This is a genomic window from Streptomyces sp. NPDC052687 (assembly GCF_040678395.1).
GTDB lineage: Bacteria > Actinomycetota > Actinomycetes > Streptomycetales > Streptomycetaceae > Streptomyces.
The window spans coordinates 1-56929 of sequence record NZ_JBFATR010000043.1 but is presented as its reverse complement, the minus strand read 5'-3'; the positions used below and the strand labels follow the sequence as shown (position 1 = coordinate 56929).

Sequence of the window (56929 nt, the reverse complement as noted above, 5' to 3'; positions counted from 1 at the left end):
CGGTCGCAGGCGAGCGTCTCGCGCCAAGCGGTACTGGTGAACCGATGAACTGGTGAACTGGTGAACTGAGGCAAGGGAAGGCGTGGGGGGCGGACCGTCCGCCCCCCACGCACACCACCGTTAAGCTCCCACCCGCACACACGTGATCGAAAACGTGACGGGGGCGGCGGCAGTGGCGTACGAGGAGAACCGCGAGCGACGGGCGAGCGCGGTGGCCGAGGCGGTGGTGACCGCGTTGCGGGCGCTGGCCGAGCGAAGGCCCGACGACGTCACGCTGCTGGACGGCTTCGCCGACGCCGAGCTGGACGGCTGGCCGGTGCGGGTGCCGGAGGCCGTGCGGGTCGTGCTGCGCGCCGCGGGAGGTGTGACGGCGGGCGGGACGACGTATGCGTTCGGGCCGTCCGGGCGGCCGCCGCGAATCCGTTCGGCCGCAGAGGACGCGACCTGGGCGCTCAGTCCGGACGGCAAGGTGCTGACCGGGACGGGCGGGCAGTCGGCGGCGGACTGGGGGCCGGTGCTGACCGTCGGTCGTGTCGACGAGTACGCGTTCACCGTCGAGGCGCCGGGATTCCTGGCCTGGCTGGAGGACCTCACGCGGCGGCTCGCCGAGGAGTCCCCGCACGACCGCACCGCACCGTCCGCGGCGTCGCCGTTCAGGGTCTGCGCCGTGCCGTCCATCGAGGTCGCCGAGGGTCCGGACGCGGAACTCGCCGCGCTCGTCGGCAGGGGGCACAGTCTCCTGGACGTCGTCGACCTGGGGAACCTGCCCGGTTATCCGTGCGCGATCTCCTGGGAGCCGTACTTCACTCTGGACGGCGCGACGGCGGACACGGGCGGCAGCGACGTCGACTACCGGCTCGTGGCCGGCGGCCGGGCGCTGCTGCTGGAGAGCCACGTCAGCGGGGACTTCCTGGGCAGGCCCGTGCGGCGCCACCGGGTCCCCGAGGACGCGCCGGACGTGGCGGTGTCCCGGCTGCGCGAGCTGGCGCGCCGCTTCCCCCGGCTGGTCACCCTCACGGAGGGAACGCGGGACGCGGAGATCGACCGCTGGCCGGTGGCCGTCCCGGCGGACGTGCGCACGGTGGTGCGGGCCCTCGGTGAGGTGCGGGTGGCGGGCATGCCGGTCCTGCGGCTCGCGCCCGGTGAGCCCTGGCAGCGGGTCGAGCCGGCGCTCCACCGGCTGATCGGCGGCGACGGTACGTACTGGCCGCTGGCGCGCGTGACCTACGGCCCGTACAACACCTCCCTCGCCCAGGTGCGGATCGATCCCGCCACCGGGCGGTGGGGGTACGTCGTCTCCGTCCCGGCCGACCCCGACGAACTGCGTGACGAACCCGAACTGGTCCTGCTCGCCGAGTCGTTGCCCGCGCTGCTGCTCGAGGTCGCCCGGATCGTCGAGGAGGCGGCGGAGCGGGCCGCCGCCTCGGGGAGCGACCCCGTCTCCCTGATCCTCAGTGCGTCGCGGTGGTTCACCCCGAACACGGGAGAGCCGTGGACCCGGCCCGTCCCCGTCGAGGAATGGACCGGCGACACCGATCCCCTGCGGGCCGAGGCCGCCGCCTTCCTGCCCGGCAGCCACGCCGCCGACCTGCGTGACTCCCCCGTCCCGACCGATCTCTGCTTCCACCGTGCCGAGTCCTGGCGCTGGGGGCGGACGCTGGACCGGCTGCGGTTCCTCGGGGGCGGGGAGGTCGTGGTCGCGGTCGCGGAGACCGGCGACCAGCTCCGCCCGAAGACCTGCTGACGGTCCACCGCCCGGACAGCACCCGACACCCCGTTCGGTCGGGCGACGGCCATGGGTGACGCGTGACCTGAGCGTGAAGGCGGCGGGCCGGCCGGCGTGGCCAAAAGGAGTGGAGCGGCGGGCCGGTGGCCGACTACCGTGCTGCGGAACCCAGTCGTCTGTCCGAGGACACGCCGTTGTACACCCTGTGAGACCTCCCAAGAGCTGAACCGTCGCGCGTCGCGCCTGTGCGCCGCGCCGCTTCCCGCTGCGGACTTCTCACTGAAACCGGTGTACGCCTGTGCTCAACACCTGGGTGGTCATGCCCACCTGCCTGCCGACCGTGCTCCGTCGTTGCCCCGACTGCTCCTCCGGGCGGTTCCGGGCCGACGGCAAGTTCCGCGTCAACGCCCACCACAAGCTCCTCGACGCCTGGCTCCTCGTGCTCTGCGCCTCGTGCGGCAGCACCGCGAAGCTCACCGTCCTGGAGCGGGCGCATGTGCGCTCCGTGCGGCCCGGACTGCTGGACCGGCTGCACGACAACGACCCCGGCCTCGCGGCCGAGTTGCTCCAGGACCCGCTCGTGCTGCGCCGCAATCGCGTCGCCCTCGACTGGGACGGCGCCTGGCGCCTCGACACCGGCGGACCGGATCGTCCGGACCACGAGGTGATCGACGTGTCGGTCCGCTTCGCGGCGCGCATTCCGGTCCGGCCGGTGCGGCTCATCGCCGAAGGGTGTGGTCTGCCGCGGGCGGAGGTCGAGCGGCTGATCTCGGACGGGAGGCTCGTCTCGGCGGTCCGGCTGAACGGCCGGCTCTCCGGCGACTTCACCTTCACGCTCAAGCGCTGAGCCGCCGGCTCGCCTCCGGTTCCCCGTGCCGGGCCCACGCCGTCGTGCGCAGCGGCGGATCCAGCAGGACGTCCGCCGCGGTGCAGGCGAGGGCCTGGGCGGCGGCCGTGAGTACGGCACGGGCCCGGTCCGAGGCCGCGGCGCGGGCGAACTCGGGGGTGTGGTCGCAGCCGTCGGAGTCCATGATGGCGACGAAGGGGTGGATGGCGGGCACCCGCGAGCTGACGTTGCCGATGTCCGAGGAACCGAGGTGGACGCCGGGGGCGGGCGGGGTGAGGGTGATGCCCGAGCGGGCCAGGTGCTCGGCGAACCGGCCGGAGAGGACCGCGTTGTCGCGGAAGTGCTCGTAGCGCACGCCGGTCTGCTCGATCTCCGCGCGGGTGCCGGTGGCGCGGGCCACACCCTCGGCGCTGGTGCGCAACCGCCCCACCAGGTCCTCCAGTTCGGCGGTGGTGGCCGCGCGCAGCCCGAACCGGCCCTCGGCGTACTCGGGGACGATGTTGGTGGCCGTGCCGCCGTGCGTGACGATGCCCTGGATGTGGGACGCGGGCGGCAGGCGCCGGCTGAGGACGTGGACGACGTTGAACAGCTCGATCAGCGCGGCGAGCGCGTCGATGCCCTCCGTCGGGTTGCCGGTGGGGTGGGCGGCGCGCCCGTGGAAGCCGATCCGGTACTGCACCTGGGCGGTCAGCGGGGCCCGCGCCCAGTCGAAGACGCCGGGGTGGAACATCAGGGCGGCGTCGACGTCGTCGAACACACCGGCCTCCGCCTCCAGGGCCTTGCCGCCGCCGCCCTCCTCGGCCGGGGTGCCCACCGCCAGCACCGAGCCGTGCGCCGCACCGAGGACCGTGCCCGTCGCGAGGGCCGCGCCGAGGCCCGCGGCGGCGATGAGGTTGTGGCCGCAGGCGTGGCCGAGGCCGGGCAGGGCGTCGTACTCCAGGAGCAGCGCCACCGCCGGCCGGCCGTGGCCCGCGCGGGCGGTGAACGCGGTCGGCAGGCCCGCGACGCCGCGCTCGACGGTGAAGCCGTCGCGTTCGAGGACGCCGGTGAGCACAGCGGCGGCCCGGTGCTCGGCGAAGGCGTACTCGGGGTCGGCGTGCAGGCGCAGGGCGACGTCCCACAGTTCGCCGGCCCGGCGGGCGACCTCGGCGCGCAGGGCGGTGTGGACGTCGTCGGGCGTGCGGGCCACATGGCCTCCCAGGGGGTGTGGGCGGCGGTCGTGCGTGCGCCGGCCGGGTTCCACCGGGCGGCGTCCTGACACCTGCCGGACCGGTAACCGGGGGGGGCGCCCTGATACCCGCCGGACCGGTATCCGAGGGGCGCCCTGAGACCCGTCGGAGCGGTGACCGGGGGCCGCCTCGGCGCGCGGCGCGGCGGCCGCCGGGCGCGGACGTCCCCGGCCGGCGGAGTTTCGCTCGGCGTGACGGTGCAACACGGACGGTACGGCCGTTCCGACGCGGCCGGCCGGCCCTGACCGGTGTCCGTACGGGGCCGGGTGACCGTGTTCCGCGATACGGATCCGGGAGGAACGATGGATCATTCACGCGCCCCTGTACTGGAGGCCCTGCAGGAGTTCCGGCGCCGTGGGGACGTGGCGTACGGGCCGCCGGGGCACAAGCAAGGCCGGGGCGCGGACCCCCGGGTGGTGGACGTCGTCGGGATGGACGTCTTCCGCTCCGACGTGCTCACCCTCAACGGGCTCGACGACCGCCGTGAGTCCCGGGGTGTGATCAGCCGGGCGCAGGAGCTGATGGCCGACGCCGTCGGCGCCACGGAGGCGTTCTTCTCCACGTGCGGCAGCTCCCTGTCGGTGAAGACGGCGATGCTGGCGGTGGCCGGCCCCGGCGAGAAGATGCTGCTGTCGCGCAACGCGCACAAGTCGGTGGTGGCGGCCGTCGTCGTCAACGGCGTGGAGCCGATCTGGGTGCACCCCGAGTTCGACGCCGAACGGCACCTGGCGCACCCGCCGGAGCCCGACGACGTACGCGCCCGGCTGCGGGAGCATCCGGACGCCAAGGGCATGCTGCTGATCACGCCGACCGACTGGGGCACCTGCGCCGACATCGGCGGGGTGGCCCGGGTGTGCCACGAGTTCGACGTACCGCTGATCGTGGACGAGGCGTGGGGCGCCCATCTGCCCTTCCACCCGGATCTGCCGGCCTGGGGCATGGATGCCGAGGCCGACCTGGTGGTGACCAGCGTGCACAAGATGGGCGGGGCGATCGAGCAGAGTTCGGTGTTCCATCTCCAGTACGACCGGGTGTCGTCGGAGGTGCTCAAGCAGCGTGAGGACCTGCTCGGCACCACCAGCGCCTCGCCCCTGGTGTACGCCACCCTCGACGGCTGGCGGCGGCAGATGGTGGAGCAGGGGCACGCCCTGCTGGACGCCGCGATCAGCCGCGCGCGGCGGGTCAGGGCGGCGGCCGACGAGCTGCCGGGCCTGCGGGTGATGGGCCGGGAGGTGGTCGACGAGGGACTGGCCGCCGACGTCGATCCGCTGAAGATCGTGATCGATGTGCGGGAGCTGGGGATCAGCGGGATGCAGGCGGCCGAGTGGCTGCGCACCCACCGCCATGTCGACGTCGGCGGTTCCGACAGCTGCCGGATCAGCGCGTCGATCACGTACGCCGACGACGACGCGACGGAGCACATGCTGGTGGAGGCGTTGCGGGCGCTGGTCGAGAAGGCGGAGTCGATCGAGCGGCAGCCGTCGGTGCGGCTGCCGGAGCCGTCGGCGCTGGAGCTGGAGCAGGCGATGCTGCCGCGGGAGGCGTTCTTCGCACCGGTCGAGCATGTGCCCGTGGAGCGGGCCGCGGGCCGTATCAGCGCCGAGATCATCACGCCGTATCCGCCGGGCGTGCCGGTGGTGTGCCCCGGAGAGGTCATCACGGCGGAGGTTCTGGACTATCTGCGCAGCGGTGTCGAGCACGGGATGCTGATTCCGGACGCGGCGGATTCCTCCGTGCGCACCCTGCGGGTGGTGGCCCGTCCTTGATGGGTGTCATCACAGGGAGCGTTGCGGGTACCTGGTCCGCGTCCGGCGAAAGGGAAGGGTCATGACGCAGCACACTGACGAACCGGCGTCCGCGCGGCGAGCGGCGACCGGCGAACTGCGGCTGGCCACGGAGGTGAGCGATCCCCCGCCGCCCGGGGCGCACGACCTGCCGCAGGACCGCACCCAGGCGATCCTGGAGGCCACCAAGCAGGTGGGGACGCTGCTGAAGGGCAAGGGGCACCGGTTCGCGCTGGCCGGCAGCGTCGCCGCGTACGCGCACGGCGCGGGCACGAGTCTTCAGCACGACGCCGACTTCTGCATCCGGGCCGAGGACGCCGAGAGCGTCGCGGCCACGCTGCGCGAGGGCGGTCTGGAGGTGCGCACGCCACCGGAGGACTGGCTGCTGAAGACGGAGTGCTTCGGGCAGTCCGTCGACATCATCTTCCGGCTGGCGCACCGGCCCGTCACCACGGAGATGCTGGACCGGGCCGAGGAGATGTCGGTGGAGTCGGTCCGGATGCCGGTGCTGTCCGCGACGGACCTGCTGGCGAGCGTGTCGTCCGCCTTCACGGAGCACTACTGCGACTTCGGCGCGGTCCTGCCCATCGCGCGGGCACTGCGGGAGAAGGTCGACTGGGACGAGGTGCGGCGCGAGTGCGGTGACGAGCCGATGGCCGACGCGTTCCTCTTCCTCCTCGAACGTCTGAATGTGATCGCGCCCCGGGAGGAGCAGCCATGAGCAACCTGGACTACCGCGTCGCCCACCTGCGGGAACACCTCGCGGGCGGGCCGCTGGCCGAGCTCGGGGTGCAGGTCGCGGTGCACGGCGACTCGGTGCTGGTGACCGGGACCGTGCCGTCCGCCCACTGCCGTGACGAGGTCCACCGGATCGTGGACGAGACACTGACCGGATTCACCGTGCGCTGCGACCTGGTGGTCGCCGAAGCGTCGTCCCCCGACCACGCGGAGGAGCTGGCATGATCCGCATCGCAGCCGTCGGAGACATCCACATGGGGCCCGACAGCCAGGGAGTGCTGCGGCCCGCGTTCGAGACCCTGCCCGACTGCGCCGACCTGCTGCTCCTGGCGGGCGACCTGACCCGGCACGGCACCCCCGAGGAGGCCCGCGTGGTGGCGCGGGAGGTCAAGGACCTGGGGGTGCCGGTGGTGGCGGTCCTGGGCAACCACGACCACCACGACGAACAGCCCGACGAGGTCACCGCGATCCTCGAGGACGGCGGCGTGCGGGTGCTGGAGGGGCAGGAGACGGTCCTGGACTGCGCGCGGGGGCGGGTCGGCGTGGCCGGCACGAAGGGGTTCTGCGGTGGATTCGCGGGCCGCAACGCCGGGGAGTTCGGCGAGCCGCTGATGAAGGAGTTCGTGCGCTACACCCGCCGCTGCGCGGACGGGCTGCGTACGGCGCTGGAGCGGCTGGACGAGCAGAACTGCGACGTACGGATCGCGCTGACCCACTTCTCCCCCGTCCCGGACACGCTGGCCGGGGAGCCGCCGGAGATCTATCCGTTCCTCGGCAGCTACCTGCTGGCCGAGGCGATCGACACCGCCGGAGCGGACCTCGCGGTGCACGGCCACGCCCACGCGGGCACCGAGCACGGCATGACCAGCGGCGGCGTCCGCGTCCGCAACGTCGCCCAGCCCGTGATCGGGCGGGCCTTCCACGTGTACCACCTCCAGGTGCCCGAACGGGTCACGGCGGGCTCGCCCGCGCGGCCGGGCCCGGCGGCCCCCTGACACCCGCCGGCCGGGGCCGGCCACGGCGCACCGTACTGTTGCGGTGATCATCGCCGGGGACGACCGCATACGGGGGGCGTACATGACCATTCACCGTCCGGGGCTGCCGGAGGACCTTCCGCCGGGCGAGGTGCTGTGGGCGCGGTGGGCCCTGCTCGCCGCCCTCGACGTGACCACCCGACAGGAAGGCCGCCGCAGCGGTTACCGCACCGGCCGCTGGATCGACGCGACGGGACTCCACTGGGACGACAGCGGCTGCACCTGGTGGACCATGTCCCGGATGGGCGAGGGCCGTTACGTGCTGTACGGCGAGGACGAGTCGAGCGGCGTGAAGTGGTACGACCCGCCGATCGACATGCTGGCGGGCGGCCCCGGCCGGCTGCCGTACGAGGAACTGCGCGACCGGCTCGAAGGGTACGAGCTGGGGTGCGTCTACTGGTACGACAACCGGGCCTGGGCCAGGGCCCCGTACCCGGCCGACCTCCACGACGACGGCCTGGGCTGCGGCCTGAGCGGCTTCGTCGACCGCGAGCGCGTCCTCGGCGATCTGGCGTCCCGCCTCGCCGAGACGCCCGGCGGTCCGGGACCCGACGCGTTCCTGACGGACGCCGAGGCGTACCGGCTCCGGCCGCGGCCGCTGCTGGACCGACTGCGGCCCGAGGCCCCTGGTGACGGCCCGCCGGATCTGCCGGCCGTCACCAGGGCGCTGACGCTCGCGGGTCTCACCGGCGGGGTGTGACGCGTCGGCGGAACGCGGTAGTGCGGATCGTCCCGGCCCTTCAGCGCCAGGTCTTTCGTGCTGTCACTGCTCGTCGGTCGCGTCGGGCTGGGGGCGGGTGGCTCGGTCGTCGATGACGATACGCACGGGCGCTCCGTCCCCCTCACCGCGGTGTGGGTTACACCGCTCGGCCTTTGGGTCCACTCCGGCCGCTCTGCCCTCGCCTGGCGCATGAGAAGCGACGTCTTATGTCCGGCGAGCCGACCAAGACGGACGCCTCAAGACGCTCCGTGATGGATCTCCCCAGTTCCTCCCCGGAAGTTGACTCCCCCGGCGGCAGTTGACGGCGACTTGCTGTCAGCTGCCGCCGAAGCCAGACCTGGTGTGTGGCTTGACCTGGTCAGCCGGTCAGGGTGTGTAGACGGTGGGGCGGGGCGCTGTGGGCATGTTGTTGCCGAGGAAGAAGCTGGGGTGCGGGGGCTGGTTGTAGGCGGTGTTCTGCCAGGCCAGGGCGGTGCGGTACTGGGTGTCGTGGAGCAGGGTGGTGATCTTGGTGTTGGTCTGGTGCGGGGTGGCGTGGATGCGCAGGGCGCGGTTGTCGCTCGTCCGCCAGATCACCTCCTCGCGCCAGTCGCCGAGGATGTCCCCGGAGAGCGCCGGGGTGGACTTGGTGCCGTTGTTGGCGGACACGCCGGAGCCGGTCAGCAGGCGGATGTCGCCCGAGGTGCCGTACTTGTCGATGCGGGTGCCGTCGAGGAGTTCGCGCACGGGGTCGCCGTCCCACCAGGACAGGAAGTTGACGCTGGAGGGTTCGCGGCCGAGGGACGCGCCGGTGGCCGAGCGCAGGGTGGTGTCGGCGGCCGACCAGGCCTCGGCGCCCGGGCTGCCGGCGTAGACGTCGGCGGCGACGCCGCGCCCGTTGTCGCTGCCGGAGGCGGTCTGCCACAGGATCTGGCCGGTGCGGGCGTCGGCCATCCAGGAGCCGGGCTTGGAGGAGTCCTCGGAGACCTTGAAGTACTCCAGGCCCGCGCGGGAAGGGTTGAGGTCGCCCACGTGGCCGGCGTCGCCGTGACCGAGTTTCGTCGTCCACAGGCCGGCGCCGTTGTCGTCCACGGTCATCGCCCCGTAGACGATCTCGTCCTTGCCGTCGGCGTCCACGTCGGCGACCGACAGGCTGTGGTTGCCCTGGCCGTCGTAGCCCTTGCCAGTGTTGGTGGAGGAGTTGGTGTCGAAGGTCCAGCGGCGGGTGAAGGAGCCGTTCCGCCAGTCCCAGGCGGCGATGACGGTGCGGGTGTAGTAGCCGCGGGCCATGATCAGTGAGGGGCGGGCGCCGTCGAGGTAGGCGGTGCCCGCGAGGAAGCGGTCGACGCGGTTGCCGTAGGAGTCGCCCCAGGAGGAGACGGTGCCGCGGGCCGGGACGTAGTCGACCGACTGCATGGCCTTGCCCGTCTGCCCGTTGAACATGGTCAGGTACTCGGGGCCGGACAGGATGTAGCCGCTGGAGTTGCGGTGGTCGGCGGAGGCGCTGCCGATGACGGCGCCGGTGCCGTCCCGCGTGCCGTCGGCGGTCTTCATGGCGACCTCGGCCTTGCCGTCACCGTCGTAGTCGTAGACCTGGAACTGGGTGCAGTGGGCGCCGGAGCGGATGTTGCGGCCGAGGTCGATGCGCCACAGCCGGGTGCCGTCCAGCCGTATGCCGTCGACGATGGTGTTGCCGGTGTAGCCGGACTGCGAGTTGTCCTTGGCGTTGGTCGGCTGCCACTTCAGGACCAGGTCGAGTCTTCCGTCCCCGTCGAGGTCGCCGGTGGAGGCGTCGTTGGCCTCGTAGGTGTAGGCGACGCCGTCGGGGGTGGTGCCGCCGGCCGGCGGGGAGATGGGGACGTCCAGGTAGCCGGACCGGAACTGCAGGGCTCTCTCCGAGGCGGGCTGTTCGGTGCCGTTCACCACGGCGCGCACGGTGTAGTCGGCCGAGTCCGCGGCGCCGGCGTCGAAGTAGTTGGTCGAGGCGGTCAGCGGGGCGGAGTTGAGCTTGGTGCCGCCGCGGTAGACGTTGAACGCCACGTCGTTCGGGTCGGTGGCCAGCCACCGCCACGACACCAGGTTGCCGCCGCTGGTGTGGACGCTGGTCAGTCCCCGGTCGAGGCGTTCCACCTGCCGCGCGGTGGCCGCGTGCGCGGGCTGCGGCAGCGCGGCGAGCGCGGAGGCGGCCAGTGCGGTGGCGGTGAGGGCGCCGATCAGCCTGCCGCGGGGGCGCCGGTGTGCGTCGGTCACGATGACCTCCGAGGTATGGGGAAGCGAGTGAACGCCGGTGTCTCCGGGGGCGGGGTGGGGGTGCCGGTTCACTCGGACAGTCGTGGGACCGCTCCCACGGGCTGTGAGAGTAGGGAGCCGCTGATACCTCGTCAAGGATTCTGTCAGGCTTGGCTGTTCGACCCTGTTGGTATTAGTGACTTCCTTTTGCTTACTGATTGACACATAGGAGTGCGGTCAGGAAACTGCGGCCGATGAAGACCTTACGGATGCTCGTCGTCACGGTGATGGCCATTGCCTTGTCGTCTACGGGAGTCGGGGCCGCTTCGGCGACCGGCGGCGGCATTGCGGCGGGGTGCGCCGACGCGGCGCACGCGGCGCACGCGGCTCACGCGACGCACCCGGCGCACGTGGCACCGGGGGCGGCTTCGGCCCGGCGGGCGGCGGGCGAGCCGGTCACCGTCTGGCTCGCCGGTGACTCGACCATGGCGAATCCCGGCGCGAGCGCGCCGTGCCCGGTCGGGTGGGGAAGCCAGTTCGACGCCCTGTTCGACGGTGACGTGACCGTGCGGAACCAGGCGGTCGGCGGGCGGTCCATCCAGACCTGGCTGTACGAGTCGAACGTGAGCGGCACGATGGGCTCCGACGGCGAGTGCGTCCTCACCTCCCCCGCGTACTCGGCTCGCTGGCAGGCGATGCTGGACGCGGCCACCGGGATGAAGGCCGGCGACTACCTGTTCATCCAGTTCGGCATCAACGACTCCTCCCCCACCTGCCCCCGCCACGTCGGCCCGGCGCGCTACCGGCAGCTGATGACCATGATGGCGCGGGCCGCGCTGGCCCGGGGCGCCCATCCGGTGCTGCTCACCCCGGTGGCCGCCCTCACCTGCTCCGGCTCCACCGCGACCCGCAACCGCGGCTTCGTCGACGAGACCCATGCCGCCGGGGCCGCGACCGGGGCGCCGGTCGTCGACCTGCAGGGCCTGAGCGTGTCGCTGTACAACAGCCTGCGATTCTGCCCGCACAACGGCGACTTCGGGTCGGGTCCCGTGGGCGCGTTCTTCTGCGGCGACCGCACGCACTTCGAGACGTACGGCGCCCGGCGGATCGCCGCTCTCGTCGCCGGTGACGTACGCCGGCAGGGACTGCCGCTCGCGGCGCACCTCGTCTAATCCCAGGCGGCGGCGTGCCGATCGGAGGCGGCCGATCGCCGGCGGGTCGCACGGGTGAGGACGGCGACCAGGGTCGCGAGGTCGGCGGCGCCCTCCGGGTCGTCCGCGTGACGGGTGACCTGGAGGGGGCCGACCTCGTCCAGGACGACGCCCTCCCGGGCCAGGACGAAGGTCAGGGCGAGGAGGGCGGCGCGGGCGTTGCCGTCGTCGAAGGGGTGGAAGAAGGCGACGTCCAGGTAGGTGCGGGCCGCCCGGGAGGCGAGGGGCACGGTGGGGTCGGCGCTGTCGCGCAGGCACCGGGCGAAGTCGGACTCGGTGTGCGGCGTCAGGCCGTACCGCTCGCGCCCGCCCTTCGCGTAGGCGACGCCCGTCCGGAACGGCGCCTCGGCGACGCCGAGTACCGCCCGCTGCCACCGGGCGAGCACCGGAAAGGTCAGCTCGGTCCCCCGGGCGGCGTCCGCTCGGGCCAGCGCGTACGCCGACCGCAGCCGCGCCGCACGCTCGGGGTCGCGCCGCCGGACGGGCCCCTCGCACCAGGCGGCGAAGCCGTCGACGCGCGGAGTGACCGGGCCCGTGACGTCCTCGGCGCCGGCCGGTGCCGCCCACCGGACCTGCCGCCTCACCCGGCACCACACGGCCAGGGAGTCGGCCTCAGCGGCGGTCATGGAACTCCTCCAGGTCGCTGTGCTCCCGGTGGTCGCGGTACGGCAGCCGGCCGGTCAGCCCGACGGCCAGGTCCTCGCCGACCGCGTCGATCACCGTCGTCCCGGGACGGACCCAGCTTTCGAAGCGTCCGCCGATGGCGTCCGCGACCGCGGCCCGGGCCGCCTGGAGGTCCATGCCGGTCGAGGTGAGGAACCATTCCAGCACCAGGCTGCAGATGCCGTACCAGCCGCTCTCCCCGCCCGTGAGGTCCACGATCCGCGTCACCAGCCGTACGGCGGCGCGCTCCAGGTGCCAGCTGCGCTCCTCGGGTCCGGCCTGGGGCGGCGGCGCCAACCGGGCGAAACGATCGGCGAGTTCCTCCAGCCAACCCCGCCATTCCAGCAGGGCGGCCACGGCGCGGGCGGCGGTCTCGTCGGGCGTGGTCACCGAGTGGGCGCCGCAGCACCAGCTGTGGACGACGCCACCGCCGGCGTCGCCCTCGCCGACGGTCCAGTTCCAGTCCTGCGCCCACGGGCCGTACCGCTCGACGTAGAACGCGGTGAGGTGGCGTACGAACTCGCGCTCGGCGCGCCACGCACCCTCGTAGCCGTCCCGGACGGGCGGTACGAGTTCCTTGACCGCGGCGGTGACCAGGGCCTCCTCGGCCTCGTCCCAGACGAACGGATGCCGCGACGGGTCGACCTCGGGCCAGGTCAGGCGGCGGAACCAGGGGGGCAGTGCGGGTGGCTGCGCGGGGGTGGTGTCGGTCGACGTGGGTCTGCTCCGTTGCTCTCGTGGATCGACAGGGCGAGGCCGGTCATTCTGCCAGCGATCTTCCGTACACGCTTCCGAATTCGACTTGATAGGCAAGTGGACAGTTGCCTATGGTGTGGCTGTGGCCGACGACCTTTTCAAAGCCCTGGCCGACCCGACGCGCCGGATCATCCTCGACGAGCTCACCCAGAGGTCCGGACAGACACTGTTCGAGATCTGCTCGCGGCTGAGCATGAAGCACGGGCTCGGCATCTCGCGGCAGGGGGTCTCCCAGCACCTCGCGGTGCTGGAGGCCGCCGGCCTCGTCGAGACCAGGCGGGAGGGCCGGTACAAGTTCCACGACCTGAACACGGCGCCGCTGCGTCAGATCACCGAACGATGGCTCACGCCCGACAAGCCCGGACCGGAGGAGAGCACCCCATGAGAATCCGTCTGACCAGCGTCTTCGTCGACGACCAGGCCAAGGCCGAGCACTTCTACACCGAGATCCTCGGGTTCGAGAAGAAGCACGACGTCCCGGTGGGCGAGAAGGACCGGTGGCTGACCGTCGTCTCACCCGACGAGCCCAACGGCACGGAACTGCTGCTGGAGCCGATCGGCCACCCCATCGCCCGCACCTACCGCGACACGCTCGTCGCCGACGGCATCCCGCTCGCCCAGTTCGCCGTCGACGATGTGCGGGCGGAGTACGAGCGGCTGCGCGGCCTCGGCGTCCGCTTCACCCAGGAGCCCCTGGAGATGGGCCCGGTCACCACCGCCGTCTTCGACGACACCTGCGGCAACCTCATCCAGATCGCGACGCAGCCGCGGTAGGCCGTGACCACCGCGGGGGCGGGCCCTGTGCGAGACTCACCCCGTGATCATCGAACGCGCGTACGCACACAGCGGTGCGTGGGAGGACGGGGAGTGGCCCTGGTCGGTGCCCTGTGTGCGCCAGCTGCTAACGGAGGGACTGCGGTTCACCGCGCCGGTGACGTTCGTCGTCGGTGAGAACGGTTCCGGCAAGTCGACCCTGGTCGAGGCGATCGCGGAAGGGTTCGGCCTGGACTCCTGGGGCGGCTCCCACGACTGGCGGTACGCGAGTCACCGCCCCCGATCGGTGCTGGGTGAGCGGCTGCGCTTCGACGCCGCGCCGCGGGGCCGGTCCATGCTGGGCAGCTGGTCCGCGCGCAAGGGCTTCTTCCTGCGCGCGGAGACCGCGCTGGACGCGCTCGACCGGGAGGGGTTCGCGCCCGATTCGGTCAGTCACGGGGAGGGGTTCCTCGCCGCGTTCCGCGGCAAGTTCCACCAGCCGGGGCTGTACGTGCTGGACGAGCCGGAGGCGGCGCTGTCGTTCACCTCCTGCCTGGAACTGCTGGGTCACATCGACCAGCTGGCCCGGGCCGGGGGCCAGGTCGTCTGCGCCACCCACTCCCCGCTGCTGACCGCGCTGCCGGGCGCCGACATCGTCGAGGTCGGCGAGCACGGCATGCGCCGGGCCGCCTGGGACGAGCTGGCCCTCGTCGACCACTGGCGCAGGTATCTCGCCGACCCCCGCGCGTATCTGCGGCACATCCTCGACTAGCGAGGGCCGTCCGGCCGCGCTACAGATCGGCCCAGAAGTCGCTCAGCACCCGCGCGGCGCCGGCCGGATCCTCCAGCATCCAGAAGTGCCCGGTGGCCGGCAGCACCGCCACGCGGGCGCCGAGCCGGGCCGCGACGGCGCGGGCGGCCGCCGCGTCGTCGAAGGGGTCGCCCTCCGGGGACACCACCAGACCGGGAGCGGCGGTCGGCCGTTCGAACCCGGCGCCCCAGTGCGCGTACGGGTTGGGAGTGGTGGAGCGGTACAGGCCGAGGATCGCCTCCCCCATCGGAATGTCGAACGACTTCTGCATCGCCGGCGCGTGCCGCCCCGGCACTCCGAGGCGGCGCAGCCCGGCCGCCAGGCTCGCCGGATCGTCGGCGGACGCGGCGCGCAGCCGCTCGTTCAGCGCCTCGCCCTCGCCCGGCGTCTGCCAGATCCCGGCCACCTCGTGCCAGACGTAGTCGGGGCGCAGGAGGCCGGCGCAGTCCGCGGCCCAGCTGCGCAGCGGCACGTCGTGGGCCGTCGCGACCCGGTAGGTCAGCAGGGCACCCCAGTCGTGGCCCACCAGGTCGACCGGGCCGGGCAGCCGGGCCAGTTCCGCGGCGAGCCAGTCGGCGTACCACTCCTTGCCGGGGCGCTCCGGCGCCGGCGAGCCGCCGAAGCCCGGCAGCCTGAGGGCGACGCTGTCGGTGCCGAGGTGGTCGCGCAGCTCCCGCCAGATCTCGTCGGTCTCGGGAACTCCGTGGACGAACACCGCGGTCATGGATCAACGCCCCTTATTGCCATCGGACTGTCTGTCTCGATCAGTCTCGGGGCGTTCCGGCGTCCGCGTGGGCCTTTCGGCCTCTTTCGGGGTGTGGCGATGCGCGTCGGAGGGCTTCGGGTGCTCGGAGTGCGCCGGGTGCTCGGGGTGCGTGGGTCGGCTCCCGCGGCAGGAGCCGGGGGGGACGACGTTCGGTGGCTGCGCTGCGGGCGGTCAGGCGGCGCTGAACTCGTGGGCGTGGCCGCCGCGCCACTCCACCCATCGGGGGTCGTCCAGGATGGCCTCGGGATCGGGAATGCCCGCGCCTTGGAGGAACACGACCAGATCGTGGTCGCTGTAGGCGGTGCCGAGGATCTCGTCGTGTCCGTGGCTGTGCACGGTCACTCTCCGGCCGCCCGTACGGGAGGGCCGGTGCACGACGATCGGCGCACTGCTCACGCCTCCCAGCGTGCCCCGATGCGGCGCGCGGGGCGACTCGGCCGGTGCCGGCAGGTCCGTCCGTCACATACGGCGAGGTGACGGCCACGGACCGGGCCGGCCGCGCCACCCGTTCGGCCGAGTGCCTGTGGCCGTCTCCCCGACCCGGCGGCAAGGTCGTAAAACCAGGCGGGCACCCGGCACTCGCCGCCGTGCCCCTTCCCGTCCGTTCGAAGCGGAGGCCCCCCATGACCGCTCAGCCGCGCCCGACGACGACACCCGAGACCGGCCGCGGAACCGCGCCGGGGAGCGGCAGCCCATGGGCCGCCGGCGGTGCCACCTTCGCCGGGGTGCTGATGCTCCTCCACGGCGTCCTGGCCATCTTCCAGGGCATCGCCGCGATCGCCGAGGACGACGTGTACGCCCGGCTCGGCGACTACGTCTACGAGATCAACCTGACCGGATGGGGATGGATCCTGCTCATCCTGGGCGTCGTCGCCGCGGTCACCGGGTGGGGCATCCTCTCCGGCGCCGAGTGGGCTCGCGCGGTGGGTATCGCGCTGGCCTCGCTGAGCCTGGTCGCCCAGTTCCTGTTCCTGCCGTACGCCCCCCTGTGGTCACTCGTCATGATGCTGTTCGCCGTGTTCGTGATCTGGTCGCTGGCGAACTACCGGCCGTCGGCGTGACGGTCACGCCGACGGCAGTCGCCGCGCGCACGTCATGTCCTTCGGTGCCCTCCGCGCGCGGTGGTCGCCGGGGCACGGCAGCTCCATGATCTCCTTCCCGTCCCTCCGCCGCTGACGTCGCCGTTTCGTCTCGATGGAAGGGGGCACTCCGCGGTGACGGACGTAGGACAACCGAGCGTGGGAGATGTCCATGGCGGTGCGGCACTGTCTGATCAAGACCCGTCCGCAGACGGTGTGGGCCGTCCTGGCCGACGGCACCCGGTACGCGGACTGGGTGGTGGGCACGGCGAGCTCGCGCCCGGTGCGGGGCGCCTGGCCGCAGGAAGGCGCGGCGATCGGCTACGAGGTGCGGATCGGGCCGGTCCGGCTGAGCAACGAGACCGTCGTGCGGCGGTGCGAGGAGGGCTCCGCGCTGGAGCTGGAGGCCAAGGCGGGCCCGCTGGGCACCGCGCGGATAGCCATCGAGCTGAAGCGGTGGGGTGAGCACTGTCTGGTCCTCGTCGACGAGCATCCTCTGCGCGGTGCCGGCGGGCGGCTGCACAACGCGGGCACGGAGGCGTTGATCCAGTTGCGGCACCGCGCCATGCTGGCCCGCCTCGCCCGGCTGTGCGAGGCCGAGGAACGGGCGGGGCGGGGCGACGCGGCCGAGCCCGGCGTGCGGGCCGGGGCGGGCGCGCCGGGGGACGGGCATGCCTGACGCGGTGGTGATCGGGGCGGGACCCAACGGCCTGGTCGCGGCCAATCTCCTCGCCGACGCGGGCTGGAGCGTGACGGTGCTGGAGGAGCAGGACGAGGCGGGCGGCGCCGTACGCCACGACCGGGGCGTCGATCCGGCGTTCGTCAGCGACCTGTTCAGCTCCTTCTACCCGCTCGCCGCGGCCTCCCCCATCGTGGCCGGACTGCGTCTGGAGGAGCACGGCCTGCGCTGGAGCCACGCGCCGCACGTACTGGCCCACCCGCTGTCCGACGGCGGCTGCGCCGTCCTCGACCGCGACATCGAGGTCACGGCGGGTTCCCTGGACGCCTTCGCGCCCGGAGACGGCGACGCCTGGCGGCGGTTGCACGACGTGTGGCAGCGCATCCGCGGCGATGTGCTGAGCGCCCTGTTCACCCCCTTTCCGCCGGTGCGCGCCGGCGTCCGCTTCGCCATGCGGCTGCGCGGCGCGGGCGGGCTGCGGCTCGCCCGCAGCCTGCTGCTGCCGGTGCGGCGCCTGGGCGAGGAGGAGTTCCGGGGGCAGGGCGGCCGGCTGCTGCTCGCCGGGAACGCGCTGCACGCCGATCTCGCACCCGAGGCGGCGGGCAGCGGCGGCTTCGGCTGGCTGATGTCGATGCTGGGGCAGACGTACGGCTTCCCGGTGCCGGTGGGCGGCGCCGGCGCCCTCACCGAGGCCCTGACGCGCAGGCTGCTGGCCCGGGGCGGTGTGCTGCGCTGCGGTCGCCGGGTGGACGAGATCGTCGTACGGCACGGCCGGGCGGTCGGGGTGCGCACCGCCGACGGGGAGACGTACGGCGCGCGGCGGGCGGTGCTGGCGGACGTGTCCGTGCCCGCCCTGTACGGCCGGCTGGTGCGGCCGGAGCACCTTCCCGGCCAGGTGCTGGAGGACCTGCGGCGCTTCCAGTGGGACTTCGCCACCTTCAAGGTGGACTGGGCGCTCGACGGGCCGGTGCCCTGGCGGGCCGAGCAGGCCGCGCGGGCCGGCACCGTGCATCTGGCCGACGGGGTCGACGAGCTGACCCGGTTCGCGGCGCAGATCGCCATGCGGCAGGTCCCGGACCGGCCCTTCGCCCTGTTCGGCCAGATGACGACGTCCGATCCGTCGCGCTCGCCGCGCGGCACCGAGTCCGCCTGGGCCTACACCCACGTGCCGCTCGACGTCGGCTCCGACGCGGGCGACGAAGGCCTCACCGGGGCCTGGGACGACAAGGAGCAGCAGATCATGGCCGACCGCGTCGAATGCCAGGTCGAGCGGTTCGCTCCCGGCTTCCGCGCGCTGATCCGCGCCCGCCGCGTCCTGGCCCCGCCCACACTCCAGTCGATGAACGCCAATTTGCACCAGGGCGCCATCAACGGCGGCACCACGTCCCTCCATCAGCAGCTCGTCTTCCGTCCGCTCCCCGGCACCGGGCGCCCGGAGACCCCCGTCACCGGGTTGTACCTGGCGTCCGCGGGCGCCCATCCGGGCGGCGGCGTCCACGGCGCCTGCGGCGCGAACGCGGCCCGCGCGGCGCTGCGGCGCCGGATACCGCCCGGCCGGGCGGGGGCGCAGCGCGTCCTGGCCCGCCGCGACCGCACCGGCCGCAGGCGATGACCGACGCGACCGCACCGGCCGCAGGCGATGACCGATCCGCCAGGATCACCGATCCGGCAGGGTGACCGATCCGGCGGGATGACCGATCCCCCAGGTGGGGCACACGGGCCATAAAGGGTCATACGGCCCACAGTGCGTCGCTCGGAACGTGCGCACCGAACGAGCCCGGCCCGTGCCGGGGTGAGACGGTGAGGGGATCGGTCCCATGCATGACGGCCCGCTCGTGAACCGTACGGTCGTGATCACGGGTGCGGCCCGTGGTCTCGGCGCCGCCCTGGCCCGGGACCTGGCCCACCGCGGCGCCCGGCTCGCCCTGCTCGGCCACGAGAAGGAGGCCCTGGAGGAGGTGGCGCGCTCGTTGCCGGTACCCGCCCTCGCCCAGGAGGTCGACGTCACGGACGGCGCGGGGCTGCGGCGGGCCGCGGAGCGGGTACGGGCTGTGCTGGGGCCCGCGTCCGTCGTCGTCGCGAACGCGGGGATCGCGGAGGGCGGCCCCTTCGCGGTGACCGACCCCGGCCGCTGGCGCCGCGTGATCGACGTGAACCTGACCGGCAGCGCGCTGACCGTCCGGACGTTCCTGCCGGACCTGCGGGAGACCGCCGGGTACTACCTCCAGGTCGCCTCCCTGGCGTCCTGCGTCGCCGCTCCCATGATGAGCGCCTACTGCGCCTCCAAGGCGGGTGTCGAGGCTTTCGCGCACGCGCTGCGGGCCGAGGAGGCGCACCACGGGGTGGCCGTCGGCGTCGCCTATATGAACTGGGTCGACACCGACATGATCCGCGCCGCCGACCGGTACCGGACCATGCGGGAACTGCGCGGTCACCTGCCTCTCCCGGCGCGGCACGTGAACGCCGCGGAGCGGGTCACCGCCCGGCTCGCGCGGGCCGTGGAGGAGCGCCGTACCGCCGTCTACGTGCCCGCCTGGCTGCGTCTGGCCCAGCTGTCCCGCCCGGCGCTGCCGGCGCTGGTGCTGCGGACCTCCCGGCGGCACCTCGCCTCGCTGGAGGCGACAGGGGTGCCGCTCGAGAGCACCGGCCTGCTCGGGGGCGGAGGGCGGGCGGACGAGGTGGCGACAGAGGCTGACGCGGGGTGATGGGCTCGCGGTTGACGCCGGCGGCGGTGGCCTCCGGTTGACGGGGTGGTGGGCACGCGGGTGACGGGGGTGGTGGGCACGCGGGTGACGGGGGTGGTGGGCACGCGGTTGACGGGGCGCGTCGCCGTCGTATCGATCCGGTAGGTGCGTTCATGGCACAAGCGGGCACTTGGGACCGTGACCATGTGGCCGGCCTGCGTACCGGGCCGGCCGTGAACGGACACCAGGGAGGTTCGGCTGATGACCAGGTCGGGCAGCGGCAGCAGGATCGCGGCGTTATCCGTGGCCGGAGTGCTCGCCGGGACGGTACTGGTGGGCTGCGGGGACGGCGGGAGTGACAGCGACACGGCCGAGTCCGCGAAGAAGGCTTCCGCGAGCGGTGGTCCCGGTGCGCGGGAGGAGGGGACGCGGGCGGTTCGCTCCGCGTACGACAGGACGGCCGAGGAGGACACCGCGCGGGTGACGCTCAAGGTGCGGACCTCCGCGCAGGGGGACTCGGTGACCGCGGACGGCAAGGGCACCGTCGACCTGGAGGACGGTGACAGCGTCATGACCGTCACCGCCGAGGGGCAGCGGATGGAGCAGCGCGTGGTGGACCAGGTGCTGTACCAGAAGCCTCCGGCGGGGCAGGCGCCCGGCGGGAAGCCGTGGATCAAGATCGATCTGGAGAAGGTGGCCGCCCGGCAGGGAGCCGGCGGTCAGACCATGAACGACCCGGCGCGTTCGGCGGCGCTGGCCAAGGCGGTCGACGACAAGGACGTGACGGAGAAGGGCACGGCCGAGGTCGGGGGCGTGCGCACCACGCGCTACCGCGTGGTCGTGGACGTCGCCGAGCTGCCCGACGGCCGGAAGCTGAGCGAACAGGTCGGCCCCACCCTGCCGATGGACCTCTGGCTCGACGACGAGGGCCGGATCCGGCGCCAGCAGGTCGACATGACCGTCAAGGCCGCGCCCGCCGCGCGGGGCGAGTCCCGCGCGGGTGCCTCGTCCGGGCCGCGGCAGGTGACCGTGCGCACGGTGCTGGAGTTCACCGACTTCGGCGTGGACGTGGACGCGGACGCTCCCCCGGCGCGGCAGGTGACGGACATGACCGACGAGGCCGCCCGCCAGGGCGGGGTGCGGAGCTGATCGCCCGGCCCGGCCGGTGAGTGACGGGGTGTCACCGGCGCGGGCGGGCCTGAGCGACCCGGTCGCGGGTGCGGGCGCCCCGGTCGCGAGTGCGGCCGGGGCGCCCGCATGTCGGGGGGCGGACACCGACGCGGGTCCCGGCGGGTGCGGCGGTCAGTGCATCCGCGTCACCCGGTGAGGGCCGTACCGTCCGGCCCGGCGGGGTCCTGCCGGGTGCGGGCGCGGAAGGTGCGGCGGTAGGTGTCCGGAGGCACGCCGACCGTGCGGCCGAAGTGCCGGCGCAGGGTCGTGGCGGTACCCATCCCGGTGGCGGTCGCGATGGTCTCGACGCTGTCGTCGGTGGTCTCCAGCAACTCCTGGGCGTACCGGATGCGTTGGGTCAGCAGCCACTGCAGCGGGGTGGTGCCGGTGACCGCGCGGAAGTGGCGGCCGAGGTGGCGTGCGCTCATCCCCGCCTGACGGGCCAGGTCCTCGACGGTCAGCGGCTGGTCGAGCCGTTCGATCGCCCAGGAGAGCAGGGCGGAGAGCGGGTGGCGGCCGGGGGCGGGCACGGGGGCGGTGACGAACTGGGCCTGGCCGCCGTCGCGGTGCGGTGGGACGACCAGGCGGCGCGCGACGGCGTTGGCGGTGGCCGAGCCGCGGTCGAGACGGACGAGGTGCAGGCACAGGTCCATGGCGGCCGCCTTGCCCGCGGAGGTGAGGACGCTGCCGTTGTCGACGTAGAGCACGTCCGGGTCGACGCACACCCGGGGGTAGCGGTCGGCGAGGGCGCGGGTGTGGGCCCAGTGGGTGGTCGCGGTCTTTCCGTCCAGCAGGCCTGCGGCCGCCAGCACGAACGCGCCGGTGCACAGGGAGGCCACCCGCGCGCCCGCGTCATGGGCGGCGCGCACCGCGTCGACCAGGTCGGCGGGCGGGTCCTGGTCGACGTCGGCCCAGCCGGGGACGATCACCGTGCCCGCGAACGGGAGTTGGTCGAGTCCGTGGTCCGGCACCAGCTGGAACCGCTCGACGCGCACCGGGTCCGGGCCGCAGACGGCGACGTCGTACCAGGGCCCGGTGATGCCCTCGGGAGCCGAGGCGAACACCTCGTGGGCCAGCGACAGTTCGAAGTGCAGCATCCCGTCGGTGACCGCGAGGGCGACAGTGTCCATGTCCGGAATTGTATGGGTCACGTCGTTCCGGACGCTCGCGGAGATCACCGGCGGTGGAAAGGATGTCCGGAAGTGATCGCGCGGGGACGACGGAACGGGGAGACATCATGGAGCCGGAACACATGGCGCCGGAACAGATGGCGCCGGGACACATGAGACCGGGGCACATAGCGCCAGAGCACATGGGGCCGGGGCAGAGGGTGGCGGTGTTCGGGGCGTACGGCCACACGGGCCGGTTCGTCGTGGCCGAGCTGCGGGAGCGCGGGTTCGTCCCGGTGCTCTCCGGCCGTGACGCCGGCAAGCTGCGGGCGCTGGCCGCGTCCCGCCCGGGCCTGGACGTCCGGCCCGCGTCGGTCGACGACCCGGACTCGCTCGACCGCGCGCTGGCCGGCACGGCGGCCGTGATCAACTGTGCCGGCCCCTTCGCCACGACGGCCGCCCCGGTGATCGAGGCGGCCCTGCGCGCGGGCGTCCCGTACGTGGACGTAGCGGCCGAGATCGAGGCCAATGTCGACACGTTCGCCCACTTCGCGGACCGCGCCCGCGCCGCGGGAGCGGTGATCGTCCCGGCGATGGCGTTCTACGGCGGTCTCGGCGACCTGCTGACCACCGCGGCCATGGACGACTGGACGGCGGCCGACGAGGCGCACATCGCCTACGGGCTGAGCGGCTGGCATCCCACCGCCGGGACGCGGGCCGCGGGCGCGGTCTCCCGGCGGCGCCGCGGCGACCGGCGCGTCCGCTACCGGAACGGGGGGCTGGAGTACCACCGGGACGACCTGCCGACGGTGCCGTGGTCCTTCCCGGACCCGATGGGCCGCCGGGACGTCGTCGGGGAGTTCACCATGGCGGACGTCGTCACCGTGCCGAGCCATCTGTCCATCCCCGACGTGCGCACCTATATGACGGTGGAGGCGGCCAGGGACGTCTCCGCCCCGGACACCCCGGCGCCGGCGGAGGCCGACGAGCGCGGGCGGTCCGCGCAGACGTTCGTGGTCGACGTCGTCGTGCGCTCCGGCGGCCGGGAGCGGCGCGCCGTGGCCCGGGGGCGGGACATCTACGCCGTCACCGCGCCGCTCGCCGTCGAGGCAGTCGACCGGGTCCTCACGGGCCGGACCCAGACGACCGGCGTCGCCTCCGCCGGCGAGATCTTCGACGCACCGGCCTTCCTCGGCGCGCTGTCGGCACACCTGTCGGTGGAGCTGCGCGTCTGACGGTGCGCCGGGGTGGCCGGGTGCGCGGTGGCGGTCAGTCGACCGGCCAGGTGTGGGCGGGGGCGTTGAGGTGCATGTAGTCGATGTACTGCCCGGTCATCCGCCGCAGTGCCTCGTGCCGGTCGGTGTGGTCGATGTCCTGGATGTGGTGGAACATCTCCGACTGCCACAGCGCTCCGTTGCGGCCGTTGACGCACCGCTGCTCGATGATGCCGAGCAGCGGTTCCCGCCAGGCGGTGTCCATCCCGAACTGTTCGAGCCCGCGATGCGCGAGGGGCAGCAGGCGGCGCAGCACCAGCTCCGTCACCGGGACCTCCCCCATGCCGGGCCAGTACAGCTGGGCGTCGATCCCGTGCCGGGCCGCGGCGTGGAGATTGGCCTCCGCGACCGAGAAGGACATGCGTGACCACACCGGACGGTCCTCGTCGACGAGGGCGCGGGTCAGGCCGTAGTAGAAGGCGCCGTTGGACAGGACGTCGGCCACGGTGGGGCCGGCGGGCAGCACCCGGTTCTCGACGCGCAGGTGCGGTACTCCGTCGACGACGGCGTAGACGGGGCGGTTCCAGCGGTAGATCGTGCCGTTGTGCAGGGTCAGTTCGCCGAGTTGGGGGATGCCGCCGCGGTCGAGTGTCTCCTGCGGGTCCTCGTCGTCGCACAGCGGCAGCAGCGCGGGGAAGTACCGTACGTTCTCCTCGAACAGGTCGAAGACGGTGGTGATCCACCGTTCGCCGAACCAGACGCGGGGCCGCACTCCCTGCACCTTGATCTCGTCCGGGCGGGTGTCGGTGGCCTGCTCGAACAGGGGGACACGGGTCTCCCGCCACAGTTCCCTGCCGAACAGGAACGGGGAGTTGGCCGCCAGGGCGACCTGCACTCCCGCGATGGCCTGCGCGGCGTTCCAGTACGCCGCGAACTCGTCCGGGGAGACCTGGAGGTGGAACTGGGTGCTGGTGCACGCCGCTTCCGGCGTGATCGTGTCCGCGTACGTCCGCAGGCGTTCGACACCGTCCACCGAGATCAGCAGGTCCTCGCCGCGGGCGGAGAAGATCTGCTCGTTGAGCAGGTGGTAGCGCGGGTTCTCGGAGAGGGCGGCGAGGCCCACGTCCTTCTGTTCCAGCGTCGGCAGGATGCCGATCATGACGAGGTGCGCGCCGACCGCCGCCGCCTTGTCCTCGGCGTGGTTGAGCGCGTCCCGGATCTCCTTCTCCCAGGAGTCGGGGCCGCCGGCGATCAGCCGCCGGGGCGCGACGTTGATCTCCAGGTTGAACCGGCCCAGCTCGCTCGACCAGGCCGGGTCGGCGATCTGCTCCAGGACGTCCGTGCTGCGCATGGCGGGCTCGGCGGCGTCGTCCACGAGGTTCAGTTCGATCTCCAGGCCGACCTGGGGCCGCTCGAAGTCGAACCGCGACTCGCGCAGCATCCGCGCGAACACGTCGAGGCACGTGTGCATCTTGGTCCGGAACCGGCGACGGTCCTCACGGGTGAACGTCAGATCCGGGACGTCACGTCCCATACGGGCCTCCCCGGTCTCCTCGGCACGGATCCCCTCTTCGATCCCCACCTTCAGCGTCCCACTCCCCGAGCGCCCCAACCACCGCTCCTCGCGTACGGCCGCTCGTCCACTCCGGCGACACTCATGGTCATGACATTCCGACTCGTGTCCCGCAGCCTGCCCCCATGCGATCAAGGGTCCACGGGTCGTGCCGGACGGCCGGGGGTGGGTGCCGTCGGAGTTGTCGTGGTCGTCTACGCTCTCGGGACTTCTGGCGCACCGACGAGTACCGCTCCTGTGTCCCCCCTGCGCGCCGACGTGGCACGCGCCCTGGCGGGCAGTCCGCAGCGGTGGGCTCACCGTTTCGCGCAGTACCTCGTCGACTCGCCGGACAGCCCGTTGCACGAGGGCCGGTGGCTGCTCTCGTGCGAGAGTCCGCTGCGGCGCTGGCGCCACCCCCCGCGTTCCGCACGCCGAGTACTGGGGCTCGATGCTCGTCGACGGCCATCCGGACGGATACATCGACTGGTATCTCCACTCCGGTTCGTGGGAGATCCTTCCGCTGCGGCCGATGCCCGGTGCCGGTGACAGCCGCGTCAAGGCGTACCGCAGGCAAGCGCGTGAAGGAACGCTCCCGCCCGTCCTGTTGTGGTGGGTCAGTGGCCTGGACTGCCATCTGGTCCTGGACGGTCACGCGCGGCTCGCCGCGGCGATCGCCGAATCCGTCGAGCCCCCGCTGCTGCAGCTGCACCGCACGGTGCCGCGTGATGACCTGGCTGCCCGCGTCGACGAGGCCGTGCGGCTCTACGAGGGCGAGCTGGCGCGCTTCGCCGAACTCCGCGCCGTCCACGGCCCCGCCGTCCCGGACGGCGCCGCCACCGCCGGTCCACAGCTCGTCCGTCTCCTGCACGGCCTGGACACCGCCCCACAGCCGACCTGGGCGTGGCCCCTGCCCGGCGGTGCGGACCGGTGGCGTCGCATCGCGCCGAGGTGACGGCCGGCGCGGACTGGCCCTCGTAGAGGCCGGATACGGGGGCGGAACCGGTCAGCGAGGGGTGAGGAGGCAGAACTCGTTGCCTTCCGGGTCGGCGAGAACGGTCCACTGGATCGCGGATTGATCGATGCCGGGGTCGGTCGCGCCCAGCGCGCGCAGCCGGGCCGCCTCCGCGGCCATGTCGTCCCCGGGGTAGGGGCTGACGTCGAGGTGGACGCGGTTCCACACGCGTTTGGTGTCGGGGGTGCGGACGAACTCAAGGTAGGGGCCGGCGCCGGCGGCGGAGCGCAGGGTGGCGTGGTCGTCGGTGACCTCGTGCAGCGTCCAGTCCATCGCCTCGCCCCAGAACCGGGCCATCTCCCGTGGGTCGGTGCAGTCGACCACGACGGCGGCGATCGGCCCGGTGTCCTGGTAGACCGGCCGGGGGTCCAGGACGCAGAACTCGTTGCCCTCGGGGTCGGCCATGACCGTCCAGGGCACGTCGCCCTGGCCGATGTCGGCGAGGGTCGCTCCGAGGTTCTTCAAATGCTCGACCAGTTCCGCCTGATGGGCGGTCGAGGTGGTGGCCAGATCAAGGTGCACGCGGTTCTTGACCGTCTTGGGTTCCGGGCGCTTGATGATGTCGACGCAGACGGCCGTGGGGTCCGGGTAGGCGAAGCCCACGGGTTCGAGGTTGGTCACGCCGGGTCCCTCGCTGTCGACACCCCAGCCGAGTGCCTGAGCCCAGAACCGGCCGAGCGCGGTGTCGTCCTGGGCTTTCATGTTGATCTGCACGAGTCGTGTTGCCATGCGCAGATCGTAGAAGCTCCGCCGGCCCGACCGCCGCGATCAGGACAGGTGCGGGGGCCGGGTGCCGACGGTGGTCGCGCTCGACGGGACGTCCGGGGCAGCGCTCGACGAGACGTCCGGGCAGGGGATGTTCTTGTGGCCGCCCCGGAGTCTTCCGGCGTACCCGAGCCGTCGCCGCGTACCCGGGCTACCGCCGCCCACCCGCGTCAGCGCGGGGTCACGGCCAGGACGCGGGTGAGGGCGCCGTCGGGGCGGGCGGTGAGTTCCCGCCAGGTGCCCGACTCCACGATGCGTCCGTCCTCGAGTACGGCGATGCGGTCGGCCCGGCGGATGGTGGCGGGGCGGTGGGCGATGACGAGGGTGGTGCGGTCCGCGCGGGTGCGGGCCAGGGCGGCGGCGAGTTCGGCGTCACCGCTGTTGTCGAGGTGGGCGGTGGTCTCGTCGAGGACGAGGACCCGCGGGTCGCGGAGCAGGGCGCGGGCCAGGGCGATGCGGGCGCGCTGGCCGCCGGAGAGGGTGGCGCCGCGCTCGCCGACCGGGGTGTCGAGGGGGGCGATGCGGTCGACGCCGCACAGCGCCGCCACCTCGGCGAGCCGGTCGTCGTCGGCCTCGGGCGCGGCCAGGCGCAGGTTCTCGGCGAGGGTGCCGTGGAAGAGGGGGGTGCCCTGGCCGACGACGGCGACGGCGCGGCGCAGGTCGGCGTCGCTGAGGTCGCGCAGGTCGACGGGGTCGCCGGACTCCGGGACGAGCTGGACGGCGCCGCCGGCGGGGTCCCAGAAGCGGGCCAGCAGGTGGGCGCAGGTGGATTTGCCGGCGCCGGAGGCGCCGACGAGGGCGAGGGTCCGCCCGGCCGGGACCGTGAGGTCGAGGCCGCGCAGGACCGGGCGGTCGTCGTAGGCGAAGCTGACGCCGTGCAGCCGGACGCCTAGCGGGCCGGAGGGCAGGGGGCGGGCCGTGGCGGGCTCGGGGGCGAGCGCGGGGGCCTTGGTCGCGGCGTCCACGCGGGCCGCGGCGGCGCGCAGGCCCATGGCCTGGCTCAGTGACCTGGCCGACTCGGCGACCGGGCCCAGCACGGAGAGGGCGAGCGCCATCGCGGCCGGCGCCCACGCGCCGTCCAGCCGCCCCGCGGTCACGGCCCGGGCGGCGGCGGCCACGACACCGAGGACGGCGAGGACGATGAGCAGGTCGCGTACGGCGGCGGCCACCGAGTCCCAGGTCACCTCGGCGCGTTGGGCGTTCCCCAGGCGCTCGCCGCGCTCGGCGAGGCGGGCGCGGCGCTCGGTGAGGCGGCCGAAGGACAGCAGTTCGCGCAGGCCGTCGACGGTTTCCACGGTGTCGGCCGACAGGTCGGCGGCGGCCTGGCGGGTGCGGGCGCCGCGGTCGGTGCGGCCGCGGGCCTCGGCGAAGGGTGCCGCGGCGAGCAGCGCGGCGACCGGGACCAGGGCGGCGAGCAGCCACGGCTCGACGGCGGCGAGGACGGTCGCGCCGCCGGTGAGGACCACGCCGGAGGCGAGGAGTTGGGCCGTGGTGTGGGCGTAGAAGAACTCCAGCGCCTCCACGTCGGCCATGGCGGTGGCGGCCAGGTCGCCGCTGCGGCGGCCCGCCACCCGGGCGGGGGCGCTGCGCGCGAGCCCGTCGAAGACCCGTACCCGCAGCTCGGCGAGGACGCGGTAGGCCAGGTCGTGCGAGAGGTCCATCTCCCGCCAGGTCATCAGGGCGCGCAGCACGACGAGGGCGGCCAGGGCGGCGACGGTGCCGGCCGTGGGGGCGCGGCCGGTGCTGACGGCGCTGCCCACCGTGTAGGCCGCGAAGGTCACCAGGGTGACCAGGGAGCCCTGTTCGACGAGGGCGGCGGCACAGGTGCGGGCGATCATGCCACGGTGCCCGGCGAGTGCGGGCAGCAGCGCGCGCAGGGCGCCCCGGGCGGGCGGTGCGGGGTGCGCGAGCGCGGTGTCGGCGGTGCTCATGCGGCGAGGCCCTTCTCGTGCGTACGGCCCGCCGCGGCGAGCTCGGCGTACAGTCCCCCGGCGGCGACGAGGGTGTGGTGGTCGCCGACGGCGTCCACGCGGCCGTCGGCGAGGACGACGATGCGGTCGGCGTGCCGGACGGCGGCCAGCCGGTGCGCGACGACGAGGACGGTCCGTCCGCGCGCCGCGGCGGTCAGGTCGCGGACGATGTCCGCCTCGCGGCGTTCGTCGACGGCGCTGGTGGCCTCGTCGAGGACGAGGACGGGCGCGTCGGCGAGCAGGGCGCGGGCCAGGGCGAGGCGTTGCCGCTGGCCGCCGGAGAGGGTGGCGCCGCGCTCGCCGAGGACGGTGGCGTAGCCGTCGGGCAGGGCGGTGATCTCGTCGTGGACGCCGGCGGCGCGGGCGGCGCGGGCCAGGTCCTCGTCGGTGGCGTCGGGCGCGGTCAGCCGCAGGTTGTCGGCGATGGTGGCGTGGAAGAGGTACGTCTCCTGGGAGACGACGGCGATGCCGCGGCGCAGCGAGTCGAGGGTGTACGCGGTCGTGTCGCGGCCGTCGGCGGTGATCCGGCCGCGCTGCGGGTCGTGGTGGCGCAACAGCAGGGCGAGCAGGGTGGACTTGCCCGCGCCGGAGGGGCCGACGATCGCGGTGGTGCGGCCGGCCTCGGCGGTGAAGGTGACCGCGCGGAGGGTGGGGCGGGCGGCGCCGGGATAGGTGAACTCGACGCCGTCGAAGGTCAGCCGGGGCGCGGTGGGCCAGGCGGCGGGTTCCCGGCCGGTGTCCGGGACGGCGGGTGCGGCGGTGCGCAGGGCGGCGAGCCCGTCGGCGGCGGACACGCCGAGGTATCCGGCGTGCCATTCGCGGGCCAGGTCGCGGACGGGCCGGAAGCACTCGCCGGCCAGGAGCAGCACCAGGTAGGTGCCGGCGGGGGTGGTGGCGCCGGTCGCCGAGGACCAGCAGGCGAGCAGGGCGGCGGCCGCGGTGCCGCCCTGGATGGCGAGGTCGGTGATGCCCGTGTCGACGAGCGAGACGCGGAGTTTGGCGACGGTGGCCCGGTGCAGTGCGGCCGACCGCTCCTCCAGCCGGCGCCGGGTGCGGCCCACGGCGCCGGCGGCGCGCAGCGCGGGCATGCCCTGGAGGGCTTCGAGGTAGTCGGCGCCCAGTCCTTCGTAGGTGTCCCAGTGTTCCTTGCCACGCCGGGCGAGCAGCCGGTCCCAGGCGCGGGGCCCGGCGAGGGCGAGGAGGAGGGCGGGGACGAGTCCGAGGAGGGCGCGCGGCTCGATGAACGCCACGGCGACGAGCAGCAGGGGCGGCGCGGCGAGGGTGACGATCAGCTGGGGCAGGTAGCGGGAGACGTAGGCGTCGACGCCTTCGACGCCGTCGACCAGGGTGGTGCGGACGGCTCCGGCGCGGGCGGTGGTGAGGTGGGCGGGGCCCAGCCGGCCGAGGTGGGCGAGGAGTTCGTCGCGCAGCCGGACCCGGACGCGCGCGCCGGCGCGGGCGGCGGTGCGTCGCTGGGCGCAGCCGAGTACGGCGCGCACGGCGACGACGGCGACGACCGCCGTGAGGAGCGCGGGCAGGGAGCCGGTCGTGCCGCGCGCGATGGCGGCGAGGGCCTGGGCGAGCAGGACGGCCTGGACGAGCCAGCTCAGGGTGACGGCTCCCTGGAGGAGGGTGGCCGCGAGCAGCGTGCGCCGCGCGTGCCGTGCGGCGTGGCGCAGCTCCGGATGGACGATCACGGGGTCCTCTTCTCGGGTCGGCCGGACCCGAGGGCCAGGCCGTGGACGATCCAGTTCTGGTGGGGTGCGCCGCCCAGCGCGGCGCCCAGGTCGGCCCGCTGCCAGGAGCCGACGGGGCGGGCGGCCAGTGCGCGCCGCCCGGCGGCGAACAGGGCGCAGCCGACGGCGTGTCCGGCGTGCAGGTGGTCGCCGCGGATGCGTACGGCGTCGGCGTCGGACGGGCAGCCGTAGGCGAGCAGGACGGCGCCCGCGTCGGCGAGCCAGCGCTGTCCGGCCGCCCAGACGGCGAGGGTCGGCCGGGCCTCCCCGGCGGCGAGCCGCCGCAGGGTGCCGTCGGGCGCGGTCTCGACGAGTTCCGGTTCGGGCGCGCCGACGGTCGCGCACCACCGCAGCCGCCCGGCCCCGGCGGCCTCCGCGGCGGCCAGCACGTGCCGCAGGTCGTCACGCGCGGGGGTGCCGGCCAGGGGCGGCGGGGCGCTGCGGCGGGTCAGCAGGTCGGTGGGGGTGGGGGCGTCCGCCTGGGGGGCGGGCTTGTCCGCCTCCGGGCTGGGGTGCTGGGGAGCGTACGACTCCTGCTCCGCGCCGGGCGGCGGGACGTGTACGGCGGCCAGTGGCGACTCGGTGGTGCCGTCGAGGCGGAGGTCCGGCCGGGGTGTCCCGAGGGCCTGGGCGGCGAGCCGCAGCGCGGCGGTGGCGTGCCCGGTGTCGAGCAGCAGCAGGGGCCAGGCGCGGTGGCCGTAGTGGCTCTCCGTGCGCCGGGGGGTGACGGTCAGTTCGACGGTCGTTCCGGGCGGGATGTCGTGCGGGGCCGGGCCCAGGTGGTGGACGCGGTGGCGCAGCGGGTCGTAGCCGTAGCGTCCGGGCGGCAGGGAGCAGCCGTCGCCGACGACGAGCAGGGCGTCGACGGGGTGCAGCGCGCCCGCGGACGGGGTGGGCCGCAGCCGCCCGGCGGGGTCGGCGGCGGCCAGCGACAGGCGCAGCAGCCGGTCCAGGTCGAGCCGGCCGGGCGTGGCCGGGGGCAGCGCGTGTGCGGGGCCCGGCCAGTCGGGGACGGCGGGCCCGGCGGGGGTGTCGGGGCCGGGCCGCTCGGCGCTGCGGGCCCGGGCGAGGGCGGTGACCAGATCCACGGCGCGGCTCACATGTGCGGCGGAGGGGCGAGGGTGAAGTCCTCCGGGGCGCGCGGCGGCGTGGTGCGCCAGCCGCGGGCCAGGGCGGCCTCGGCGAGGCGCGGGCAGCCGAAGTAGCCGAAGGCGGCGGGGGCGTTGGGGAGCAGTCCGGAGACCAGGACACGGGCGACGCGCAGTCCGGTCTCGGCGATGTCCTCCGTGGTCAGGTCGAAGGTCATGACCCGGTGGCCGCCGCGCTCCAGCGCGCGCCGCATCCGGTCCGGGCTGCCGGGCTCGACGGCGTCGACGGGCACGACCCCGAGGGCGGGGTCGGTGAACCGGCGGGCCTCGGCGGCCATCCGCGGGTCGAGCCACACCTGGACGTGCGCGCCGAGGTCCCGGACGTGCTCGAAGTGGGGGCCGCAGGCGTCGAGGTAGCGGCGGTCCTCGCGGTGGTCGAGGTAGAGGCCCTTGGCGAGGAGTCCGGCGTCGACGGCCTGGAAGACCCAGCCGTCGGGTCCGGTGAGGCCCTGGGTGAAGACCCAGGTGTGCACGGCTTCGAGGACGGCCTTGCGGGCGGCCTCGGCCGGGTCGTGCTTGCAGGCGAACCCGGCGGCGTACAGGCCGAGGCGCGGGTCGTGGACGAGCGCGGCCACGCAGGGGGCGAACTCGGAGGGCATCTCGGTGATCCAGACGCGCAGCCCCGATCCGGCGAGGTCGTCGGCGAGGCCGGGCACGGTGTCCGGGTCGATGCCGCGGGTGGGTCCGTCGAGGTGCCACCACAGTTCCAGCGCGTCGCGTTCGGCGATCTCCAGCAGGCCGCGTTCCACGGCGTCGTCGAAGCCCTGGCCGGTGGCGATGCCGGCGTAGTTGAGGTGGTGGGTGCGCGGCAGCGAACGCAGTTCGCCCTGGCGCCAGTTGAGGTGGGTGAGCGACACGGGTGCCCACACCTCGGTGCTCTCCCCGCCGGGCAGCCGTTCGGTGCCGCGGGTCCACAGGGCGGGGGTGTCGTCGGTGAGGGGGCGGTAGGGGAACTTGGGCCGGGTGTACTGCCAGTCGGCGTACGCGGGCAGGTCGCCGGGGCCGTACAGGCGCAGGCCCTTGCGGGTGAGTTCGGCGGCGGTGGAGTGCAGGGGCGCGTCGCGGTGGCCGGGTGGCGGGAGGCGGTTGCCGCAGTAGCGTTCGACTCCCTCGGCTATGGCGGCGATCCGGGCGGTCTCGGGGTCGCCGAAGGACGTGCCGAGCGAGACCCGGTCGGCGGGCCACAGGCCGAGCTTGCGGGCGTCGGCGACCTCGGCGGTCATCGCGGTGTAGCGGGGCGGTGTGCCCGGCGGGTGTTCGACGGGCTTGACCTTGCGGACGATGCCGCAGACCGGGTCTACCAGGGCTTCCAGCGGCAGCGTCGTCATCGCAGGATCTCCTCCGCGGGGTCGGTCGGGGTCGGTCGGGTACGGAGCACGCTCAGCCGGAGTTCGAGGCGGTCCGGGTCCACCTCCCGTGCGGAGGGGATGAGCCGGGTGGCCGTGATCGGGTCCTCGCCGGTGTGCGGGTTGCGGGCGTGGGCCGGGAAGTGGTGCCCGGCGATCTCCAGGCGGAGCCGGGTCCCGGCGGGCAGCCGCCGGGCGATCCGGCCCAGCGGGATGGAGAACTCGGCGGTCTGGCCCGGGGGTTGGCCGTGCCGCCGCACGACGCCTACGGCCAGCCGCTCGGCATGCTGTCCTCCGGCACGTTCTCCGGCACGTGCTGGGGCAAGCGTTGGCGCATGCTCTCCGGCAAGCGTCGGGGCATGGTCTGCCGCAGGTCCTACAGCCGGAGTTCGGGCGGGTCCTGCCGGGGCGAGGGCGACGAGCCGTGCGAACCAGTCGGCGGACGGGGTGGCGGCGCGGGCGCGCAGCCGCACCCGGGCGGGCCCGAGGAGGTCCAGCGGGCGCGGCAGGGGCGCGGTGACGAGCACGCAGCGGTCGGGCTCCCCGTCGACGGGTACGGTCAACTCGGCGGAGGACACCGGGTGTTCGGGGTGGGCGGTGAAGGCGGTGCCGCGCAGGGGGCGCAGGCGGGGCGCGTACGGCTCGCCCTCGAGGTCCGCCGCCGTCCACAGGGGGCTGCCGCCGAGTGCCACGGCTCCGCCGCGTCCGCCGGTGAGGTGTCCGGCGAGCGCGGAGCGCGCCCAGCGGGCGTAGAGGTCGCCGAGGCGTACCCGGTGGGCGGGGTGGGCGTCGGGGCCGGGTGCGGCGACCAGGCCGTGTCCCCACGGTCCCATGAGCAGCCGCGGGCAGGGGCCGCCCCAGTGGCGCCACAACTCGACGGTGTCCTCGGCGAAGTGGTCGTGGTGGCCGCCCACGGCGAGCAGCGGCATCCGCGCCCGCGGGGCCCGGGCGATCAGCCGACCCCGGTCGCGGTGGTGCCACAGTCCGGGCCAGGAGGGCAGCTCACGGCCGAGCCGTCGCGGCAGGTCCAGCAGGGGCAGGTGGGTGAGCGCGTCCGGGTCGCCGGCGAGGGCCTTGTCCAGCGCGCCCTCGTCGGAGTCGGGCCGGTCGCCGTGGGCCGCCCACCATCCCGCGCGGGTCAGCAGCCGCTCCGCGCCGCTCGGTTCGCGGGCGGTGTCGGCGGCGCCGAGGGCGGGGACGGCGGCGATGACGGCGTCCGGGCGGGCGTCCTCGGGCGCGTCCAGGGCGAGGGTGACGGCGCAGTGGGCGGCGTAGGAGGCGCCGTACGCGACGATGCGGCCGTCGCTCCAGGGCCGCCGGCGGATCCAGCGCGCGGTGTCCGCCCCGTCGGCGGCCTCGTGCGCGTAGGGCCGCCACTCCCCCGCCGAGCCGTGCCGTCCGCGCACGTCCTGCGCCACGGCGGCGAAGCCGCGGCGCGCCCAGCCGCGGAGTTCGGCGTGGTGGGCGCGGCGGTCGTAGGGGGTGCGGACGAGGACGGCCGGGAACGGGCCGGGGCCGTCGGGGAGCCGGATGTCGGTGGCCAGGCCGTGTACGGCCGTGGTGTACGTCGTCACCTGGCGGTCACCGGTATCCGCGCGACGTCGGGGACGGGCAGCACCGGGTGTTCGGTGACGGTCAGGGTGCGCAGGTCGACCCGGCGCAGGCGGCGCCGGGCGGGCAGGGCGCCGGTGTCGGGGGCGCCGGTGGCCCAGCGGGTGAGGTCGTCGGCGAGGAGTGCGGCGAGCAGCGCCGCGGCGGGGGTGGTGAGGCGTACGGGGGCGCCGGTGGTGCGGGGTCCGCTCCAGTAGGCGGCCAGTTCGCGGTGGGCGGGGGTGGCGGCGAGGCGGCGGGCGCGCAGGTGGGCGGAGGTGACGTCTCCGGGGGCGGCGGCGACCGGTTCGAGGTACGCCTGCCAGCCCTCTCGGTGGCAGCGCAGCCAGGCGACGCCGCGCTGGGGCAGCCGGTCGGCGTCGTCCCACAGGCCGTCGGGCACGGGCCCGTCGAGGCACCAGACGACGGCGGCGGCAGCCTCCGGCGCGACCGCCTCGCCGGGTGTGCCGGGGCGGGGTTCGGCGCCGGCTTCCCGCAGCAGCCGGGTGAGCGGTCCGGTGAGCACCGGGTCGCCCAGCACGAGGATGTCGCGCCGCGCGGCGGGCCAGGCGGCGGCCGCGGCAGGGGTGCCGCCGGTGTCGGGGTCCGCGCCGGCGTCGGGGTCCGCGCCGGCCTCGGGGTCCGCGCCGGCCTCGGGGTCCGCGCCGGCCTCGGGGTTCACGTCGGCCTCGGGGTTCACGTCGGCCTCGGCCTCGGTCAGATAGCCGGCCGCGCCGAACGCCGCGACGAGCCGGTCGAGTTCGCCGTCCGCGCGGGCGGTGTCCGCCCCGGCCAGCCGGGCGCGGAGCGCGTCCACGTCGGCGTCGCCGGTGCGGACGCGGAGGAACTCGCCGTCGGCCGTGCGGACGGCCAGCTCCCGGCCGTCGACGGCGACGACCTCGACACCGGGTGCGAGCTGGCTGCGGGACACGTCGGTTCTCCTACGGGGCCGGAAGTCGGGAAGTGGGGAGCGGGCCCGCCCTTGGAACGGACGGACGGGCCCGCGGGTGAGGGGGGAGCCCTCGCTTACTCCTCGGTGTCGTCGAAGGGGTTCTCGACGAGGGCGTTGGAGTGGGACGCCGAGTCGTGGGCCAGCTGACCCGGGTCGGCGATCGGCGCGAAGACCTGCTCGTTCTCCACGAACGTTCCTCCTTCACAAAGGGGTTGTGACGTTCTGTTGAGCGCCACGACCAGAACACTAATGAATACGATTATCGTTTTACTAGCGGTGGAGAGGGTGATCTGGGTAACACACGGGCCAGTCCCCCTCGGGGTCCCGGCCGACCCGCCCCGCGACCCGCAGCACGTCCGCGAGGAAGGCCGGGGTGACGACCTCCTCGGGCGCCCCGTCGGCCACCACGCGCCCGTCGCGCAGCGCCACGATCCGCTCGGCGAAGCGGGCGGCGTGGGCCAGGTCGTGCAGCACCATCACGACGGTGAGGCGGCGTTCCTCGCGCAGCCGCACCACGGTCTGCAGCACGTCGAGCTGGTGGTGCAGGTCGAGGTAGGTGGTCGGCTCGTCGAGCAGCAGGACGCGGGTGTCCTGGGCGAGTGCCATGGCCAGCCGGACCCGCTGCCGCTCCCCGCCGGAGAGCGCCTCCACGGGCCGGTCCGCCCAGTCGGCCACGCCGACGTCCTCCAGCGCCCGGCGCACCACGGTGTCGTCGCCCTCACGCAGCATCCCGAGCGGGCCGCGGGCCGCGTACCGCCCCTGCCGTACGAGCTGACGCACCGTCATGCCCGGCACGGCCGGCGCGGACTGGTGCAGCAGCGCGACCCGGCGGGCGGCGGCGCGCCGGGAGAGCCGGGCGAGGTCGTCTCCGCCGAGCAGCACGCGCCCCTCGCCGGGCCGCAGCAGCCCGGCCGTGAGCCGCAGCAGGGTCGACTTGCCGCAGCCGTTCAGACCGACGAGGGCGGTCAGTTCGCCCGGTTCGACGGTCAGGTCGACGCCGCGCAGCACGGGCCGGCCGGGGTATCCGAAGTGGACCCCTTCGACACGGATGCCGACGGGTTCGCTCATGCCATGTCCTTCACGTCCGTAGGGTGTTCGGCCGGCCGGGCCGTGCGGCACCGCCTCGCCGGCGGGGTCGCCGGCCGGGCCGGCGGCGGTCGCGGTCAGAAGCTCCCGCTCGGTGTGCGGCGCACGACGATCAGCAGCAGCACCGCTCCGGCACAGGTGGTCAGCGCGCCGACGGGCAGCGAGAACCGGCCGGCGTCCTCGACCGCGGCCAGCAGCCGGGAGATCGCCTGCGCCGCCGCGTCCGCCCCGCTCACCACGAGCGCGCCGAGCAGCGCGGCGCCGGGCAGCGCGACGCGCAGGTCGGCGCCGAAGACGGCCACCGCGACATGCGGCACCAGCAGTCCCACGAAGCCCAGCGCGCCGACCGAGGCGACCGCGCCGGCCGTCAGGGCGACCGCGCACAGCAGGGCGAGGGTGCGGGCGCGGGCGGCGGACAGCCCGGCCGCCGCGGCGAGTTCGTCCCCGCAGCGAAGGAGGGTCAGCGGCCCGGACAGCAGCCAGGCGACGACGAGCCACGGCAGCGCCCACGGCCACAGCAGATGCCAGTGCTGCCACACCCGGCCCTCGGTGCTGCCGACGAGCCACTGCACAACACTGCCGAGTTCGCCCGGGGCGACCAGCAGCACCATGGCGGTGAGTCCGCCGAGCACCGCCGAGACCAGCACCCCGTGCACCGCGATCTGCGCCGGGTCGCCCCGGCCGCGCCCGGTCAGCAGCCACAGCAGCCCCGCCCCGGCGCAGCCCCCCAGGCACGAGGCGACGACCACGGCGAACGGCGACTGCCAGCCCGCGAGTCCGAGTCCCGTCGCGGCGACCGCCCCGAGCACCGCGCCCGGTGTGACGCCCGTGACCTCCGGACCGGCGAGCGGATTGCGCAGCGCCGACTGCAGGACGAGACCGGCCACGCCGAGACAGGCGCCCGCGCCGAGGGACACCAGCAGGCGGGGCAGGCGCAGTTCGAACAGCACGTGGCGGTCCAGCGGCTCACCGCCGCCGGTCAGTACGTCCCAGACCACGCCCGGGGACATCGCCCGCCCGGCGAGCAGGGCGGCGCCCGCGGCCAGCAGGAGCAGCGCGCCCAGCACGCCGTAGCGCCGGGCCACGACGCGTCCCCTGGCGGGCGTGCCGAGTATCCGTGCCGTCATCGCGCCCTCCGCAGCAGTGCCACCCCGGCCGGGACGCCGAGCAGGGCCGTCCAGGCGCCGGCGGGGGTTTCGGTGGGGGCCAGGGCGAGCCGGGCCGGAACGTCGGCGACGGCCACCACGGCCGCGCCCCACGCCGCCGACCAGGGCAGCCAGCGCACCGCGTCGGAGCGGGGGTTGAGGCGCCGGGCCAGGTGCGGGGCGAGGAAGCCGACCCAGGCCACCGGGCCGCACACGGCGGTCACCGGGGCGATCAGTACGACGGCGACCGCGAGCGCCGTGAACCGGGCCCGGCGCACCCGCACGCCCAGCGCCTCCGCGTCGTCGTCGCCGAGCCGCAGCACCGCGAGGACCGGGGCGCACAGCACGAGCGCGGGGACGGCGATCAACAGCCACGGCCACAGCCCGGTCACGTCGTCCCAGGTGCGCGCGGACAGCGAGCCGAGCAGGTAGCGGTAGATCAGCTGGAGGTCGAGCTGGTCGGCCATCACCATGAGCACGAGCAGCGCGGCCTGCAACGCGGCGGCGACCGCGGCCCCGGTGAGCAGGACGGCGGAGGGGCTGCGCCCGAGTCCGGCCGCGAGCAGGGTCAGTCCGCCGCCGAGCGCGGCCCCGGCGATGGCCAGCAGGGGCTGGACGGCCGCCGGAAGCGTGACCGCCAGCACCAGGGGCGCGGCGACGCCGAGGGCGGCGCCCGAGGACACGCCCAGCATCTCGGGGACGGCCAGCGGGTTGCGCAGCGCTTCCTGCAGGACCAGTCCCGCCGCGCCCAGGCAGGCCCCGGCGACGAGCGCGAGGACCAGCCGGGGCACCCGCAGTTCGGTGACGACGACGCGGGTGATCTCGTCGCCGCCGAACAGCCGGTGGAGCGGGACGTAGGGCGTGCCGAGGCACAGCGCGCACCATGCCGCGAGTGCGAGCAGGGCGGTCAGGGCCGCCGCCTGGGTCCAGCGCCGGGCCCCCGGCCGCCGCTCCGGCGCGCCGGCACCGGCGGAGGGGGCCTCCGCCGGTGCCGTGGTGTGGGTGGGCGTGCTCACCGCAGCGCGGCCACGGCCTCGTCGAGGACGAGGCCCAGTGAGCGGGTGCCGCGTCCCTTGGCCCACACCTCGGAGTCGACCTCGTGGACGTCGCCGTTCTTCACGGCCGGGATCTTGCCCCACAGCGGGTTCTTCGCCAGCTTCTCGGACAGCTTGCCGTCCGGTTCGCCGAAGCTCATCGTCTCGACGAACAGCACGTCGACGTCCCTCGCGAGGATTTCCTCGAGGCTGTAACTGCCCTCGACGCCGCGGGACTTCCAGGGGTACTCGGCGAGCTTCGGGAACAGGCCCGCGACCACGTCGGTGCCGGGGGTGGCGACGCCGAAGTTCTCGTCGCTGCCGTAGATGATCAGCGCGGTCTTGTCGCTCTTCTTCCGCTCGGCGGCGGCGAGTTTGACGCGGAAGGCCTTCTCCGCCTTCTCACCCTCGGCGGTGCGGCCCGTGAGGGCGGCGACGTCGCGCAGATAGCCCACGCTGTCCTGCCACTTGGCGGGCTGCATGGGCCAGAAGGTGGTGGCGCCCTTCAGCGCGGGGGCGAGCTTGCCGTGGGTGTCCTCGAGCCCGATCACCAGGTCGGGCTTGTGGGAGAGGATCGCCTCGACCTCGGGGGCGATGAACCCGCCGGGGACGACCGCGACCTCCTTCGCCTTCTTCTCCCCCAGGAAGCCCGGCTGGGCGAGGAGTTGGCTGTTGGTGGCGACGGGGACGATGCCCAGCTCGGTCAGGATGTCGTCGCAGAGCGCCACCAGGCAGACGATGCGCTCGGGCTTCTTCTTCAGGGAGACGGTCACGCCGCGCGCGTCCGTCAGCCGCAGGGTCTCCTTGATGGGGTCCACCGTCACATCGGTGACGTCGGCCTTCGCGTCGCCGGTGGCCGCCCCGCTCTCGGTCGAGGTGTCGGCGGAGGCGCCGCATCCCACCAGGACGGAACCCAGGATCACGGCGGCCAGTCCGCGCCGTATGGCTCGCAGGGGTGAGCGCAGCATCGGTGCCCTCGTTTCTTGTCGTGAGTGTGCTGAGTGTTCTCGTGGTCCGGAAACGCACCGACCATACATGATAATCATTTTCAGACACGCTCAATCTGCCGATGAAGGGCCGCCGATGACGACCGAACCGCTGCTCCTGGTCTCCGACCACGTGGACGGATGCGTCCATCTCGTGACCGTGCCGGACGGGGCGGAGGCGGGCCGGCTGCCGGGCCGTCATCTCTCCGAGCACGCCGGATTCCTGGCCCTGCCGGACGGCCGGGTGGCCTGTGTCGACGACCGCCGCGGCGAGCTGCTGGTGCTCGACCCGTCCGGCCCGCGACTCGTGGCGGCGGCGATACCCGTGGCGGTACCGGCCGAGCACCTGGCCAGCGACCCCTCGGGCCGATGGGTGGCCGTGACGACCGGGCTCGGCAAGAACTCCGCGCCGTGGTCGGACCTGCTCACCGTCGTCGATCTCGCCACGGGGGACGCCGTACGGGTGCGCACCCGCGCGGGCGAGCCCGGTGTCACGGTGCTCGGACCCGACCGGCCGCTCGTCGTCCTCCGTCACCGCGAGCCCGGCTCCCTGGCCGTCCAGCGCGTCACCGACCTGATGGCCGCGTCCCCCGGCTGCCCGCCCGTCACCCCGGTCGCCGGCCTCCCGCTGCCCGGCGACGGCCACGGCGACGCCCAGGACCCGCGCACGGCGACGGTGTTCGCGGCCACCGGTGAGGGCGTGCACCGGGCGCGCCGGGAGGGCGACCGCCTCGTCACGGAGCCCGTGATCCCCTGGGGGGCGCCCGCCCGCGGCTGGTACCTGCGCCTGGACCCGCGGCGGCGCGCCCTGTGGTCGACGCTGCGCGGCGGCCCCGCGGACCCGCTGCGCTGGCCGGAGTGGACCAACCAGGCCTGGCGGTACGACCTCCACACCCGGACCACGGCCCGCACGGACCTCGGCCCCGGCCTCGTCTTCCGCCTGGCCCTCGCGCGCGCCCACACGGCGTTCGCCCGCGTCCATCCCGACGGCGACGAGCTGATCCTGCTCAGCGCGGACGGAGCCGTCTCCCGTGTCCCCCTGCCCGCCATGGACGGCGCGCCCCGGCGCGGCGGCACCCCGTGGGAGGGCGTCCAGCGCCGCGCGGTGGCCGCGTCACCCGGCGCCGACTGGGTCGCCGTGACCCGCGGCGGCCACGGCGAGATCCACCTCGTCGACGCCACGGCCGGCCAGGAGACCCACCGCGTCCGGGTGGACACCCCTCTCCACCACGGTGGCCACGCGGTCCTGCTGCCGCAGGCCGACGGGGAGGAGCGTGATCTGGTGGGGCGGTGACGCGGGGTTGTCGTCGGCGGCTGACGACGGGCGCGCTCACGGGTGTCCCGGCACGACGCCGAGCGCCGTAGGCCCGCAGACGTCGCAGGTCGTCGTGCGCCGGAGGTCTTTCATGTGCCGGAGGTCTTTCATGTGCCCGAGTGTTCGTCGGGCGCCGGGGCGGTCGTCATGTGCCAGGGCGGGCGGTCATCGGGCGCTGGGGCGGTCGTCATGCGCCGGGGCGGGCCGCGGGGCAGCATGGTCGGCAGTGGCCCCGCTGCTCCCGTCCGCGGTGCCCGGAGGAGGTGGCAACCGTGCGGACGCGGCTGTGCGACGTGCTGGGGATCGAGGTGCCGGTCATCGGTGCGCCGTTCGGGCCGTTCGATCAGGTCGAGGTCGCGGCCGCGGTGTGCGAGGCGGGAGGGCTCGGCAGTCTGGGCACGGCGGTGCGCCCGCTGCCCGATCTGCGGCGTCAGTGGGCACGGATGCGGGAGTCGACCGACCGGCCGTTCGCGATCAACCACACCCTGCGGCCGTTGAACGAGGAGGCGTTCGAGGCGACCCTGGCCGAACGTCCCGCGGCCGTCTCGTTCCACCTCGGGGTGCCCGAGGACCTGGTGCGGCGCGCGCATGACGCGGGCGTGCTGTGGATCCAGCAGGTGATGGATGTGGACCAGGCCGGACAAGCCGTACGCGCGGGCGTGGACGTGATCGTCGCGCAGGGCGGCGAGGCGGGCGGCGAGGTGTCCACCATGGTGCTGGTGCCCCAGGTGGTCGATGTCGCGGGAGACATCCCGGTCGTCGCCGCAGGCGGGATCGCCGACGGCCGGGGGCTGGCGGCGGCGCTGGCGCTGGGCGCTCAGGGCGTGGTCATCGGTACCCGGCTGCTCGCCTCGGTGGAGATGCGGATCGCCGGGGAGTGGAAGGAGCGGATCGTCGCCGCCGACGCGCGGGACACGATCAAACTGGCCCACAGCGACCGGTACCTGCCGCCGTTCTCCCGGCCGGGCGCCTACGGCGTTCCCCGCTCCCTGCGCACGCCGTTCGTCGAGGAGGCCGAAGAGCATCCCGAGCGGGTGGACCCGGAGGAGGCCGGCCCCCGGCTGCTGGAGGCCATGCGCGGCGGACGGGGGCACGAGTTCCTGCCGTTCACCGGGCAGTCCGCGGCGCTCGTCCACGACGTCCTCCCGGCGGCCGAGATCGTACGGCGGACGGTCGCCGACGCGGAGGCCGTCCTGCGCCGGGCCGCCGGGGCGTGCGCGCCCCCCGCTCCACGCTGACCCGGCATCCGTCCGCCCGCGAAGGGAACCCGCCGCCCCATGCACATCGACCTGACAGGACGCACCGCGCTGGTCACCGGCTCCACCCAGGGCATCGGCGCGGCGATCGCCGTGGCCCTCGCCCGGGCCGGGGCCCGGGTGGGCGTCAACGGCCGTGACGAGCGGCGAGTGGCCCGGAGCGTGGAGTCACTGGCCGGGCAGGCACCCGGCGCCGACCTGGTGCCGGTGGCCGCCGACGTGACCACCGAGGACGGGACGGCCCGGGTGGCGGAGCTGCTGCCCCGGGTGGACATCCTCGTCAACAACCTGGGGGTCTTCGGCGCCGCCGACCCGCTGGAGATCACCGACGACGAGTGGCGGCGCTATTTCGAGGTGAACGTGCTGGCCGCCGTACGGCTGACCCGGCAGTACCTGCCCGGGATGACCGGGCGCGGCTGGGGCCGGATCCAGTACGTCGCCAGCGACTCGGCGGTCGTCATCCCGGCCGAGATGATCCACTACGGCATGTCGAAGACCGCGCTGCTGGCGGTGAGCCGCGGCTTCGCCAAGAAGGCGGCGGGCACGGGGGTGACGGTGAACTCCGTCATCGCCGGGCCCACCCACACCGGCGGCGTCGAGGACTTCGTGTACGAACTCGTGGACAGGGACCTGCCCTGGGACGAGGCCCAGCGCAGGTTCATGCGCGAGCACCGTCCGCAGTCCCTGCTCCAACGGCTGATCGAGCCGGAGGAGATCGCCCACATGGTCGTCTACCTCAGCTCCGAGCAGGCCTCGGCCACGACGGGCGGAGCACTGCGGGTCGACGGCGGATACGTCGACTCGATCCTTCCCTGACCAACGGTGCCCCCGGTCGCGGCGAGCAGCCGGTCGCCCTCGGCGGCCAGTTGCTGCGCGGTGGTGGCGGTCGCGGGCACGATCGATCTCTTCCCTGAGTGCGGTGCAGGAGTGCGGTGCACGGTTCGAGAGGTGCCCGCCGGCGCGTCCGGCGGACCCACGCGGGGCGATTCCCGTGCGGGAGCGGGCCCGGGAACCGGTTCGCAGACGGTTCGGCGCGGCCGTGGGGGAAGAGAAGGAGCGACGCTTACTGGCCGCGGCAGGCGGCGGTCGTCGGGAGGTGTGCGCCGTCAGAGGATCGTCGGGGCCGCTCCGAGGGTGGGGGTGATGCGGGCGCGGTGGCCGTGGCCGCAGTGGACGACGCGGTCGCCGAGGCCGAGCGCCTCGATCTCGGTGAGGAACGCCTCCAGGGGCGACCGCATGACCGTGTAGTCGCCGTAGTGGACCGGCAGCAGAAGGCGCGGGTCGAGGCGGCGCGCCAGCTCCGCTCCCTGGGCGCCGTCCATGGTGACCACGAAGCCGCCGGGCAGGCGGGTGCCACCGAGGTGGAGGATGGCCAGGTCGGCGGCCGGGAAGCGCTGGGCGATCTCGTCGAGGCCGTCGTGGACGAGGGTGTCGCCGGAGACGTACAGGCGCATCCTGGGCGGTCCTCCGGCGGGACCGAACTCCAGCATGCTGCCCATCACCGGCGGCAGCAGGCCGCGCAGCACGGGGTGCCCCGCGTGGCGTCCCGGCAGCGCCGTCACCCGCACCTGGTCGTCAGCGCGCCGGAGGGTCAACCCCTGCCAGGTGCGCAGGCCCGCGGTGCGGGGGAAGCGGTGCACCACGCGGAGCCTGCGTGCGGCGTGCGGCGTGGTGAGCACGGGGACGGTGTGGTCCAGTTCGCGGCGGGCCCGGCGGTCCCAGTGGTCGCCGTGCAGGTGCGAGAGGACGATCGCGTCGAGTCGGGGCAGGTCGCCGGGACCGAGCGCGGGCTCGGTGAGGCGGCGGCTGAGCAGGCCGTAGCCGAGATAGGCGTACTGCCCCCGGTGCAGGAAATTGGGGTCGGTGAGCAGGGTGAGTCCGCCGTAGCGCAGCAGGACGGTCGCGTTGCCGATGAAGTGCAGTTCGACCGCGCCGTCGGTGGTGTCGTCGTCCATGATGCGCGCCGTGACCGTTCTGCCCGACGGGGCCGCGGACGGCCCCGTGCAGGGCGTCGTCGTGGTTCTCGCTGGTTCTCAGCGGTTCTCGGTGATCTCGGTGGTTCTCAGTGCTGGTCGGGGTCCGCCTCGTCGGCTCCGCTGCTGGTACGGCTGGGCTGGCCGCCACCGCTGGTGCCGTAACCGCCGGGGACGCCCGGGACACTGTCCTCGTCCGCCTCGGCGCGGCTGATGTGCCGGACGGCGCGCACGTTCGAGCGCCGCTCGGGGTACGGGTAGCTGAAGGGCTGGGACTCCGCGCGCTTCTCCTCGTCCTCACGGATCTCGGATTCGGGCTTTTTGTCAGGTTTGGTCATGCCTTGCGGGTAACCCGGCACGCCGACGCTATGCAGTGCCAGACCCTCGGACGGGTACTCGGGCACGCGTCGATCGAAGACCGGATCCCGGCCGTACGAAGGAATGAGAGACATGACCGTCCCCGACGAGAACCGCCCGAAGACGGGGAAGACCGAGGACACCTCGGCCGCGCGCCCCGACCAGGGGCGCAGCCAGGCGAAGCACGAGGAGGGCGCCGGCCGCAGCATGCAGGAGGCGCTGGAGGAGGCAGGTGTCAGGTCGGAGGACTTCGAGGAGGAGAAGTAGCGGCTCACGGGCCAGGAGAAGCCCTGGAGCCCCTGCGCCCGGAGACCCGGCGCCCCGAAGACCCGGGCAAAAAGGAGAGCGCCGTCTGACCCCCGAACCCCGTTGTCAGTGCCCTGCTCTACAGTTCCCGTCACTTGATCACTGCGGGTGCGGGAGGCACATCGATGGGGTGGGTGTCGGCCGGCGGCTATGAGGTCGCCCTCGACGACGGCAAGGTGGTGTGCCGCAACGCGGCCGGGCGGAAGTTGAAGTCCGTACCGCCGAAGATCGCCGATGATCCGGCGGTGGTGGGGCTGCGTCAGCTCGCCGAGTGGCTGGAGCGCCACGAACGGCAGTGCCTGGCCGACGTGGAGCGGTGGATGGTGCGCTCGCTGCCGGTGCCGTTCGCCGTCCTGGTGCGGGTGTGGCCGGACCCGGCGTGGCGGGCCGCCCTGCGCGACGTGGTGGTCACGGGGGCCGACGGTGCGGTCGCCGGGTTCCTGCGGGACGCCGACGCCGAGCGCGGCCTCGGCCTCGTCGACCTCGACGGTGACACCGTCCGCCTCACCCCCCGGCTGGTGCGCCTGCCGCACCCCGTTCTCCTCGACGACCTGGAGGACCTGCGGGAGTTCGCCGTCGAGCTGGGCGTGGAACAGCGCGCCCAGCAGCTCTTCCGCGAGGTGTGGCGGCGGCCCGCCGCGCTCGACGCCGACGCGACCTCCGTCGAGACCTACGCGGGAGGCGCCTTCAAGGAACTGCGCTTCCTGCACGGCCGGGCGACCCAGCTCGGCTACCGCGTGCGCGGCGGCCACGCCGTGTGCTCCGTACTGGAGGACGGCCACACGGTCGAGGCCCGCGTGTGGGTCGGCGACTACGACGGCTACGAGGAGACGGAGACCGGCCCCCTGGTCTTCACCGACCCGGCCGGCCGGGTGCTGAAGCTCGGACAGATCGGACCCGTTGCCTGGTCCGAGGGCATGCGTATGGCGGCCGCACTGTATGCCGGGCGCGACATCGAGGACGAGGAGCGCGCGGCATGACGGTCAACGACGCGATCACGCACGGCGGATCCACCCACGGCGGAGTGGAGTACGAGGGGTCCGCGAACGGCGGCCCGGTGTACGACGGGTTCACCTACGACGCCGCCACGTCGGCCGCGCTGCTCGACGCCGGCGCGATCCTGCCCCCGGGCACCACGGACCGCGAGGACGCCGACGTCCTGACCGTGCGCACGTACACGCACCCCGCGCTGGACCAGCGGACGATCGTACGGCTGGTGCCGGGCACCCTGGGCGAGGCGGAAGACCTCGCCATGGACTTCCTCGGACTGGTCCGGGCCCGGGAGACCAGCGAGGTCGGGCAAGTGCGCCGCGAGGCACTGGGTTTCCCGGCGTGGGCCCTGGTCAACGACCCGGCGAACGGCCACCACGCGCTGGCGCTGGTGAAGGACGTCGAGCGGCTGGCCCGGCAGGCCAAGTCCCGTCCCGGCACCGCGAAGGAGGGCTTCGAGGCGCTGGGCGAGCGGCTCGGCCGGGCCGTGCCGCACTTCCTGCCCACCTTCTACGAGCAGGCCGCCCGCGTCTTCCTCCAGCACGACAACACCACGTACGCGGCCGCCTTCTTCGGCAAGGCCCGCGAGGCGGAGCGGGTGCACGCGCTGGCCGTGGACGAGGAGCGGCAGCGTGCCGTGTTCCTGGAGTTCGCCTTCGCCGGCGCGCTCACGGTGAAGGCGCTCAAGGAACATGTGAAGGCGCTCTCGGCGCGGCTCAGCCCCGCCGAGGCCTGGGCGCAGTTCCGGCAGTTGACCGTGGAGCGCTGCGCGGCCGGTATGCCGCCGTACGCGTCGCTGCCCCAGGACGCGCGCGCCCTGATCAAGGCCGCGGGCCTGGACCGGGTCACCGAGGAGTGCGCCCTGGTCGCCGACCTGCTCGCCTCCCCCGCGGCGGTCCGGGCTCCCGCGTCCTTCTGGAACACCTACCGGGCGACGCTCGTCACCCTGGCCGAGCGGCAACCCGCCGTACGGGCCCGGCTGTTGGAGATCATGCCGGCCGGTCTCGGCCGCTCCCTCGACGACGACGAGTTCTGGCTGGCGCTGCTCGCGGAGACCGGCGCCGAACGGCTGCTGACCGGCGAGACCGGGAGGGCGGACGGGACGACGAACGACCCTCACGGGACGAACGACCCTTACGGGACGGACGGTTCCGGCCGGACCGACGGAGTCGACGCGGCGGAGTGGCTCGGCCGCTGGGCGCTGCACCGCAAGCACGGCGCCGCGTACAGCATGCTCTCCCCCGCCACCCTCGCCCTCGTGGAGCGCATGGCCCCGCGGCTGCGCGCCCAGGGCCGCCCCGTCGACCTGTTCTCCGGCCGCTGGCAGGCCGGTGCCGACCTCGACCTGCTGGACCTGTGCGTCGCGCAGGGCATACCGCTGACCCTGCCCGCGGCCGACGGGAAGGTCTTCCTGCCGCTCAGCCAGTGGCTGCAGGAAACCCGGCCGGGGCGACGGGACCTCACGGCCGTCGCCGCGCATCCGCACTGCCGGCGCCTGCTGTACACCGCGGTCGGCAACCTGAGCGGCCACCGCCCCGGCCCGGCACTGCTGGACGGGCTGGCCGGGCACCCGGTCCTCGCCGACGTGCTGCGCGAGTGGCTGGACGACGCGGCCGCCGAACTGGCCGGCGCGACCACCCTGCCCGCCGTGGGCGCCGCGCTGGAGCGGCTGCGCCCGTTCCGCGCGGTCGCCGCCCGGATCAGCCCCGAGGCCGTCGCCCGGGTCGCCGCCGTCGAGCTCGCGCCGCTGCTCGGCCGCACCCTGCGCGCCGGCATCCCGGACGAACTGGGCTGGCCCGCCCTCGACGAGGCGCTGCGGCGGCTGGACGCGGAGACCCGCACCGACCGCGACGACAGTCTCACCGTCCAGGAGGCCTGGCCGGCGCTGATCGTCGCCCGCCGGGACAAGGCGATCGTCGTGGGCCCGCAGGAGATCCTGCTGGAGCACGACCTGCGCCTGCCCGTGACCCTGGACCGCTGGCAGCGCCCGTCGTTCCGTTACACCGGCGGCGAGCTGCTGGTGATGTGGTGGCACGACGGCAAGCACTACGGCTACTGGTCGGCGCGCCCGTCGGAGGTGTTCCCCGTCGGCGGCGAGCGGTTGCAGCGCTGGTACGGCGGCGGGGAAGCGGGCGACACCTCGATCCCGCTGCCCGGCGGCGGCCGGGCCACCGGTGGCCGCGCCCTGCACGCCGGCGACACCGAACTGCCGCCCGCCCGGCCCGTCCTCGGCGACGGCACCTCGTACTGGCGCCAGGGCCGGCAGGGACGGCAGCAGGTGTGGCTGGAGTACGACCCGGCCACCGGCACGCACGGGCGCGCCTCGCTGCCCGCGTTCCTGCGGACCGGCATCCGCGAGGGTGCCACCCTGGTCCAGCAGCACTGCTCGGTGCTGCCGCTCCAGCCCGGTCTCGAGCACAGCCCGTTCGGCACGGACGGCACGGTGCTCGGCCGCTGGGTGCGCACCGAGGGCGAGGGCGACGAGGCCCGCACCACCGTCGGCACGCCGGACGGCCGGACCGTCACCGTGGCGACGGCGCACGGCCGGATGCCGGGCGTTCCGCTCGGCGCGCTGCGGCTGCCCGGCGGCGCCGAGCCGGTCGCCGTCGCACTGCACCGCCAGATCGCTTTCTTCACGGCGGACGGCGATGGCGACGGCGGCGTGCGGGAGACGGGCCGGGTGACGCCGCTGTCGCGCGGCGGGGAGTTCGCCGCGGGAACGCGGCTCGTTCCCCCGGCCGACTTCTGGCACGCGCTGCGGCCCCGCGACGAGGCCGCGTCGGCGCTGCTGCGGGCGCTGAGCGACGCCGAGGCGGGCGAGGTACTGCGCGCCGGGGCTCAGGCGCTGGCCGAGCGGCAGGCGAAGGCCGCGGCCGCGGCGGCCCTGGCGAAGGCCGGGGCGGCGGCCGCGGGCGGGACCGGCACAGCGCGTGCGCGGGCCGCGCGGAGGACGTCCGCGGCCGGGAACGCCACGGGGGCCGCCGCCGGGCAGCCCGCCGTGCCGTCCGCCGAGGAGGTCCTGCGGGAGACCGTCTCGCGCTGTCTGCCCGCGCTCACCGAGCCGCACGTGCTCGCCGGTGTCGCCGGTCTCACGCGTGGCGCGCTGCGCCTGGCGGAGTCGATCGCCACGTTCGTGGCGCCTCCGGTGGAACGGCCGGAGGCGGACGTCAAGCGCGCCGAGGGCATGTTCGCCGACTACCGCCCCGAGAACGGCGACGACCAGACCCTGCGCGAGGCCGTGGCCGGGCTCGTCGTCCTCCAGGGCTGGTGGGGCAGCGACCAGCGCTGGAACGCGCTGCGGCAGATCCGCGCCGTGAACCACGTCCTGTCGGGCAAGCCGGCCGACGGCAAGCCCCTGCCCGAGTCCGCCCGGCTCGCCGGCGCCGGGGCTGTAACGGCCGCCGGGACCGCTGGAGCCACCGGGACCGGTGGGCCCGCCGGCGGGTGGCGCAGCGACGAGTTCACGGTTCCCCTCATCGGTCTGCTGTGGCCTTCCGTGCTCACGCTGCTGCGCCCGCTCGCCTACCGCGCCGCGTCGCCGACCGTGACGCCGACGCACCGCGAGGCACTGCTGCTGCTCTTCGACGCGATCACGGAAGGGCCCCTGGCCGCGTCCGCCGGGGCGCTGCGTGAGGTCGTGCTGAGCGAGCCGCACAGCGGGCAGGAGCGGGCCGGCCAGGTGCTGCGCCGGGACGGCCGTACCGTCGTCGTCCTCGGCTGCCAGAGCGTCGACCACCGCGACGGGCGGGTGCACTGGCTGGCCCTGGACCACGACCCGGCCGGTGTGTTCGGCGCGGTCGCGCACTTCACGCTGGAGCGGGAGACCGCGTACCCGCCGGTGTTCCCGGCCGACGCGCTGGCCGCGGTGACCGCGCTGATCCGCGAGAAGGGGCCCGCGCCCTGGCAGCCGGACGCGCCCGCCGCCCTGGTCGCCGCGACGCGGGACGGACTGGGGCCCGTGCAGGCGGCGCTGCTGGTCGCGGGCAGACCGGCCCAGCTCACCGACGAGGTGATCGCCGCGACCGGTCTGAAGCCGCGGCAGAAGGAGCTCGGCGACACGCTGCTGGGCTGGCTCGCGCCGGACGACCGGACGGCGCTCGTCGGCGCGCTGCTGCCCGAGAACCCTGCGGACCTGTGGACGGCCGGGCCGGACACGGCGGCGGCGGGCCGGGTGTGGGCCGAGCGGCTCGCCGGGGTCGTCCGCCTGCCCGAGGAGCTGGCCGGGGAGCAGTCGCTGGCCGGGCTGCCCACGGGTTCCGCCGAGGAGGTGCTGAACCCGCAGCGCACACCGTGGCTCAGCCGCACCACCGTGCAGCGGCTCGGCAAGGACGGCGAGCTGGTGGCGGAGGACCCGCAGGCGGTGCCGGGCCGCTACGACCTGTCGCGTGCCCTGGCCGCCCTGACCGGGCTCGCCTACTCCCTGCCGTACGGGCATCCCCTGCGCGCCGCCCTGCCCGGCGCGCTGACCGCGCTGCGCCGCCGTGTCGCGGACCCGGGGCTGCTGCTCGACCTGGACCTGGCGTGGACGGAGAAGGGCACGTCGGCCGCCGTGGAACTGCGCAAGGCGTACGGCATGCCGCCGGCCGGCGGTGCCGACGGGCGGGGTCTGACCGCCGTGGGCGAGGCGCTGGTGCTGCGGCCCTGGTACGGCGAGCACGAGGCCGTCCTGGTCCGCACGGGTGCCCTCACGAGCGCGGACGACCCGGTGTTCGGGCTGGTCGAGGGTCTGATGGGGCCGGCGCAGGGCCACGGTATGCGGGCGCTGCGGACGATCCTGAGCGAGGACCTCACCCGCGCGGTCGCGGCTGGAACGGATGCGCGGGAAGCCACCGGGTACGCCCAGGATCCGGCCGTCAGCGTGCCCGGCCTGGTCGCCGAGGTCGCGCGGGCCCACGGCCTGGGCGAGGACGCGGCGGCGCTCTATCTGCAGCTGCTGGCCCTGCCCGACCCGACGGACCGCAACTGCGCCCGCTGGACGGGCTGGAAGCCGGCCCGCATGAAGAAGGCGCGCGCGGAACTCGCGGCGAGCGGCCTGGTCGTCGAGGCCAAGCGGGCGCGCGCCGGACGCACCCTCTTCCTGCCGTGCGGCTGGCTCGACCTGAAGTCGCCCGCGCTGCCGGTCGAGGTCTGGAAGCAGGGCCTCTACCCGGTCGGCACGCACGCCCGCGCGGTGCCGCTGATACCGGTGCCGGAGCTGTTCCAGCGCGCCTGGGACCGCGTCCGCGCCGGTGACGCCCCGGCCTACGAGGAACTGACCACCCGGGCGACCCGCAAGGGCCGCCGCAGGTGACCGCGACCGACCGGCCTCCGGCCGCTCCCCAGTCACCTGCGGCCACCGCCGGCCCGCCGCCGGCCATCGCCCGCCCACGCCCGGCCGATGACCGCCCACGCCCGGCCGATGACCGCCCACGCCCGGCCGATGACCGCCCACGCCCGGCCGATGGTCGGTCACGGTCGGCCGATGACCCCGGCACCCGACCTCTGTCCACCCACGTCCGGAAGAACCCCAGCCGATGACCACCACCCTCTCCCCCGCCCCGGCCCGTCAGATCGTCCCGCCCGAGGACCGGTACGCGACCGAGCTGGCCTTCCTCGCCGCGTACGACGACGGGCCGCGTCCGCCCGCGTGGCGGCTCACGCCCCGCGCGGTCGTCACGTTCGTCATGGGCAGCGACGGCCAGGCCCTAAAGCTGCCGGACGACGCGCCGGTGCCGGACGGCGTGCCGCGCCGGCTGGTGGTCGAGGGGAAGTTCGTCGGTGACCGGGCGCTGGTCGAGCGGTGCGTGGTGACGCTCGCCGGGGAGCGCGGTCTGCTGCTCGTCGGCGAGCCCGGCACGGCCAAGTCGATGCTGTCGGAGCTGCTGTCCGCCGCCGTGTGCGGCACCAGCGGCCTGGTGGTGCAGGGGACGGCGGGAACGACCGAGGACCAGCTGAAGTACGGCTGGAACTACGCCCTGTTGCTGGCGCAGGGACCGAGCCGGCAAGCACTCGTGCCCTCTCCCGTCCTGACCGCGATGTCGCGGGGCGCCATCGCCCGCGTCGAGGAGGTCACGCGCTGCCTGCCCGAAGTGCAGGACTCCCTGGTGTCGTTGCTCTCCGAGCGGCGGATCGCGGTGCCCGAACTGGCGGGCACCGAGGACGCCCTGGCGCACGCGGCGCCCGGCTTCAACCTCATCGCCACCGCCAACCTGCGCGACAAGGGCGTCTCCGAGATGTCCGCGGCCCTCAAGCGCCGCTTCAACTTCGAGACGGTCGGCCCCATCGGGGACATCGACGCGGAGATCGCGCTGGTGCGCGGCCAGGCGCAGGCGTCCGTGGCGCGCGCCGGGGCGCCGTTCCAGGTCGACGACGCCGTCCTGGAGGCCCTGGTCACCGCCTTCCGGGACCTGCGTGAGGGCCGCTCGGCGGAGGGCTGGGAGGTGGAGCGGCCGTCCACGGTGATGAGCACCGCGGAGGCCGTCTCGGTCGCCGGGGCGCTCGCGCTGGCGGCGGCGTACTTCCCGGGCGACCGTGACGTGCTCGGCCTGCTGCCGGGGCATCTGCTGGGCGTGGTCCGCAAGGACGACCCCGCGGACGCCGCCCGGCTGCGCGGCTACTGGGACGGTCCGGTGCGGCGCCGCGCCGAGCAGGGTTCCGCCACCTGGCGCACCCTGTGGGACCTGCGTACGGTCCTGGAGGGCTGAGCACCGTGTCCCTGTCCCACGGGCCCGCCGCCGCGACCGGCGCGCCCTCTCCCGGCGGTGCGCGCCTCTCGCCCGACGAGGCGCTCGCCGCGCTCACCGGCCCGTCCGCGCCCTGCCTCATCGGCGTACGGCACCACGCGCCCTCCCTGGCCGCCGCCGTGCCGGCGCTGCTGGACGCGGCGAAGCCGGACGTGCTGCTCGTCGAACTGCCCGCCGAGATGCAGGAGTGGCTGCCCTGGCTGGGGCACGCGGAGACGCGGGCCCCGGTAGCCCTGGCAGCCGCACCCGGCGACGGCGGCGGTGAGGGGCCGGCGTTCTACCCGTTCGCCGACTTCTCGCCCGAGCTGGCCGCCGTGCGCTGGGCCGCCCGGCACGGGGTGCCGGTGGTCGCCTGTGATCTGCCGCTCGCCGACCGCGCGTGGCGTGAGGGGCGGCAGACCGCGGGGCGCCATCCCGGCGGCCCCGGTCTGGGCACCGCGCTGCGGGCCCGGCTGACGGGGCGTCCCGGGGACGACCTGTGGGACCGTCTCGTGGAGGCCACGGCTCCCGGTTCCCCGCCGGAGGCACTGCGCCGGGCGGCCCTGCTCACCGGGTGGGCGCTGCGCGAGGACGCGATCGCCTCCGGCGGGGTGCCGGAGCTGGACCTGCGGCGCGAGCAGTGGATGCGGGACCGGCTCGCCGAGGCGACGGCGCGGGGCGAGCGGGCGGCCGTGGTGGTCGGCGCGTTCCACGCTCCGGCGCTGGTGGGACAGGACACCGGAAGTGACGGTTCCGGTGCGGGGGTCGTACGACGGGACGCCCGAGGCACCGATTCCGCTCCGGCGGTCGTACGGGGGGAGGCTGCAGGCACCGATTCCGTCCCGGCGGTCGCACGGCAGGGCGCCGCGGGCACCGATGCCGCCTGGACGACCTCGCTGATCCCGTACACGTACGCCCTCCTCGATGAGCGGTCCGGCTATCCGGCCGGCATCCGGGACCCGGAGTGGCAGGACATGGTCCTGCGCGCGGCCGGCGATCCGGCGGCGCTGGAGGAGGCGCTGACGCGGGCGGCCGTCCGCGTCTGCGCCGAACTGCGCGCCCTCGGCCACCCCTCGGGCCCCGCCGACGCGCGCGAGATCAGCCGGCTCGCCTCGGACCTGGCCCGGCTGCGCGGCCTGCCCGCGGCGGGCCGCGGTGAGCTGGTCGAGGCGGTGCAGACGGTGCTCGCGCAGGGCGAGCCGTACGGGCGGGGCCGGGCGGTCGCGCGGGCGATGGAGCGGGTGCTCGTCGGCACGCGCAGCGGGCGCCCCGCCCCGCAGGCGCCGCGCAGCGGTCTCGCCCCGGCGGTCGAGGCGGAGGTGGCGCGGCTGGGCCTGCCCGGTCCGGAGACGGGTTCCGGCACCTCGCGCGACCTGCGGCTGGATCCACTGCGCTCCGGCCTCGACCGGAGCCGGGAGCTGCTGCTGCGCCGGCTGACGGTGTGCGGGGTGCCGTACGGGGAGGCCAAGGAGGTCGTCGGCGCGGGCGGCACCGAGGCGCTGACCACCCGCTGGGAGGTGCGGTGGACGCCCGCCACGGCGGCCATGCTGACCGCGGCCGGTGTGCGCGGGGTGACCGCCGCGCAGGCCGCCGAAGGGGTCCTGCGGGAGCGGTGGCGCGCCGAGCGGGACGAGGGCGGTCCGACGGCCGCACAGGCTGTCGCGGGGCTCGGGCAGGCGGCGGAGTGCGGCCTGCCCGGACTGGCGGACGAGCGGCTCGACGAGGTCGCGGACGTCCTGCCCCAGGCCGGTACCCTGCCGGAGCTGCTGGCCGCTCTGGCCCTGCTGGACCGGCTGCGGGCCGGGCACGTTCCCGGGCTGGACGCCGAGGCGCGCCGGGTGGCGAGGGTGGCCGCCGTCGCCGAGCTGCTGACGGCCGCGGCGGTACGGCAGGTGGACGGGCTGGCCGGGTCCGAGGACCCCGCCGACGCCCGTGCCCTGCTCGAACTGGCCCACCGAGCGGACGTGCCGGGCGGTATCCGGCTCGCCGACGCGCTGGCCCGTCTGGCCGCCGACGGCTCCCCGCTGATGCGCGGTGCCGCCGGTGCCGTGCGCGTGCTCCTGGGGCAGGAGGACGCGCGGGTCTTCGGCGACCGGGTGGCCTCCTGGGTCGACGGGGCCACCGACCCCGACTCCCGCGCCGCGCTGACCGCCCGGCTCGGCGGGCTGCTGACCGCCGCGGGTCCGCTGCTGGAGGCGGCGGCGCCCGCGCTGGAGCCGCTGCTCGCCCGGGTGTCCGAGCTGCCCGACCGGGCGTTCCTCGACCGGCTCCCCGCGCTGCGCGGCGGCTTCGACACCCTCAGCCCCGCGGCCCGCGACCGGCTCCTGGCCGCCGTGGAGCAGCGCCTCGACACCGAGCGGGTCACCGACACGCACGGCGTCGACCCGGCCGCGCTCGCGCTGTGGACCCAGGCGGACTTCACGGCGCGCGAGACCCTGCGGTCACTGGGCCTCCTGCCCGCGGTGAGCGCCGGCCAGGCGGGGGACGGCCGCCCGGCGGGGGACGCCCGCCCGGCTGGGGACGGCGGCTCGGCAGGGAATGGCGGCCCGGCAGAGGACGGCAGCCCGGCAGAGGACATAGACCCGGCAGGGAACGGCCCGGCAGCGAACGGCAGCCCGGCAGAGGACGGCAGCGCGGCAGGGGACGGCAGCCCGGCAGGGGACGCGCCGGCACCGAACAGCCACCCGACGGGGGACGTCGACCCGGCACGGACCGCCGCCCCGGCAGGGGCCGGCAAGTCGGCAGCAAGCGCCGAGCCCGGCGGCACCGTTGCGCCGGTCGGCACGACGGCCGACGTCGGCGCCCCTTTCCCGGCCGCACCCCGAACCGACGATCACCACCTCGCCCCCGCCGACCGCTGGCGCCTGCTCCTCGGCCGCCGTACGGAACGGCTCCCGGCGTCCCTGGCGCCGCTGGCGACCGCGCTGGACGAGCTGTACGGCAGCGGACGCGGTGAGGGCAGCCGCGGGGACCTGACGGGCCGGGGAACCGGCGGCGGGCGGGAGGCACCGTACCCCGGCGTGCGGGAGTGGTCCGAGGAGCTGGCCGCGCTGTTCGGGCCGGGCATCCGCGAAGAGGTGCTGGCCGCGGTCGCCGCGACGGGCCGCCGGGACGTGCTCGCCGAACTGGACGCGGACAGCGTGCGGCCCTCGGTGGACCTGCTGCGGACCGTGCTGCACCACGCGGGCGGGCTGCCCGAGGCCCGGCTGGCCGCGCTGCGCCCGCTCGTCCGGCGCCTGGTCGACGCGCTGACCCGGGAACTGGCCACCCGTCTGCGCCCCGCCCTGCACGGCACGGCCCTCCCCCGCCCCAGCAGGCGGCCCGGCGGCGGCCTGGACCTGCCCCGCACCCTGCGGGCCAACCTGGCGACCGCGCGCCGCGCCCCGGACGGCACGGTCCGGGTGATCCCCGAGCGGCCCGTCTTCCGCACCCGGGCGCGCCGGAGCGCCGACTGGCGGCTGATCCTGGTCACCGACGTGTCGGGGTCCATGGAGGCGTCCACGGTGTGGGCCGCGCTGACCGCCTCGGTGCTGGCGGGCGTGCCGACGCTGTCCACCCACTTCCTGGCGTTCTCCACGGAGGTCATCGACCTCACCGGGCACGTGGACGATCCGCTGTCGCTGCTGCTGGAGGTGAGCGTGGGCGGTGGTACGCACATCGCGGCCGGTCTGCGGCACGCGCGTGAGCTGGTCACCGTGCCGTCGCGCACCCTCGTCGTGGTCGTCAGCGACTTCGAGGAGGGCTATCCGCTCGGCGGTCTGCTCGCCGAGGTGCGCGCGCTGGTCTCGGCCGGCTGCCATGTCCTGGGCTGCGCCAGCCTGGACGACACGGGCCGGCCCCGCTACTCCACCGGGGTCGCCGGTCAGCTCGTCGCCGCGGGGATGCCCGTCGCCGCTCTCAGTCCGCTCGAACTCGCCCGCTGGGTAGGGGAGAAGATCGCATGAGCCCGGATCTGCCTCCGGTCGCCCCGTCCGTCACCGCCGAACTCGTCGAGGCGCTCTCGCCGCGCCTGCGCAAGCGGCTGGACGCCGGTGTCGCCAAGCTCGCGGCCCGCCCGGTGGTCCGTGAGGGCGACCTCGTACGGATCGCCGTCGACGACGAGACGGACGTCGTCCTGCACGTGTCCGGCGGGGCGGTGTCCAGCGCGGACGCGATCCGCTGCGCATGTCTGCTCGCCCCCGACTGCCTGCACCGCGCGGCGGCGGCCTGCGCCGCGCCGGTCGCCGAGCATCCCCCCGCCGCCGCGCACCCCCCAGCCGCCGGGCATCCCCCGGCCGCCGCGCACCCCCCGGCCGCCGAACCCGCCGAGGCCGGGAACGAGCAGCGCGCCACGGGACCGGAGTCCGAGGCGCCGCCGCGCACGGGACAGCCGGCCGGGGCGGCGGGGCGGACCGGGCACCCGGAGCCCGAGTCGGCCACCGAGGACCAGCGCGCCGCCGCCGCAGCGGTGCACGCCGCGACGGCCGCCGTCCTGGAAGCCGGCACGGACGGTGCCGGCGCCGTGCTCCAGGCGGAGCTGCTGCG

49 protein-coding genes and 1 pseudogene (1 of these 50 cut by a window edge) are annotated in these 56929 nt (G+C 74.8%); 28 read left to right on the top strand and 22 right to left on the bottom strand.

Features of this window, described 5'->3' with window-relative positions:
* The 3 genes from AB0K92_RS26780 to AB0K92_RS26770 form a co-directional block, all read left to right on the top strand.
* Positions 1-48, top strand: partial view of a snapalysin family zinc-dependent metalloprotease gene (locus AB0K92_RS26780; protein WP_365926905.1) — the final stretch only. It extends 495 nt beyond the left edge of the window; 48 of the gene's 543 nt are visible here — the last part of the coding sequence; its start codon lies off the left edge, out of view; it ends in the stop codon at positions 46-48.
* Positions 49-142: 94 nt separating this feature from the next.
* Complete coding sequence (locus tag AB0K92_RS26775; RefSeq protein ID WP_365926897.1) at positions 143-1744, top strand: hypothetical protein; 1602 nt, start codon at positions 143-145, stop codon at positions 1742-1744.
* 280 nt (positions 1745-2024) lie between these two features.
* Positions 2025-2573, top strand: coding sequence for a DUF1062 domain-containing protein (locus tag AB0K92_RS26770; protein ID WP_365926895.1), 549 nt, complete (start codon positions 2025-2027; stop codon positions 2571-2573).
* On the opposite strand, the gene AB0K92_RS26765 is transcribed toward AB0K92_RS26770, so the two are convergent.
* Positions 2563-3762 carry an amidohydrolase gene (locus tag AB0K92_RS26765; RefSeq protein ID WP_365926893.1) on the bottom strand — a complete coding sequence of 400 codons (1200 nt, stop codon included), beginning with the start codon at positions 3760-3762 and terminating at the stop codon, positions 2563-2565. The genes AB0K92_RS26770 and AB0K92_RS26765 overlap by 11 nt on opposite strands.
* A 342-nt stretch (positions 3763-4104) precedes the next feature.
* On the opposite strand from AB0K92_RS26765, the gene AB0K92_RS26760 reads away from it, so the two are divergent.
* From AB0K92_RS26760 to AB0K92_RS26740, 5 genes are all read left to right on the top strand, one after another.
* Positions 4105-5568, top strand: coding sequence for an ornithine decarboxylase (locus AB0K92_RS26760; RefSeq protein ID WP_365926891.1), 1464 nt, complete (start codon positions 4105-4107; stop codon positions 5566-5568).
* A 61-nt stretch (positions 5569-5629) separates the two neighbouring features.
* Positions 5630-6307 (top strand): hypothetical protein, encoded by a 678-nt coding sequence (locus tag AB0K92_RS26755; RefSeq protein WP_365926889.1) that lies wholly within the window; start codon positions 5630-5632, stop codon positions 6305-6307.
* On the top strand, positions 6304-6549 hold the full coding sequence (locus AB0K92_RS26750; protein ID WP_365926887.1) for a hypothetical protein: 246 nt from the start codon (positions 6304-6306) through the stop codon (positions 6547-6549). Before AB0K92_RS26755 ends, AB0K92_RS26750 begins: the two co-directional genes overlap by 4 nt.
* Entirely contained in the window at positions 6546-7319 is a 774-nt protein-coding gene (locus AB0K92_RS26745) for a metallophosphoesterase (protein WP_365926885.1), read from the top strand. The genes AB0K92_RS26750 and AB0K92_RS26745 overlap by 4 nt, the downstream gene beginning before the upstream one ends.
* Positions 7320-7401: 82 nt before the next feature.
* Positions 7402-8058: a hypothetical protein gene (locus AB0K92_RS26740; protein WP_365926883.1), complete on the top strand. Its 657-nt coding sequence runs from the start codon at positions 7402-7404 to the stop codon at positions 8056-8058.
* A 387-nt stretch (positions 8059-8445) separates the two neighbouring features.
* On the opposite strand, the gene AB0K92_RS26735 is transcribed toward AB0K92_RS26740, so the two are convergent.
* Entirely contained in the window at positions 8446-10248 is a 1803-nt protein-coding gene (locus tag AB0K92_RS26735; RefSeq protein WP_365926903.1) for a rhamnogalacturonan lyase, read from the bottom strand.
* 293 nt (positions 10249-10541) lie between these two features.
* Between AB0K92_RS26735 and AB0K92_RS26730 the strand changes: the two genes are divergently transcribed.
* On the top strand, positions 10542-11459 hold the full coding sequence (locus AB0K92_RS26730; RefSeq protein WP_365926881.1) for a GDSL-type esterase/lipase family protein: 918 nt from the start codon (positions 10542-10544) through the stop codon (positions 11457-11459).
* Here AB0K92_RS26730 and AB0K92_RS26725 read toward each other — a convergent pair.
* Together AB0K92_RS26725 and AB0K92_RS26720 are read right to left on the bottom strand one after the other, a co-directional pair.
* Positions 11456-12124 (bottom strand): Fic family protein, encoded by a 669-nt coding sequence (locus AB0K92_RS26725; RefSeq protein WP_365926879.1) that lies wholly within the window; start codon positions 12122-12124, stop codon positions 11456-11458. The two genes, AB0K92_RS26730 and AB0K92_RS26725, sit on opposite strands and share 4 nt — an antisense overlap.
* On the bottom strand, positions 12111-12974 hold the full coding sequence (locus tag AB0K92_RS26720) for a hypothetical protein (RefSeq protein ID WP_365926877.1): 864 nt from the start codon (positions 12972-12974) through the stop codon (positions 12111-12113). Before AB0K92_RS26720 ends, AB0K92_RS26725 begins: the two co-directional genes overlap by 14 nt.
* A 25-nt stretch (positions 12975-12999) precedes the next feature.
* On the opposite strand from AB0K92_RS26720, the gene AB0K92_RS26715 reads away from it, so the two are divergent.
* The 3 genes from AB0K92_RS26715 to AB0K92_RS26705 are packed head-to-tail and all read left to right on the top strand — an operon-like array spanning position 13000 to position 14442.
* Positions 13000-13302 (top strand): metalloregulator ArsR/SmtB family transcription factor, encoded by a 303-nt coding sequence (locus tag AB0K92_RS26715; protein WP_365926875.1) that lies wholly within the window; start codon positions 13000-13002, stop codon positions 13300-13302.
* Complete coding sequence (locus tag AB0K92_RS26710) at positions 13299-13691, top strand: VOC family protein (protein WP_365926873.1); 393 nt, start codon at positions 13299-13301, stop codon at positions 13689-13691. Before AB0K92_RS26715 ends, AB0K92_RS26710 begins: the two co-directional genes overlap by 4 nt.
* 43 nt (positions 13692-13734) lie before the next feature.
* Entirely contained in the window at positions 13735-14442 is a 708-nt protein-coding gene (locus tag AB0K92_RS26705; RefSeq protein WP_365926871.1) for an AAA family ATPase, read from the top strand.
* Between the two features lie 19 nt (positions 14443-14461).
* Here AB0K92_RS26705 and AB0K92_RS26700 read toward each other — a convergent pair whose 3' ends face one another.
* Together AB0K92_RS26700 and AB0K92_RS26695 are read right to left on the bottom strand one after the other, a co-directional pair.
* A complete protein-coding gene (locus AB0K92_RS26700) occupies positions 14462-15205 on the bottom strand; it encodes an alpha/beta hydrolase (RefSeq protein ID WP_365926869.1) in 744 nt (247 codons plus the stop codon).
* A gap of 213 nt (positions 15206-15418) precedes the next feature.
* Positions 15419-15643, bottom strand: coding sequence for a hypothetical protein (locus tag AB0K92_RS26695; protein ID WP_166004401.1), 225 nt, complete (start codon positions 15641-15643; stop codon positions 15419-15421).
* A 227-nt stretch (positions 15644-15870) separates the two neighbouring features.
* On the opposite strand from AB0K92_RS26695, the gene AB0K92_RS26690 reads away from it, so the two are divergent.
* From AB0K92_RS26690 to AB0K92_RS26670, 5 genes are all read left to right on the top strand, one after another.
* Positions 15871-16308, top strand: a complete 438-nt coding sequence (locus AB0K92_RS26690) for a hypothetical protein (protein WP_365926867.1) — start codon at positions 15871-15873, stop codon at positions 16306-16308.
* A 190-nt stretch (positions 16309-16498) separates the two neighbouring features.
* Positions 16499-17005 (top strand): SRPBCC family protein, encoded by a 507-nt coding sequence (locus AB0K92_RS26685; protein ID WP_365926865.1) that lies wholly within the window; start codon positions 16499-16501, stop codon positions 17003-17005.
* Positions 16998-18617, top strand: a complete 1620-nt coding sequence (locus tag AB0K92_RS26680) for an NAD(P)/FAD-dependent oxidoreductase (protein WP_365926863.1) — start codon at positions 16998-17000, stop codon at positions 18615-18617. Before AB0K92_RS26685 ends, AB0K92_RS26680 begins: the two co-directional genes overlap by 8 nt.
* A gap of 205 nt (positions 18618-18822) precedes the next feature.
* The gene (locus tag AB0K92_RS26675) at positions 18823-19710 is read left to right on the top strand and encodes an SDR family oxidoreductase (protein ID WP_365926861.1); all 888 of its coding nucleotides are present in this window, start codon (positions 18823-18825) and stop codon (positions 19708-19710) included.
* Between the two features lie 240 nt (positions 19711-19950).
* Positions 19951-20838, top strand: coding sequence for a hypothetical protein (locus AB0K92_RS26670; RefSeq protein ID WP_365926859.1), 888 nt, complete (start codon positions 19951-19953; stop codon positions 20836-20838).
* 167 nt (positions 20839-21005) lie between these two features.
* On the opposite strand, the gene AB0K92_RS26665 is transcribed toward AB0K92_RS26670, so the two are convergent.
* A complete protein-coding gene (locus tag AB0K92_RS26665) occupies positions 21006-21989 on the bottom strand; it encodes a helix-turn-helix domain-containing protein (RefSeq protein WP_365926857.1) in 984 nt (327 codons plus the stop codon).
* Between the two features lie 182 nt (positions 21990-22171).
* On the opposite strand from AB0K92_RS26665, the gene AB0K92_RS26660 reads away from it, so the two are divergent.
* Positions 22172-23203 (top strand): saccharopine dehydrogenase NADP-binding domain-containing protein, encoded by a 1032-nt coding sequence (locus AB0K92_RS26660; RefSeq protein WP_365926855.1) that lies wholly within the window; start codon positions 22172-22174, stop codon positions 23201-23203.
* 34 nt (positions 23204-23237) lie between these two features.
* On the opposite strand, the gene AB0K92_RS26655 is transcribed toward AB0K92_RS26660, so the two are convergent.
* On the bottom strand, positions 23238-24716 hold the full coding sequence (locus tag AB0K92_RS26655; protein ID WP_365926853.1) for a glutamate-cysteine ligase family protein: 1479 nt from the start codon (positions 24714-24716) through the stop codon (positions 23238-23240).
* A gap of 469 nt (positions 24717-25185) precedes the next feature.
* Between AB0K92_RS26655 and AB0K92_RS26650 the strand changes: the two genes are divergently transcribed.
* A complete protein-coding gene (locus AB0K92_RS26650) occupies positions 25186-25689 on the top strand; it encodes a hypothetical protein (RefSeq protein WP_365926851.1) in 504 nt (167 codons plus the stop codon).
* Between the two features lie 51 nt (positions 25690-25740).
* On the opposite strand, the gene AB0K92_RS26645 is transcribed toward AB0K92_RS26650, so the two are convergent.
* The 12 genes from AB0K92_RS26645 to AB0K92_RS26590 form a co-directional block, all read right to left on the bottom strand.
* The gene (locus tag AB0K92_RS26645) at positions 25741-26478 is read right to left on the bottom strand and encodes a VOC family protein (protein ID WP_365926849.1); all 738 of its coding nucleotides are present in this window, start codon (positions 26476-26478) and stop codon (positions 25741-25743) included.
* Positions 26479-26684: 206 nt separating this feature from the next.
* Complete coding sequence (locus AB0K92_RS26640; RefSeq protein WP_365926847.1) at positions 26685-28445, bottom strand: ABC transporter ATP-binding protein; 1761 nt, start codon at positions 28443-28445, stop codon at positions 26685-26687.
* A complete protein-coding gene (locus AB0K92_RS26635; protein ID WP_365926845.1) occupies positions 28442-30181 on the bottom strand; it encodes an ABC transporter ATP-binding protein in 1740 nt (579 codons plus the stop codon). Before AB0K92_RS26635 ends, AB0K92_RS26640 begins: the two co-directional genes overlap by 4 nt.
* On the bottom strand, positions 30178-31308 hold the full coding sequence (locus AB0K92_RS26630; RefSeq protein ID WP_365926843.1) for a SagB/ThcOx family dehydrogenase: 1131 nt from the start codon (positions 31306-31308) through the stop codon (positions 30178-30180). The genes AB0K92_RS26635 and AB0K92_RS26630 overlap by 4 nt, the downstream gene beginning before the upstream one ends.
* Positions 31309-31316: 8 nt before the next feature.
* Positions 31317-32696 (bottom strand): YcaO-like family protein, encoded by a 1380-nt coding sequence (locus tag AB0K92_RS26625; protein ID WP_365926841.1) that lies wholly within the window; start codon positions 32694-32696, stop codon positions 31317-31319.
* Positions 32693-34288, bottom strand: a complete 1596-nt coding sequence (locus tag AB0K92_RS26620; protein ID WP_365926839.1) for a CocE/NonD family hydrolase — start codon at positions 34286-34288, stop codon at positions 32693-32695. Before AB0K92_RS26620 ends, AB0K92_RS26625 begins: the two co-directional genes overlap by 4 nt.
* Entirely contained in the window at positions 34285-35235 is a 951-nt protein-coding gene (locus tag AB0K92_RS26615; protein ID WP_365926837.1) for a hypothetical protein, read from the bottom strand. Before AB0K92_RS26615 ends, AB0K92_RS26620 begins: the two co-directional genes overlap by 4 nt.
* Positions 35236-35330: 95 nt before the next feature.
* On the bottom strand, positions 35331-35444 hold the full coding sequence (gene amiA, locus AB0K92_RS26610; protein ID WP_004004115.1) for a streptamidine family RiPP: 114 nt from the start codon (positions 35442-35444) through the stop codon (positions 35331-35333).
* A gap of 82 nt (positions 35445-35526) precedes the next feature.
* Complete coding sequence (locus tag AB0K92_RS26605; RefSeq protein WP_365926834.1) at positions 35527-36324, bottom strand: ABC transporter ATP-binding protein; 798 nt, start codon at positions 36322-36324, stop codon at positions 35527-35529.
* Positions 36325-36419: 95 nt separating this feature from the next.
* Entirely contained in the window at positions 36420-37352 is a 933-nt protein-coding gene (locus AB0K92_RS26600) for an iron ABC transporter permease (RefSeq protein ID WP_365926902.1), read from the bottom strand.
* Between the two features lie 113 nt (positions 37353-37465).
* Positions 37466-38398 (bottom strand): iron ABC transporter permease, encoded by a 933-nt coding sequence (locus AB0K92_RS26595; protein WP_166005536.1) that lies wholly within the window; start codon positions 38396-38398, stop codon positions 37466-37468.
* A 101-nt stretch (positions 38399-38499) separates the two neighbouring features.
* Positions 38500-39489 carry an ABC transporter substrate-binding protein gene (locus tag AB0K92_RS26590; protein ID WP_365926832.1) on the bottom strand — a complete coding sequence of 330 codons (990 nt, stop codon included), beginning with the start codon at positions 39487-39489 and terminating at the stop codon, positions 38500-38502.
* A 115-nt stretch (positions 39490-39604) separates the two neighbouring features.
* On the opposite strand from AB0K92_RS26590, the gene AB0K92_RS26585 reads away from it, so the two are divergent.
* The 3 genes from AB0K92_RS26585 to AB0K92_RS26575 all read left to right on the top strand — a co-directional run bounded on the left by AB0K92_RS26585 (position 39605) and on the right by AB0K92_RS26575 (position 42894).
* Positions 39605-40801, top strand: a complete 1197-nt coding sequence (locus AB0K92_RS26585) for a hypothetical protein (RefSeq protein WP_365926830.1) — start codon at positions 39605-39607, stop codon at positions 40799-40801.
* Positions 40802-41094: 293 nt separating this feature from the next.
* The gene (locus AB0K92_RS26580) at positions 41095-42060 is read left to right on the top strand and encodes a nitronate monooxygenase (RefSeq protein ID WP_365926828.1); all 966 of its coding nucleotides are present in this window, start codon (positions 41095-41097) and stop codon (positions 42058-42060) included.
* A 39-nt stretch (positions 42061-42099) separates the two neighbouring features.
* On the top strand, positions 42100-42894 hold the full coding sequence (locus AB0K92_RS26575; protein WP_365926826.1) for an SDR family oxidoreductase: 795 nt from the start codon (positions 42100-42102) through the stop codon (positions 42892-42894).
* Between the two features lie 290 nt (positions 42895-43184).
* Here AB0K92_RS26575 and AB0K92_RS26570 read toward each other — a convergent pair whose 3' ends face one another.
* Complete coding sequence (locus tag AB0K92_RS26570; protein ID WP_365926824.1) at positions 43185-44033, bottom strand: MBL fold metallo-hydrolase; 849 nt, start codon at positions 44031-44033, stop codon at positions 43185-43187.
* A 107-nt stretch (positions 44034-44140) separates the two neighbouring features.
* A complete protein-coding gene (locus AB0K92_RS26565; RefSeq protein ID WP_365926822.1) occupies positions 44141-44389 on the bottom strand; it encodes a hypothetical protein in 249 nt (82 codons plus the stop codon).
* Positions 44390-44501: 112 nt separating this feature from the next.
* Between AB0K92_RS26565 and AB0K92_RS26560 the strand changes: the two genes are divergently transcribed.
* From AB0K92_RS26560 to AB0K92_RS26535, 6 genes and pseudogenes are all read left to right on the top strand, one after another.
* Positions 44502-44675: a hypothetical protein gene (locus AB0K92_RS26560; protein WP_365926820.1), complete on the top strand. Its 174-nt coding sequence runs from the start codon at positions 44502-44504 to the stop codon at positions 44673-44675.
* 164 nt (positions 44676-44839) lie between these two features.
* Positions 44840-45694: a DUF4132 domain-containing protein gene (locus AB0K92_RS26555; RefSeq protein WP_365926818.1), complete on the top strand. Its 855-nt coding sequence runs from the start codon at positions 44840-44842 to the stop codon at positions 45692-45694.
* Positions 45691-50994, top strand: coding sequence for a hypothetical protein (locus AB0K92_RS26550; RefSeq protein WP_365926816.1), 5304 nt, complete (start codon positions 45691-45693; stop codon positions 50992-50994). The genes AB0K92_RS26555 and AB0K92_RS26550 overlap by 4 nt, the downstream gene beginning before the upstream one ends.
* A 223-nt stretch (positions 50995-51217) precedes the next feature.
* Entirely contained in the window at positions 51218-52387 is a 1170-nt protein-coding gene (locus tag AB0K92_RS26545) for an AAA family ATPase (RefSeq protein WP_365926814.1), read from the top strand.
* Positions 52388-52398: 11 nt separating this feature from the next.
* On the top strand, positions 52399-56349 hold the full coding sequence (locus AB0K92_RS26540) for a DUF5682 family protein (RefSeq protein ID WP_365926899.1): 3951 nt from the start codon (positions 52399-52401) through the stop codon (positions 56347-56349).
* Positions 56346-56929, top strand: a pseudogene (locus AB0K92_RS26535) (hypothetical protein); the annotation flags it as partial. The gene AB0K92_RS26540 and the pseudogene AB0K92_RS26535, both read left to right, overlap by 4 nt.

Excerpts from the sequence above, each read along its gene's own strand:
- AB0K92_RS26760 (WP_365926891.1), top strand. The coding sequence starts at position 4,105 with ATGGATCATTCACGCGCCCCTGTACTGGAGGCCCTGCAGGAGTTCCGG.
- AB0K92_RS26755 (WP_365926889.1), top strand. The coding sequence starts at position 5,630 with ATGACGCAGCACACTGACGAACCGGCGTCCGCGCGGCGAGCGGCGACC.
- AB0K92_RS26750 (WP_365926887.1), top strand. The coding sequence starts at position 6,304 with ATGAGCAACCTGGACTACCGCGTCGCCCACCTGCGGGAACACCTCGCG.
- AB0K92_RS26745 (WP_365926885.1), top strand. The coding sequence starts at position 6,546 with ATGATCCGCATCGCAGCCGTCGGAGACATCCACATGGGGCCCGACAGC.
- AB0K92_RS26740 (WP_365926883.1), top strand. The coding sequence starts at position 7,402 with ATGACCATTCACCGTCCGGGGCTGCCGGAGGACCTTCCGCCGGGCGAG.
- AB0K92_RS26730 (WP_365926881.1), top strand. The coding sequence starts at position 10,542 with ATGAAGACCTTACGGATGCTCGTCGTCACGGTGATGGCCATTGCCTTG.
- AB0K92_RS26725 (WP_365926879.1), bottom strand. The coding sequence starts at position 12,124 with ATGACCGCCGCTGAGGCCGACTCCCTGGCCGTGTGGTGCCGGGTGAGG.
- AB0K92_RS26710 (WP_365926873.1), top strand. The coding sequence starts at position 13,299 with ATGAGAATCCGTCTGACCAGCGTCTTCGTCGACGACCAGGCCAAGGCC.
- AB0K92_RS26700 (WP_365926869.1), bottom strand. The coding sequence starts at position 15,205 with ATGACCGCGGTGTTCGTCCACGGAGTTCCCGAGACCGACGAGATCTGG.
- AB0K92_RS26690 (WP_365926867.1), top strand. The coding sequence starts at position 15,871 with ATGACCGCTCAGCCGCGCCCGACGACGACACCCGAGACCGGCCGCGGA.
- AB0K92_RS26685 (WP_365926865.1), top strand. The coding sequence starts at position 16,499 with ATGGCGGTGCGGCACTGTCTGATCAAGACCCGTCCGCAGACGGTGTGG.
- AB0K92_RS26680 (WP_365926863.1), top strand. The coding sequence starts at position 16,998 with ATGCCTGACGCGGTGGTGATCGGGGCGGGACCCAACGGCCTGGTCGCG.
- AB0K92_RS26675 (WP_365926861.1), top strand. The coding sequence starts at position 18,823 with ATGCATGACGGCCCGCTCGTGAACCGTACGGTCGTGATCACGGGTGCG.
- AB0K92_RS26670 (WP_365926859.1), top strand. The coding sequence starts at position 19,951 with ATGACCAGGTCGGGCAGCGGCAGCAGGATCGCGGCGTTATCCGTGGCC.
- AB0K92_RS26665 (WP_365926857.1), bottom strand. The coding sequence starts at position 21,989 with ATGGACACTGTCGCCCTCGCGGTCACCGACGGGATGCTGCACTTCGAA.
- AB0K92_RS26660 (WP_365926855.1), top strand. The coding sequence starts at position 22,172 with ATGGGGCCGGGGCAGAGGGTGGCGGTGTTCGGGGCGTACGGCCACACG.
- AB0K92_RS26655 (WP_365926853.1), bottom strand. The coding sequence starts at position 24,716 with ATGGGACGTGACGTCCCGGATCTGACGTTCACCCGTGAGGACCGTCGC.
- AB0K92_RS26650 (WP_365926851.1), top strand. The coding sequence starts at position 25,186 with ATGCTCGTCGACGGCCATCCGGACGGATACATCGACTGGTATCTCCAC.
- AB0K92_RS26645 (WP_365926849.1), bottom strand. The coding sequence starts at position 26,478 with ATGGCAACACGACTCGTGCAGATCAACATGAAAGCCCAGGACGACACC.
- AB0K92_RS26640 (WP_365926847.1), bottom strand. The coding sequence starts at position 28,445 with ATGAGCACCGCCGACACCGCGCTCGCGCACCCCGCACCGCCCGCCCGG.
- AB0K92_RS26625 (WP_365926841.1), bottom strand. The coding sequence starts at position 32,696 with ATGACGACGCTGCCGCTGGAAGCCCTGGTAGACCCGGTCTGCGGCATC.
- AB0K92_RS26605 (WP_365926834.1), bottom strand. The coding sequence starts at position 36,324 with ATGAGCGAACCCGTCGGCATCCGTGTCGAAGGGGTCCACTTCGGATAC.
- AB0K92_RS26600 (WP_365926902.1), bottom strand. The coding sequence starts at position 37,352 with ATGTCCCCGGGCGTGGTCTGGGACGTACTGACCGGCGGCGGTGAGCCG.
- AB0K92_RS26590 (WP_365926832.1), bottom strand. The coding sequence starts at position 39,489 with ATGCTGCGCTCACCCCTGCGAGCCATACGGCGCGGACTGGCCGCCGTG.
- AB0K92_RS26585 (WP_365926830.1), top strand. The coding sequence starts at position 39,605 with ATGACGACCGAACCGCTGCTCCTGGTCTCCGACCACGTGGACGGATGC.
- AB0K92_RS26575 (WP_365926826.1), top strand. The coding sequence starts at position 42,100 with ATGCACATCGACCTGACAGGACGCACCGCGCTGGTCACCGGCTCCACC.
- AB0K92_RS26570 (WP_365926824.1), bottom strand. The coding sequence starts at position 44,033 with ATGGACGACGACACCACCGACGGCGCGGTCGAACTGCACTTCATCGGC.
- AB0K92_RS26565 (WP_365926822.1), bottom strand. The coding sequence starts at position 44,389 with ATGACCAAACCTGACAAAAAGCCCGAATCCGAGATCCGTGAGGACGAG.
- AB0K92_RS26560 (WP_365926820.1), top strand. The coding sequence starts at position 44,502 with ATGACCGTCCCCGACGAGAACCGCCCGAAGACGGGGAAGACCGAGGAC.
- AB0K92_RS26555 (WP_365926818.1), top strand. The coding sequence starts at position 44,840 with ATGGGGTGGGTGTCGGCCGGCGGCTATGAGGTCGCCCTCGACGACGGC.
- AB0K92_RS26550 (WP_365926816.1), top strand. The coding sequence starts at position 45,691 with ATGACGGTCAACGACGCGATCACGCACGGCGGATCCACCCACGGCGGA.
- AB0K92_RS26545 (WP_365926814.1), top strand. The coding sequence starts at position 51,218 with ATGACCACCACCCTCTCCCCCGCCCCGGCCCGTCAGATCGTCCCGCCC.